The following is a 56,768-nucleotide window of genomic DNA, read 5'->3' as shown; positions in this document are numbered from 1 at the left end:
CAGCTGAAAGCCGGTGGGGTAGCGCGCGTCTTTCGTCACCTGACGGTGATCAACGCCTTCGCTCTCCAGCACCTGGCAAATAAAGCGGCCGAAGCTGTCGTCGCCGACGCGGCTTACCCAGCCGACCTTCAGACCGAGACGCGCCAGGCCGATGGCGACGTTAAGCTCCGCGCCCGCCGCGCGCTTGATAAAGGTTTCAGCGGCGGCGAGATCGCCGGTTTCACGCGCGACGAACATCGCCATCGCTTCGCCGATGGTGACGACGTCCAGCGCGCCGTTATGCAGAGTAGTCATCTTCTCTCCTTACAGAGTGCGCAGCAGCGACACGTAGTGGCGCGTCACTGCCAGCAGATCTTCGCCTTCCAGCGGGAATTCGATGCCGCGCGGGGCGTCGTTCGGCAGCTGGCGCAGCAGGCCGCGCCAGTCCGCGTTCGCCTCATCCAGCGCCACCGCGCGATAGCTGTCGCCGTGCGGCTCCGCCGCCTTGACGTGAATATAACGCACGAAACGCCCGAGCTGCGTCGCCGCCGCCTGCGCATTCTCCTGCGTCCAGAGCCAGTTGCCCATATCGAAGGTCATCGTCACCGGCAGGTTCGCCTGCTCCACCGCCTGGAAAAAGCGCAGCGAAGGTGCCAGCTTGCCGCTGAGGGTCTGATCGTTTTCTACCGTCAGCTCTGGCTGGTAGCGTTCGCCGATGGCGCGCAAATCCGCCGCGTGCAGCTCGCCGCTGAATCCGCCCAGCGCCAGCTTGAGGCGCTGCGCGTTGAGCTGCTGAGCTTCTTTAAGGTAGTTCTCCAGCTGGGGATTTAACGCGCCGTCGTCACAAAACAGCGTGTCGGGTACCGAGTAGCTGGCGTGCAGCTGATGGTGCTGAATGGCCTGGGCCAGCGCGGGCAGGTTGGCAAGCGTCGCGGCGTCAAAGAGTTCGCGACGGATTTCGACGCCGTCGGCGCCGGCCTGCTGGATCAGCGGCAGCAGCGCCTGCTGACCACCCAGCGCGGCGACCTGTTGCTGTCCGTAGGCGGCGGTCACCACAATAATTTCAGCGTTCATCGTCACTCCTGAAAGGCGCGTTAAGCAAAAGTTACAGGGAAAACGTTAATTGGAACCGGTTCCAAAGCAAAGGAGCAGAGGCTGAAACTATGATCGTGCTCACGAAGCGAGCACGAGAGAGGGAGAAAAGAGGAGGGGTCAGGCGAGAGGCTGGCTGGAGCCGCGCACCACCAGTTCGCCGGAAAATACCTGTTCGGCGGCGGGGCCGGCGCTGCCTTCGATGCGGGCGATCAGCCGCTCCAGCGCCGCATAGCCGATCTGCCAGGTGGGCTGGCGCAGCGTGGTAATACCGACGCCCGCCAGCGCCGCCCACTCCAGCTCGTCGAAGCCGAGCAGACCGATATTTTCGCCCCAGCGCAGGCCGACGCGCTGCATCGCGCGCGCAACCTGTAGCGTCATGGCGCCGTTCGCCACCATCACCGCCGCGCGTTTTCCGCGCTGGCGTTGCGCGTAGTCAAGCAGCAGCGCATCCAGCGCCGCGGGCTGATGCAGCGGCACCTCTGCGTTTTCGTGCGCAATGTGCGGCCAGGCGGCGAGGCGCTGACGGAACGCCTGCAGGCGTTCGCGGCGCGTGTTGACGCTGCCCAGCGGCTCGCTTAAAAACAGCAGCGCCTCATAGCCATTATCAAGCAGATGCTGCGTGGCGATCTCCGCGGCCTCGGCGTTGTTCAGGCCGACCACATCGCAGGCGAAATCGGGAATTTTGCGGTCAATAAGCACCATCGGCAGCAGCGACTGCTGCAGGCGGCTCAGCGCCTCTTCGCGCATGCCGACGGCGTTCACTACCACGCCTTCCACCTGATAGCTGCTCAGCAGCTGCAGATAGTGCTGCTCCAGATCGACTTCATTGTTGGTGTTGCACATCAGCAGCGTAAAGCCGCGCTCGCGGCAGGCGGCTTCGATGCCGCACATCACGTCGACGGAGTAGGGATTGGTGATATCCGCGATAATCAGCCCGATCAGCCGCGTGCGGCCGCGCTTCAGCCCGCGCGCCATCTGGCTGGGGCGATAGTCGAGTTCGGCAATCGCCTGTTCGATGCGGGCTTTTAAATCAGCGGAAAGAAGATGCTGCTCGCCGTTGAGATAGCGAGACACGCTGGTTTTACCGGTTCGCGCGCTGCGAGCGACATCGCTAATGGTGGCGCGAGGCGGTCTGTTCTTCATGTCGGTACCTGTAGAAAGAGAAACAGGCAGAGACTAGCACAGCCCCTGGCCGTCGCAAAAAGCACAATCAGCGTGGCGCGCTATCCAGCCAGGGCTGATGCAGCAGCTGAAGTGCCTCCAGCGGCGCGCCGTCCAGCATCTGCATCAGCATATCGGCAAGCTGGTCGCCGGTTTCGCGGTCGGAGGCCTGACGGATGGCGATCGTCGGCGCCTCAACAATCGCTTCGCGCGGTAGACCTTCCCAGGCATAGAGGCGGATCGCTTCGCGGCCGTGCAGCCGGTTCGCCTGCTGTACCGCCAGCGCCGCACCCTCTGCCAGCGCGCTGCTGTCGGTGATAATCGCCTGCAGCGACGCATCCCGCGCCAGCCAGGCTGCGGTTTGCTGGAAGCCAGCGCGGCGCGACGGCGGTACGGCGACGATATCGACCGGCGCAACGGCGCCCATCGCGTCAAGAAAACCCTGACGGCGGTCGCGGACAAACGTCGTGCCCTCGTCGCTGCCCAGCCAGGCGATGCGCGTCAGCCCCTGTTGCAGGCAGGCCTCAACCGCCAGGCGCGAGCCGCGGTGATGATCGACGTCCAGCCAGGCGTAGGGCTGCGGCAGGTCGCTGCGGCCGAGGGTAATAAAGCGAAAGTTTTTTTGCTGCAGGCTCAGCAGACGCTCATCCTGCGGCAGGGTATGGGTGACGATCAGCGCATCCAGCACGCGGCTGCGCAGCAGGCGGGTCAGGGTACGCGGCCCGTCGTGGGGCTTATCCACCAGCAGCACCAGATCGATCTCCTGCTGCGCCAGGCGCTGATCGAGCGTCAGCAGCATTTCGCTGAAGCGGCAGTCGCTGACAGGCGACGTACTGACGGGAAAGACGAGCCCTACCGCGTTGGCGCGGCCGGTTTTCAGACGGCGCGCGGCGGCGTTGGGGCGATAGCCGCGACGCTGCGCTTCTGCTTCGACGCGTTTCCGCGTTTCCTCCGCCACATCCTTATAGCCGTTCAATGCCCGGCTAACCGTGGTAACGGACAACCCTAACTCGCTGGCAATGGCTTTTAGTGACATGCTGGACGACTCGCTGAACACGTTTTTTTCACGCTAACATAAAGTCTGTTTTGGCACTACAGAATGGAGATCCTCCGCGCCTTTTTGTCGAAAAAAGCACGTAAAAAAAGTAAAAAAACGACATTACGATGGAAAACGCCCCGAAACGGGGCGTTTTGCCTCAGCCGAGCGGGCTAAGTGTGATTTCCACGCGGCGGTTTTGCGCCTTGCCTGCTTCAGTGCTGTTGGTGGCGACCGGGTTATCCGGCCCCAGCCCCTGGGTGCGCAGACGATCTGCCGCGACGCCCTGGGTAATCAGCGCGCTGGCAACGCTCTCGGCGCGCTGCTGAGAGAGACGCATATTCAGCGCGCGCGAGCCGGTGCTGTCGGTATAGCCGGTCACGTTTACCGCGGTTTTCGGATACTCTTTCAGCACCATAGCGACGCCGGTCAGGGTATTGGCACCTGCCGCTTTCAGGCTGCTGCTGCTGGAGTCGAAGGTGACGTTATTCGGCATATTCAGCACGATATTGTCGCCCTGACGCGTCACGCTGACGCCGGTGCCGCGCATTTTTTCGCGCAGCTTGGCTTCCTGCACATCCATGTAGTAGCCGATGCCGCCGCCGAGCGCCGCGCCGGACGCCGCGCCAATTAGCGCGCCTTTGCCGCGATCTTTTTTCGACGAGGAGAGAACGCCGACGCCGGCGCCCATTAGCGCGCCCAGACCGGCGCCGATGCCGGATTTACCGGCCTGGGATTCGTTGGTGTATGGATTAACGGTACAGCCTGACAGTACCAGACTGCCGCTCAGTAACAGGCAAAGCGAAAACGATTTTTTATACATGCTCATTCCCTAAATCAAACAAAGACCTTACGTCTTTTAAGCGGCGAGATTATGCCGCTTAAGAAGGAAGAAGGGGTGAGGGAAACTCTTATTTTGTCTGGTTTGAGGATAAAAGGTTGTCAGGATGGCAAAAACAGTTGGTCTGATGATCGCTGATCAGCCCGCAGGCCTGCATAAAGGAGTAGCAAATTGTCGGGCCGACGAATTTAAAACCACGCTGCTTTAACGCTTTTGACAGCGCTATCGCCTGCTCTGAGGTGGTCGGCACCTCTTTGTAGTTTGCGAAGTGATGCACAACCGGCTGGTTATCGACAAAACCCCACACGAAGCGCGCAAAATCTTCCCCTTTCGCCTCCATCGCCAGATAAGCGCGTGCGTTGTTGATAATGGCGGTAAGTTTGCCGCGATGGCGTATCAGACCGCTATCCTGCATCAGGCGCGCCAGATCTTCATCATCCATCTGGCTTACCGCCTGAGGATCGAAGGCGTGAAAGGCGCGCCGGTAATTTTCTCGCTTCTTCAGTACGGTGATCCAGGAGAGCCCCGCCTGCTGCCCTTCCAGGCAGAGCATCTCGAACAGCGCCTGTTTGTTATTTTGCGCAATGCCCCACTCGCGGTCGTGGTAGGCCAGATAAAGCGGGTCCTCAGTGACCCAGCCGCATCGTTGCATCTTCAGTATCCTGATAAAGAGAAAATTTTGTGACGTCGCTTGATCTTACGTTTAGTCGGTTAATAGTTAAACAGCAGGCGTGATAAAACAGATTTTCACATAGCGCCGACCGGTCTCTTCAGCGTCGTCTGGAGTTTTTTCATGTTGCAGAAAAGAGAGTGTGCCAGCCAGCGCCTTGCGGCACTGGCGCTGAGTAGTGCGTTGCTTTTTTGTTCTGCAACGCCCCTGGTTGCCTGGAGCGGCGAGAGCCTGTTAGCGCCGGAGGATAATGCGCGCGATCGTCCCGATTACGACACCATCCTTGCGGAAAAAATCTCCCGAAATCTTCTGATCGTCGGCAACGATGCGCGCATGAATTTTCTGGAGGCGGCGCTGAATTCACCTCAGTCCCCCTTTACGCTGCGCGTCGAGCCTGTGCCAACCGGTACGCGCTACAGCGCGGGCTGGGATATGCCGCTGGGTGCTTCACTGACGACCGGGCCGGTGGCGCAGTACGCGCCAGCGACCGCGCCGCTCAGCTGCCCGCAGTGCGACTTCAGCCGCGACGGCGTTGCCACCTTAGGCTGGCGCGTTGATTCCCAGCTGGCGTGGATCGCGCCTTACGCGCAGCTTAGCTATAGCTATCAGCCCGGCGATGGCGTGGCCGGCGAAGCGCGCGATCGGCTGCCGGATGATCCGGCCGCGCGCGAAGCGGGCTGGGTAGACGTCAGCATCGGTGCGCATATTCCGCTGAATCACCATGTTACGGCGTTCGCCGCCTTTTCGCAAAACGACGCGCTAAATAGCGGCGAGCAGTTTATTTACAGCCTCGGCGTTAGCGCCAGTTTTTAACAGGGTGGCATAAAATGAGAAAGGGTGAATAAGTAACGTCATATAATAAGCGCGCTAATCATGATGGTAATAATAATATGCGCGAACAAATTTCAATCCTCGGCCGTGAATGCGCGGCTTTTTTATTTGCAACACTGTTCCTTGTGCTGATGATGTCGGCCATCTATATCGACGTAAACTGGATGAACGACGCCATGCATGAAACCTCGATCACGGAGACGCTGCAGGAAGTGGTGCTCGCCTCCATCGCGGCGATGTTCTTCTGGTCGGCGCATCGGCGTTCCGCCCAGCGCGGCGCGCTGATCCTTATCGGCGGCTTTTACAGCTGTATGCTGATCCGCGAACTGGACTTTGTATTCGACGTCGTCGAGCACGGCAGCTGGATCTGGTTCGCGCTGGCGACCGCCGCGGCCTGCCTGGCGATGGCGCTGCGTTCGGTGCGCGACACGCTGGACGGGCTGGTCGCTTTCGTGACCAACCGCTGCTGGCTGATGACCGTCAGCGGCATGCTGATCGTGCTGGTGTTCTCCCGCCTGTTCGGCATGCATCAGCTGTGGCAGCACCTGATGCTGGACGGCTACAACCGCGTGGTGAAAAATATCGCTGAAGAGGGCACCGAGCTGCTGGGCTACAGCATGTGCTGGCTCGCCTCGACGCGCTACCTGTGGCAAACCCGTCCGGCCCGCGTCAGGGCAGAAGCCGCCAGGCCGGTTCAGAACGCGCTTTCCACCGAGTCCGCCTCCTGGTCCTCGTAACGCGCGCCTTTTTTGGCGATCCAGGGCGTTAAAAAAGGTACAATAAAGACTTGTGCGCCGGTGCTCTGCCGGCGCAGCGTGCAGGTCAACGTCAGGTTTCATCATGTCAGTCAAAATTCTTACTTCTACGCTTATTGGGCTGGACGCCTTTCGTCAGGATCCGCGTCAGGCGCTGCAGCAGGCGGAAAACGGCACGCTGGCGGTGCTGGATAATTACGCGCCGGCGTTTTATGCCGTGACGCCGGAGCGGCTGGCGCATCTGCTGGCGCTGGAGGCGGCCGCGGCGCATCCCAGCGACGTGACGCTGGACGACAGCCTGTATGACGATCTGCCCGCTACGCTGCCGACGCCGGCGGGCAAGTTCGCTATGTATGCTGGCTGGCAGCCCGACGCCGACTTTCAGCGCCAGGCCGCTATCTGGGGCGTGGCGCTAAGCGAGCCGGTCACCCCTGCCGAGCTGGCCGCTTTCGTCGCCTACTGGCAGGCGGAAGGCCGCCTGTTTCACCATGTGCAGTGGCAGCAGAAGCTGGCGCGCAGCGTGCAGATGAACCGCGCCGCCAGCGGCGGCCAGCCCAAACGCGATATTACGCAAATCAGCAATACTGATTACAACATTCCCGATGGGTTTCGAGGTGAGTAATGAAAACGCCGACCGATCTGTTCAGCCGTCTGAAAAAAATGATGCCCGCCAACGTCCAGCCAAAGTTCACCAGCGGTGAAGAGCTGTTGGCCTGGAACCAGGAGCAGGGGCGCCTGCGTTCGGAGTCTATCGTGCGTGAAAACCGCGCCATGAAAATGCAGCGCGTTATGGGGCGTTCCGGCATTCGCGAGCTGCATATGAACTGCTCGTTCGATAACTATCGCGTCGAGAACGAAGGGCAGCGCAGGGCGCTGACGATGGCGCGCCAGTATGCAGACGATTTCGAAGGCAGCATCGCCAGCTTCGTCTTTTCCGGCCGTCCTGGCACCGGCAAAAACCATCTGGCGGCGGCCATCGGCAACGACCTGATCCTGCGCGGCAAAAGCGTGCTGATCGTTACCGTTGCGGATCTGATGTCGAGCATGAAGGGCACCTTTAGCGGCGGCAGTGATATCACCGAAGAGCGCCTGCTGCAGGATCTCAGCAGCGTCGATCTGCTGGTGATTGATGAGATCGGCATGCAGAGCGAGTCGCGCTACGAAAAGGTGATTATCAACCAGATCGTCGATCGACGCTCATCGTCGAAACGTCCGACCGGTATGCTCTCTAACCTGGATCCCGCCGGTATGAATACTCTGCTGGGCGAGCGCGTGATGGACCGTATGCGTCTCGGCAACAGCATGTGGGTGCGCTTCGACTGGGAAAGCTACCGCAGCCGCGTGCGCGGCGACGAATATTAGTCGTTTTATCCTTTCCAGAAACCGGGCGCGTCCCGGTTTTTTTACGTCGGTATCCTTCCCTTCGCCCTCTGCTGCGACTTGTGTGAAACAGCGCGCAAAAGTGCCGGATAAGGGGCGTCGCGGCGCTGTTACACTTAAAGATACGTTGCCTGTCAGAAGAGCGCTGAAAAAATATGAGTAAAGGCCCTGCACTACTCAGACTTAATAACCAGAAGCGCGTGATGACGCAGCTCCGCCATTTGCGCGTGACGTCGCGTCAGGATTTAGCCCACATCTTGTCGCTCAGTAAAAACACCGTTTCGCTGATCGTGGACGAGCTGCTGGAAAAGTCGCTGCTTCACGAGCTGGGACCGATCAACGTGGCCGCCGCCGGCCGCCCGAAAATTGAGATCGCCCTCCGCCCGGAACAGCTGAAAAGCGCGGGCGTGATGGTGGAGCGCAACGCAATTTACTGCCGCGTCTGCGACTACTTTTCGCAGGTGATGGTGGAGCAGACGCGTCGCGTCGATACCGCTAACCCTAAAAAGCTGCTGGATGAGGTCGCGAACCTGTGCGGCGAACTCACGGAGAAGCATCCGCAGCTGCTGGGCATCGGGCTGGGTTTTCCCGGCATCGTCGATCCCGATCGCGGCTGGATGCACCTTTCGACTCATCTCGGCTGGCAGGATGTCGATCTGTTGACGCCGGTCAGGCAAAAGGTCAAGGTGCCGCTGCGCGTGATGAATAACGTCAAGGCCTCGGCGCTGCTGGCGGTGCAGCAGCTTGGGCTGAGATCGACAGGTAGCCACTTCTACCTGCGCATCGCCGAAGGCATGGGCGGCGCGCTGGTGCAGCAGGGCGAAGTCGTGACCGGCAATAGCTGGACCGCGGGCGAAGCGGGGCATCTCAGCGTGCAGCCGGACGGCCCGCGCTGCCGCTGCGGCCGTCAGGGGTGCGCCGAAGCGCTGATCAGCAAACCGGCGATTGAGCAGCAGCTCGCCCAGCGCCGTCCCGGCTTAAGCTGGCAGACGCGCGACGAGGCGCCGAAGGTGGTGGATGAGGTAATGCAGCAGGCGGGCGGCTTCCTTGCGAAGGCGATTGGCCAGATTATCCTGCTGCTGAATCCGGCGACGATTATTATCGACGCCCCCTGGAATGTGCATCCGCTGTTTTGCGATACGGTGCGCAAGCGGATCGAAGCGGGCACGCCAGCCTTCACTTTCCAGAACACCAGGCTGCACTTTTTGCAGACGCGCCTCGATCCGGCGGTAGGGCTGTCGCTGGCGGTGATTGAGCAGTTTGAACAGCGGCAGGGATAAAGAGAGAAGGTCTGAAGGCCGCGGCTTAGCCTTTATCACGCCGCCGCCCTTTTACATCACGCTTTCACCGTGATGCTGTCGATACTCTTTCGGCGTGCTGGCGTAGCTTTTCTTAAATACCGAATAAAAATATTGCAGCGAAGGGTAGCCGCACATCTGGGAAATTTCATTAATGTTCAGCGAGGAAGAGGCCAGCAGCTCGCGCGCCTTTTCCAGTTTCTCGCGGTGGATCATGGCGTGAATCGTATCGCCGGTTTCATCGCGAAAGCGCTTCTCCAGATTAGAGCGCGACAGGCCGATCGCATCCAGCACCTGTTCGACCTTGATGCCTTTACAGGCGTTAAAGCGAATATAGTGCATGGCCTGGATCACGGCTGGATCGCGCAGCGAGCGGAAGTCGGTTGAGCGGCGGGCGATCACTTTGATCGGCGGCACCAGAATGCGCTGAAGCGGCAGCGGCTGTTTATCCAGCAGGCGATGCAGCAGTTTGGCGGCCTGATAGCCCATCTGCCGCGTGCCCTGCGCCACAGACGACAGCGCAACGCGCGACAGATAGCGCGTCAGTTCTTCATTGTCGATGCCGATAACGCTCAGCTTTTCCGGCACCGGGATTTTAAGATATTCGCAGGCCTGCAGCAGATGACGCGCGCGCGCGTCAGTTACCGCGATAATACCGGTTTGCGGCGGCAGGGTTTGCAGCCAGTCGGCCAGCCGGTTCTGCGCATGCTGCCAGTTTTCCGGCGCGGTATTCATCCCCTGATAAACCACCCCCTGATAGCGCTCGCGCTGCACCAGCTGGCGAAAGGCGTGTTCGCGCTCCTGCGCCCAGCGCTTGCCGCCAGAGGCGGGCAGCCCGTAAAAGGCGAAGCGATTGATGCCCTTCTCTTTGAGATGAAGAAAGGCGCTCTCCACCAGCGCCGCGTTGTCGGTGGCGATATAGTGCACCGGCGGATAATCCTGCTGGCGATGGTAAGAGCCGCCGACGCCGACAATCGGCACCTCAACGTTCGCCAGCAGCTGCTCAATTGAGCTGTCGTCATAGTCGGCGATGACGCCATCGCCCAGCCATTCGCGGATATTCTCAATGCGGCAGCGGAAATCCTCCTCGATAAAAATATCCCAGTCGGTCTGCGACGCCTGTAAATACTCGCCGACACCCTCTACCACCTGACGGTCGTAGACCTTATTGGCATTGAACAGCAACGTAATGCGATAGCGTTTTTCATGCATAGTGGCGTGCTCTCCTGAATCCCAGCGCCATGCATAGCACAGCCGGATGAGCAGCAGAAATTGTTTGCGCCAGGTTGTGATCCCCGACGCGATCAGACCCGGCGACGCGTGGCGGTATCCATCCACACCGCCAGCAGCAGAATCGCCCCTTTAACGATGTACTGCCAGAAAGTGGGGACGTCCATCATGCTCATGCCGTTATCCAGCGAGGCCATGATAAAAGCCCCCATCACCGCCCCCGCGACCGATCCCACGCCACCCGCCAGGCTGGTGCCGCCGATAACGCAGGCGGCGATAGCGTCCAGCTCGGCGATATTGCCCGCCGACGGCGAACCGGCGCCGAGGCGCGAACTCAGGATCAGACCGGCGATCGCCACCATTACGCCGTTGATGGCGAACACCGCAAGTTTAGTGCGCGCCACGTTAATTCCCGACAGCCGCGCGGCGTCCAGATTGCCGCCGATGGCGTAGATGCGGCGGCCAAAGGCGGTGCGCGTCGCCATAAACATGCCGCCCAGCAGCAGCAAAGCCAGCAGCAGAACCGGCGTCGGCACGCCGCGATAGTCATTCAATAGCCAGATCGCACCCAGCACCAGCACCGCGGTAAGCGCCTGACGCGCCACCGTGCCGCCCGCGGCGGACTGCGTCAGCCCGAGCTGCTGACGGCGCAGCCGCAGCCGCCACTGCCACAGCATAAACAGCGCCAGACCGGCGATGCCGAAACCGAAACCGACGCCGTCCGAAAGATAGCTCTGTCCAATCTGCGACATAGCGGGCGTGGTTGGCGCGACCGTGGTGCCGCTGGTGATCCCTACCAGAATGCCGCGGAACGCCAGCATGCCGGCCAGAGTAACGATAAATGACGGCACTTTGCGGTAGGCGACCCACCAGCCGTTCCAGCTGCCCAGCAGCAGCCCCATCAGCAGCGTCACCGCGATTGTCAGCGGCAGCGGCCAGCCGAGCCAGACGTCGAAAATCGCCGCCGCGCCGCCCAGCAGGCCCATCATCGAGCCCACCGACAGATCGATCTCCGCCGAAATAATGACGAACACCATACCGACCGCCAGAATGCCAGTGATCGCGGTCTGCCGCAGCAGGTTAGAGACGTTGCGCGGGCTGAGCCAGGCGCCGTCGGTGGTCCAGGTGAAAAACAGGGCGATGACCAGAATGGCGCCCAGCATCACCAGCACCTGTAGATTGGGCAGCGAGAATTTCCCCGGTGACGGCGCGCCCGGCAGCGTGCCCTGACGACTTTCGGTTTTAAGCATAATGTTCACTCCGCAGGGCCGCTTCCATCACTTGCTCCTGAGTCAGGTTGTTGTTTATCAGATCGGCTTTGATCCGCCCTTCGTGCATCACCAGAACGCGATCGCTCAGGCCCAGCACTTCGGGAAGTTCAGATGAGATAACGATCACGGCGATCCCCTGCTGCACCAGGCTGTTGATCAGCAGATAGATCTCCTGGCGGGCGCCGACGTCGATACCGCGCGTCGGCTCGTCGAGGATCAGGATTTGCGGGTTCAGCAGCAGACATTTGGCGATAATCGCCTTTTGCTGGTTGCCGCCGCTCAGCCGGCCGATCGCCAGCTCCGGCGACGAGGTTTTAACCCGCAGACGCGCAATAGCATCGTTGATGACGTGCTGCTCGCGCGTCTCGTCCAGCGGCGCGAAGCGGCGGCTGAACTGGTCCAGCGCTGCGAGGGTAATGTTTTTACCAACGCCCATCAGCGGCACGATGCCATCTTTTTTGCGATCCTCCGGCACCATGGCGATGCCCTGAGCGATCGCCTGCTGGCAGTCGCGAATTTGCACCTTCTTGTCGTTAATCCAGATATCGCCCTCCCAGCGTCCCGGCCAGACGCCGAACAGGCACTGAACCGTTTCGGTGCGGCCGGCGCCCACCAGCCCGGCGATACCGAGGATCTCGCCGCGCTTCAGGGTGAAGGAGACGTCGTTAACGCGGCGCACGTGCCGGTTAACCGGATGCCAGGCGGTCAGGTGTTCAACCCGCAGCACCGTCTCGCCGATGGCGTGCCGCTGATGGGGATAGAGCGCGGTCAGCTCGCGTCCCACCATCATGGTAATAATGTCATCCTCACTGAGTCCGGCGGCCGGACGAGTGGCGATAGGCTTGCCGTCCCGGATGACGCAGATGGTGTCGGAGATCGCTTTCACTTCGTTCAGCTTGTGGGAGATATAGATACAGGCGATGCCGTGATCGCGCAGGTTATTGATAATGCTCAGCAGTACCTCGGTTTCACGCTCGGTCAGCGACGAGGTTGGCTCATCGAGGATCAGCAGCCGCACCTGCTTATTGAGCGCGCGGGCGATCTCCACCAGCTGCTGCTGACCCAGCCCCAGATCGCCGACCCGGGCATCAGGCGAGACGTCGAAGCTGACGCGCGCCAGCAGCTGCTGACAGCGCAGCGTCATGGTTTCGTCGTCGACGATGCCGAAGCGGCCCAGCTCTGCGCCGAGAAAGATGTTCTCCATAACCGTCAGCTGCCGCACCAGCGCCAGCTCCTGATGGATAATCACAATTCCCCTGCGTTCGGTGTCGCGGATGGTCTGCGCCTGAATCTGGTCGCCGGCGAAATAGATCTCTCCGTCGAACTCGCCGTGCGGGTAGAGCCCGCACAGGATTTTCATCAGCGTGGATTTGCCCGAGCCGTTTTCGCCGCACAGCGACATCACTTCGCCGCTATCCAGCCGCAGGCTGACGTTATCCAGCGCCTTCACCGCGCCGAAACGCTTGGTGATATTGTTCATTTCCAGCAGCATCGATCTCTCCTCTTCGCGGTCGCGCGCGCTCAGAGCTCGCTCTTTTTATGGAAACCGTCTTTCACCACGGTGCTGTCGATATTCTCTTTATTGACCGGAATCGGCGTCAGCAGTCGCGAAGGCACCTCTTTCAGACCGTTATTCAGCTTGCCGTTGCTGGCGGGCATTTTGTCGTTGCCCAGCTCAATGGCGATATTGGCCGCCTCGGTTGCGAGCTGGGTAATGGGTTTATAGACGGTCATGGTTTGCGTGCCGTTGATGATGCGCTTGATGGCGGCGAGATCGGCGTCCTGGCCGGAGATGGCGACTTTGCCCGCCAGTCCCTGCGCGCTGAGCGCCTGAATGGCGCCGCCTGCGGTGGCGTCGTTGGAGGCGACCACGGCGTCGATATGGTTGCTGTTGGCGGTCAGGGCGTTTTCCATGATTTTCAGCGCGTTTTCCGGCAGCCAGGCGTCGACCCACTGGTCACCGACAACCTTAATGCTGCCGTTGTCGATATAGGGTTTCAATACCTTCATCTGACCGGCGCGGAACAGGTGCGCGTTATTATCCACCGGCGATCCGCCCATCAAAAAATAGTTCCCTTTTGGCACCTGCTTAACAATACTTTCCGCCTGCAGCTCGCCGACTTTTTCATTATCGAATGAAATATAAAAGTCGATATCCGCGTTATTTATCATGCGGTCATAGGCCAGCACTTTAATGCCTTCGCGTTTCGCTTCTGCGACGACGTTGCTTAATACCTGGCCGTTGTAGGGAATGATCACCAGCACGTCGACGCCGCGGTTAATCATATTTTCTATTTGCGACATTTGCGTTTCTTCATTGCCGTTGGCCGACTGCACGAACACTTTCGCGCCCTGCGATTCCGCCTGCTTCACAAAGATGTCGCGATCTTTTTGCCAGCGCTCCAGGCGCAGATCGTCAATCGCCATGCCGATCTTCACTTCTTTCGCGGCACCAACGTGACTGAAAAGCGCCAGCGCGGCGCAGGCGGCTAACAGCGTAAGTTTCATTTTCATGATGTTCATCCTGTCTGTAGGTTGAGGCTGTTGTCGTTATCGCATGGGTCCAGGCGCTTGAATTGTTGTCCTGGCTTTCCGGCAACATCAATTACTGATTTTTATCCGGCGATTACGTTTTTTGGTTTATTTCTGTTTTTATGAGCGGGATCGAGATTTAACGCTTTTAAGAGCAGCGGAGGGCGCCTGAGCGCGATGTTGTTATTAATTTGCGAACGGGCGCACAAATATTAATTATCTCAAGCGCGGTGTGAAATATCGTAATTGAGCCAGCGGAAAAGGCGGCAGCAATATATGGACACACGGCCAACTGACCGGATTTTCACGCTAAGGAGCGAAACATGCACGCCTATTTCGACCAGATCGAACGCGTTCGTTTTGAAGGGATAAAGAGCACTAATCCACTGGCTTTTCGCCACTACAATCCTGACGAGGTGATCCTCGGTAAAACCATGGCCGAACACCTGCGTTTCGCCGCCTGCTACTGGCACACCTTCTGCTGGAACGGCGCGGATATGTTCGGCGTTGGCGCCTTTGACCGCCCGTGGCAGAAGAGCGGTGACGCCCTGCAGCTGGCGAAGCTGAAGGCGGACGTGGCGTTTGAGTTCTTTCACAAGCTGAACGTACCTTACTACTGCTTTCATGACGTCGACGTCGCGCCGGAAGGGGACTCGCTGCGCAGCTATCAGGAAAATTTCGCGGTCATGACCGACAAGCTGCTGGAAAAACAGCAGGAGAGCGGCGTGAAGCTGCTGTGGGGCACCGCCAACTGTTTTACCCATCCGCGCTACGGCGCCGGCGCGGCGACCAGTCCCGATCCAGAGATCTTCGCCTGGGCGGCGAGCCAGGTGTGCAGCGCCATGCAGGCGACGCAGACGCTGGGCGGGGAAAACTACGTGCTGTGGGGCGGCCGTGAAGGATATGAAACCCTGCTGAATACCGATCTGCGCCAGGAGCGCGAGCAGATTGGCCGCTTTATGCAGATGGTGGTAGAGCACAAGCATAAAATCGGCTTCCAGGGCATGCTGCTAATCGAGCCGAAGCCGCAGGAGCCGACTAAACATCAGTATGATTATGATGTGGCAACGGTTTACGGCTTTCTGAAGCAGTTCGGGCTGGAGAAAGAGATCAAGGTTAACGTCGAGGCGAACCACGCCACGCTGGCGGGCCACTCGTTTCATCATGAGATCGCCACCGCTATCGCGCTGGGCATTTTCGGTTCGGTGGACGCCAACCGCGGTGACGTGCAGTGTGGCTGGGATACCGACCAGTTCCCGATCAGCGTCGAAGAGAACGCGCTGGTGCTCTACGAAATTATTAAAGCGGGCGGTTTCACCACCGGCGGCCTGAACTTCGATGCCAAAGTACGTCGCCAGAGCACCGACAAATATGACCTCTTCTACGGCCATATCGGCGCGATGGATACCATGGCGCTGGCGCTTAAAGCCGCGGCGCGCATGGTGGAGGCGGGCGAGCTGGACCAGCGCGTGGCGCAGCGTTACAGCGGCTGGAACGGTGAGTTTGGCCAGCAGATCCTCAAGGGCGAGTTTTCCCTCGCCTCGCTGGCGGCCCATGCTCAGCAGCAGCAGTTCAATCCGCAGCATCAAAGCGGGCGCCAGGAGCAGCTGGAGAACCTGGTGAACCACTATCTTTATGATTTCTGAGATAAGCGGGAGTAAGGCATGTATATCGGGATCGATTTAGGCACGTCCGGGGTCAAGGTGGCGCTGCTGGATGCGCAGGGTGAGGTGGCGGCGGTCAGCAGCGCGCCGCTGCAGGTGTCGCGCCCGCACGCGCTCTGGAGCGAGCAGGATCCCGAAAGCTGGTGGCTGGCGACCGACCAGGCGATGCAGGCGCTGGCGCAGCAGCATGCGCTCGGCGAGGTAAAGGCTATCGGCCTGAGCGGCCAGATGCACGGCGCGACGCTGCTGGACAGCGAGCATCGCGTGCTGCGTCCGGCCATTTTATGGAACGACGGGCGCAGCGGCGAACAGTGCCGTGAATTAGAGCAGCGCGTGCCCGCGTCGCGCCAGATCACCGGCAACCTGATGATGCCCGGCTTTACCGCGCCCAAACTGCTGTGGGTGCGGCAGCATGAGCCAGAGATTTTTCAGCGGGTGGCGAAGGTGCTGCTGCCGAAAGACTACCTGCGCTGGCGGCTGAGCGGCGACTTCGCCAGCGACCTCTCCGATGCGGCAGGCACGATGTGGCTGGACGTGGCACGCCGCGACTGGAGCGACCTGATGCTCGACGCCTGCGGACTGACGCGTGACCATATGCCAGCGCTGTTTGAAGGCAACGCCGTTACCGGCGTGCTGAGTGACGCAATCGCGGCGCGCTGGGGGATGTCGGCGGTGCCGCTGGTGGCGGGCGGCGGCGATAACGCCGCGGGCGCGGTGGGGGTCGGCATGACCGAGCCGGGGCAGGGGATGCTGTCGCTCGGCACCTCCGGCGTCTATTTCGTGGTCAGCGACGGCTACCTCAGCAATCCGCAGCGTGCGGTGCACAGCTTCTGCCATGCGCTGCCGCAGCGCTGGCATCTGATGTCGGTTATTCTCAGCGCCGCCGCCTGTCTCGACTGGGCGGCGGCGCTGACCGGCTGCGCCGACGTGCCGCAGCTGCTGGCGGAAGCGGAGCGCGCCGATGACAGCGCGCCACCGCTCTGGTTTCTGCCCTATCTCTCCGGCGAACGCACGCCCCATAATAACCCGAAGGCGACGGGCGTTTTCTTTGGCCTGACGCACCAGCATGGTCGGCCTGAGCTGGCGCGCGCGGTGCTGGAAGGCGTTGGCTACGCGCTGGCGCAGGGCATGGACGCGGTGCATGAGTGCGGCGTCACGCCCTCCAGCATTATGCTGATCGGCGGCGGGGCGCGCAGCGCGCTGTGGCGTCAGATGCTGGCCGATATCAGCGGCCAGACGCTCGACTACTGTCAGGGGGGCGAGGTCGGCCCGGCGCTGGGCGCGGCGCGGCTGGCGCAGCTGGCGATCGAGCCGCAGACTACGCTGCCTGCCCTGACGCGGGTGCAGCGCCATCAGCCCGATGCAGCGCGCTATCAGCGCTATCAGCCGCTGCGTGATACCTTTGCCCGCCTCTACGCGCAGCTTGCCCCGCTGATGCAGTAACGCTGTCCCGTATTGTCGCCATCTTGTCCCGATTTGGCCTTCTTCCTGCGCGTCAGGCCCGTCATGATGGGCCTGAGTTCATTTCCCAGGAGGCCGAAAATGGCACAGGCAGCGCTGTTGGTGATCGATGTTCAGCAATCTTTTTTACACCGTGATTTCTGGCAGGAGGCGGATGTTCCGGCGTTTCAGCGCAATATCAGCGCGCTAATCGAAGGGTGCCAGGCGAAAGGGATGCCGATTGTGGATGTATTTCACGTCGCGCCGCAGGGCCCCTTCTCGCTGGCGTCCGGCTGGGTGAAGCGCATGACTTTTTTGCAGCATGCGGCGACGTTCAGCGTGCATAAACATGTACACAACGCGCTGACGGAGTCCGGGCTGCTGCCCTGGCTTCAGGCGCGTGCAGTCGATACCCTGATTATCAGCGGCATCCGCACCGAACAGTGCTGCGAAACCACCGCGCGCGTGGCGTCCGATCTCGGTTTTAAGGTACTGTTTGTCTCCGAAGCGACGCTGACCTTCCCGATGACCCACAACGGCATCACGCTCAGCAGCGCCGAACTGATTCACCGTACCGAAACCATGCTGGCCAACCGCTTTGCCGAGGTGGTGAGCGTGGAAGCGTGCCTGGCGCGCGTCTGACAACAAGGAGTGGCGCGATGCCGCAAACTGTCCTGTTTCTTACTCTGCCCGGTGTAATGGCGCTCGACCTGACCGGGCCGGCCGAGACGCTGCGGCTGGCGGGAGAGGATCGCTTCGCGCTGCGTTATATCGGGCCGCAAGCATCGGTTTTAAGCTCTACGCAGATGACCCTTGCCGGGATTGAGCCGCTGCCCGAGACTCTGCCGCCCGACAACCTGCTGGTGGTGCCGGGGGTCAGTGACTCTACCCTCTGGTTCTCGACGCCGCAGGCCGAGGCCGCGCGCCGCTGGCTGCAGCGCCAGCAGCCACGGCTGCGCGCGCAGCAGCTTACCTTAATCTGCGTCTGTTCCGGTGCGTTGCTGGCGGCGCAGGCGGGCCTGCTCGACGGCATGCAGTGCACCACCCATCACGACGTGCTGGCGCGCTTAAAAGCCGCCGCGCCGACGGCGCAGGTCAAAGAGAATCGCGTCTTTGTCGACGACGGCAATATCTGGACCAGCGCAGGCATTACCGCCGGAATCGACCTTTCGCTGCACCTGATTAACCGGCTGTGCGGCGCGCAGACGGCGCTGGAGGTGGCGCGCGACATGGTGGTGTGGTTCCGCCGCTCCGGCGACGATCCGCAGCTGTCGCCCTGGCTGCGCTACCGCAATCATCTCCATCCGGCGATACATCGCGCACAGGACGCGATGATCGCCCATCCCGAGCACGGCTGGTCGCTGGAGGATCTCGCCGCACGCGTCCACGTCAGCAGCCGTCATCTGGCGCGCCTGTTTCGTCAGCATCTGGGTATCAGCGTGCGCGACTATCACGAGCAGCTGCGGCTGGGTATCGCGCGCCAGCGCCAGCAGCAGGGCGAAGGCGCGGAAAAAGCGGCGCTGGCGGCGGGATTTTCTTCAGCGCGCCAGCTGCGGCGCGCCCGCGATCGCTGGCGCGATCAGCTTACCCAGTGACGTCTGTCGAGGCGCTGCAGGCCCATCGCCAGCAGCAGGCTGCCCGCCAGCGTCACGCCGAACACCCAGGGCAGATCCAGCAGCGGCCGCGACATATCGTCATAGTGGCGGGTGCGCAGGAAGTGAATAAACAGCGCGTGAAAGCCGTAAATCGGCAGGGAATAGCGTGAAAGCGTGCCGAGCACCGGCAGCGTGCGGGCGTTCAGGGCGTTCTTGAACAGCACCAGCAGGCTGATGGCGGCGATAAACACCAGCGGGCCGCAGTAGAGATACCAGCGGTCGTTGAAGGCGCCATTAGCAATCAGCGCCTGTTTCGTGCCGAAGGTAATGCCGATAACGCAGGCGGCGAACAGCCCGGCCGCCAGCGGTGTCACGCCGCGCTTTGCCGTCTCCATGGTGCCGATAGCGCGTCCCAGCAGGGCATAGAGCAGATAATAGATACTGTCGCCGCTGACGTAGAGGTTTACCGGCAGCCAGTGAAAGGGGCCCACCGCCTGATCCACGGTATTTGGGTTCGCCAGCACCGCCAGCACCACCACCAGCAGCGCCACATAGCGCGCCTGCACCGCTTTTACCTGAATCAGCGGCGACAGCAGATAGATGCCGATCAGCGCAAAGAAAAACCACAGATGATAAAACACCGGCTTCTGCAGCATCTTCAGCAGCGAGCGCCCTTCGCTGATGGGCGTCAGCCAGGTGATATAGGCCAGCGCCACCGCGCTGTAGAACAGCAGGCAAAGCACCAGCCGCAGCATATGGCGCGGCTGCGCGCTGCGCTCGCCGAAGAACAGGTAGCCGGAGATCATAAAAAAGAGCGGCACGCAGACGCGCGACGCGGAATTAAGCAGGTTGGTGATATCCCACCAGAGCCCGGTCACCGCCATCGGGCCGGTGATATACCAGGTGGTGGTATGGATTACGATCACCATCAAACAGGCGACCGCGCGTAAATTGTCGATCCAGCAAATCTTGTGCGACATCGGGTCCTCTTGCGCATCACGATAGTGCGAAGAAGGGTAGACAGTCGCGATGCGCGCGACAACATTTCACGGCAGGATTCGGAGCCGTCTGGCGCGGCCGCGCCCGGCAGGATTTCCGGCTGCACATCGCGCGGTCAAAGGGTATACTGGCGCACTCTTTTTTCATCTACCCGAATCGCGTGCGAAATCATCATGCAAAAGTTTGATACCAAAACCTTTCAGGGCCTGATCCTGACATTGCAGGATTACTGGGCGCGTCAGGGCTGCACCATCGTTCAGCCGCTGGACATGGAAGTGGGCGCTGGCACTTCACACCCTATGACCTGCCTGCGCGCACTCGGACCTGAGCCGATTGCCGCAGCCTACGTGCAGCCTTCGCGCCGTCCAACCGACGGCCGCTACGGCGAAAACCCGAACCGCTTACAGCACTATTACCAGTTCCAGGTGATCATCAAGCCGTCGCCGGACAACATTCAGGAGCTGTATCTCGGATCGCTGAAAGAGTTAGGCATCGATCCCACCGTGCATGATATCCGCTTCGTGGAAGATAACTGGGAAAACCCGACGCTCGGCGCGTGGGGCCTCGGCTGGGAAGTGTGGCTTAACGGCATGGAAGTGACGCAGTTCACCTACTTCCAGCAGGTGGGCGGCCTGGAGTGCAAGCCGGTGACCGGTGAAATCACCTACGGCCTTGAGCGTCTGGCGATGTATATCCAGGGCGTTGACAGCGTTTACGATCTGGTCTGGAGCGACGGCCCGCTGGGTAAAACCACCTATGGCGACGTCTTCCATCAGAACGAAGTCGAGCAGTCTACCTACAACTTCGAATACGCCGACGTCGACTTCCTCTTTACCTGCTTCGAGCAGTATGAGAAAGAGGCGCAGCAGCTGCTGGCGCTGGAAAAACCGCTGCCGCTGCCGGCCTATGAGCGCATTCTGAAAGCCGCGCACAGCTTTAACCTGCTGGACGCGCGCAAGGCGATCTCCGTGACCGAGCGCCAGCGCTATATTCTGCGCATCCGCACCCTGACCAAAGCCGTGGCTGAAGCCTACTACGCCTCCCGCGAGGCGCTGGGCTTCCCGATGTGCAATAACAACGAGTAAGAGGCAGCCATGACTGAAAAAACGTTTCTGGTGGAAACCGGCACCGAAGAGCTGCCGCCGAAAGCATTGCGCAGCCTGGCCGAAGCCTTTGCTGCGCAGGTTACCGCCGAGCTGGACAGCGCCGGCCTGGCGCACGGCGACGTGCGCTGGTACGCCGCACCGCGCCGTCTGGCGCTGAAAGTGGCGAGCCTGAGCGCCGCGCAGCCCGACCGCGAAGTCGAAAAACGCGGCCCGGCGGTCTCTGCCGCCTTTGACGCCAGCGGCAATCCGACCAAAGCGGCGGAAGGCTGGGCGCGCGGCAACGGTATCACCGTCGATCAGGCTGAGCGCCTGAGCACCGACAAAGGCGAATGGCTGGTTTATCGCGCGCAGGTGAAAGGCGAGTCCGCCCAGTCGCTGCTGCCCGGCATGATAGCCAACGCGCTCGGCAAGCTGCCGATCCCGAAACTGATGCGCTGGGGCGCGAGCGACGTGCAGTTTGTCCGTCCGGTACACACCGTGACGCTGCTGCTGGGCGACGAGCTGATCCCGGCGACCATCCTCGGCATTGAGTCAGGGCGCACCATTCGCGGCCATCGTTTTATGGGCGAGCCTGAGTTCACCATCGATCACGCCGACCAGTATCCCGATATCCTGGAAACGCGCGGCAAAGTGATCGCCGACTACGCGGTGCGTAAGGCGCAGATCAAAGCTGATGCCGAAGCCGCTGCGCGCCAGCTGGGCGGCAATGCCGACCTGAGTGACAGCCTGCTGGAAGAGGTCACCTCGCTGGTGGAGTGGCCGGTGGTGCTGACCGCGACCTTCGAAGAGAAGTTCCTCAAGGTGCCGGCGGAAGCGCTGGTCTACACCATGAAGGGCGATCAGAAATATTTCCCGGTCTATGACGACGCGGGCAAGCTGCTGCCGAACTTTATTTTTGTCACCAATATCGAATCGAGCGATCCGCAGCAGATTATCGCCGGTAATGAGAAGGTGGTGCGCCCGCGTCTGGCGGATGCCGAATTCTTCTTTAACACCGACCGCAAAAAGCGTCTGGAAGATCACCTGCCGCGCCTTGAAACCGTGCTGTTCCAGAAAGAGCTTGGCACGCTGCGCGACAAAACCGATCGCATTCAGGCGCTGGCAGGCTGGATCGCCGCGCAGATCGGTGCCGACGTTAATCATGCGACGCGCGCCGGCCTGCTCTCCAAGTGCGACCTGATGACCAATATGGTGTTTGAGTTTACCGACACCCAGGGCGTGATGGGCATGCACTACGCGCGTCACGACGGCGAAGCCGAAGATGTGGCGGTCGCGCTCAACGAGCAGTATCAGCCGCGCTACGCCGGCGACGATCTGCCCTCTAACCCGGTGGCCTGCGCGCTGGCAATCGCCGACAAGATGGATACCCTTGCGGGCATATTCGGCATCGGCCAGCATCCGAAAGGCGATAAAGACCCGTTTGCGCTGCGCCGCGCCGCGCTGGGCGTGCTGCGTATTATCGTTGAGAAGAACCTGCCGCTCGATCTGCAGACCCTGACGGAAGAGGCGGTGCGCCTGTACGGCAGCAAGCTGAGCAACGGCAACGTGGTCGATGACGTTATCGACTTTATGCTGGGTCGCTTCCGCAGCTGGTATCAGGAAGAGGGCCACAGCGTCGATACGCTGCAGGCGGTGCTGGCGCGTCGTCCGACCCGTCCGGCTGACTTCGACGCACGTATGAAGGCGGTATCGCACTTCCGCACCCTCGACGAAGCGGCGGCGCTGGCGGCAGCGAACAAGCGCGTCTCTAATATCCTGGCGAAATCGACCGAAACGCTGAACGACAGCGTGCAGGCGTCGCTGCTGAAGGAGAATGAAGAGATCCAGCTGGCGACCTTCGTGACCGCGCTCGGCGATAAGCTGCAGCCCTACTTCGCAGATGGCCGCTACCAGGATGCGCTGATCGAACTGGCGCAGCTGCGCGAGGCCGTCGATAACTTCTTCGACAAGGTGATGGTTAACGCCGACGACGCCGACGTGCGCATCAACCGTCTGACGCTGCTGGCGAAGCTGCGCGAGCTGTTCCTGCAGGTTGCGGATATTTCGCTGCTGCAGTAATAGTTAAAATTTAAGATGGCAAAAGGGCGACACTATGTCGCCCTTTTTATAGCTATGCTGCGTAAGCGCGATTAAATTAAAATATCAGGCCCTTTACGGTTAATCGCATTTAATAAAAGCAGCGCTGCGCCGTTGGGCTTTTTCTCGTCACGCTCCCACTTTGAAATTGTAACCACAGACATATTGATATAAGCAGCCAGCATGGCCTGGCTGAGATTAAATCTGGCCCGCAGCGTTTTAATCGCTTGCCCGTTCATCTCTTCTACCGCAGGCAGTTTATCGCGTAGCTCGCGCAGTCTGAGACGCGCATCGAGATGTTCAACTGTTTCATCGGAAACAACGCCAATCTGGTTAAAGTCGTGGGCAATTTCCTGCAGGTCTTTCAAATGATCAATCATCGCACTTTAACTCCCGCATAATACCGGCGGCTAACGCCTTATCTACCTCTGTTCTGGACATGGCGAGTAGCTGCTTCGCTAATATTCGGTATGCCGCAAGATCGTCTGCGGCAATCTCTTTTCCACCATGCTTTTTAATATCGCTTTTACTCCAGCCATTCACAAAAAAGAGGTTTCCGCCATATTTGAAAATGATAACGCTGCGCGCGCCACCGCTCTTGCCCGCATCCAGCGCGATTCGTTTTTTGAATACGCCGCCGCCAAGGTCAGCTTCATACTGACCGGCCATTATCTCTCGCGCTGCGCTAAACAACTTCTCTTCAGAGATGCTGTATCGCTTAAGATTTCGGTCAAAGGGTTTTAAAACAAAGATCGACATAACCAACTCCGTCTGGTTGTTCGCCGCTCCTGGCGCTGCTTAATTTTTACTCTGTACTATAGTCCTCAGTATGGCAGATGGCAAGGGGCGCAGCATCCCGACCGTTACGCAGCAGGCGGCGCGGTACGCGCAAAACTCTCGCGCTGAAACAGATGCTCCGCCAGCTTCACCAGCGCCGGGCGATCCACGCACCAGTTGGGCACGACGTGGCGAAAGTTGATATAGCCGATGGTGCAGCCCACCGCGATATCGGCAAGATTGAGCGTGCCGTTATTCAGCAAACGCCCTTCCGCCGCTATGGCTTCCAGCTTATCCAGCCCGCGCAGGATCTTCTCCCGGTTGCGCGTCAGCACCTCGGCGGACTGCTGCTCCGGCGCGCGCAGCTTCTCGCGTACGATAACGCTGGCGCAGTCGCTGACCCCGTCCGCCAGCCGCTCGGTCTGCCGAATATGCAGCGCCAGACAGGCGTCCTCCGGCAGCAGCGCGGGCGCATCGCCGCGCAGCTCCAGATACTGTGCGATAATCGAGGAGTCAAACCAGGCCTGCTGGCTGTCGTCAATCAGCGTCGGCACCTTGCCCAGCGGATTGTGGTGCGAAACCTGGCTGTCGGGGCTGTAAGGCGCATCGTTAACAAATTCGAATACGATGCCTTTCTCCAGCAGCATGACAGATATCTTCCGTACAAAAGGGCTGGTATAGCTGCCGATCAGTTTCATCGCACTCCTCCGCCGTTAAAAGGTGTAGTTAGCTCTCATCCGGAAAAAGAAAAGGGTTCAGGCTGCTGCGTGAAAAGCCTTCCTGCTCCATGCGCGCATCCAGCACCAGCGAGGCGAGGTCGTCCGCTACCGGCTCCAGCGCCGGATCCTTTTCCTGATAAAGCATCTTCAGATAGGTACCGCAGTCGCCGCAGCTCTCCGCTTTTACCGCCGCATGCTCGCTGTCCAGCGACCAGTAGTGCAGGTCGCGCGTCTGTTCGCAGTTGCTGCACTTGCTGCGCGCCACATACCACTCGCTTTCGCACAGGTTGCAGTGCAGATAGCGCAGGCCCTGCTGCGTGCCGAGATGCACCACGCTCGCCACCGGCATGCTGGCGCATACGGGGCAGAACTGGCGATGCTCGCCATATTCGGCGCGCGCTTTGCCCGGGATCAGCGCCGCCATCTGCGCCCAGTAAACCGACAGCGCCGCCCAGATAAAGGGCGCTTTGTCGCTGCTGACCAGTGCGAACTCGCCCGCCAGCAGCGCGCTGGCCAGGGTTTCCAGTTCGCCTGCGGCGGTTTTTTCCAGGTTTTCCAGCACCGCCAGCGCCTGGCCGGTCATCTCCGGCTTTAGCTCGGCGATCAGCGAATGCAGCAGCCGCTGCCAGTGCGCGTCGCGCGGCAGGCTGTGAATGTCGAGCGGCGGCTTGCCCTCGGCGGCGCTCTGCACCAGGCGATCGTGAAGATCCCGGTGCAGCGGATGGTCATACAGCACGATCTCCTGCGCCTGGGCGATCTTGGCGGCGAAACGCAAATAGTCGCCCAGCGGATTTTTAGCCGCCAGATCGCGCAGTCGCGCAGCGCGGCGGCTATAAAGGTTCTTCAGCCGTGGAAAAAGTAACGGCGGAATGGTATCCGCCGTGTTTTTTTCGCTCTTCTCCAGCTGGTCTTGCGGGATGATGCGAATACTCATCAGAGGCGTTTTTCCTGTTGTATTGAGCGGTTACGCTGCTCGCGATACCAGCGAGGATGGTGCTTTTTCGCCCATGCGGGGCTTACCCAGCCTTCGACCATCGCCGTAATGGTCCCTTTAACCCACAGCGCCGCATAGATGTGCACCATAATCACGACGATCAGGCCCACGGCGGAGAGAGAGTGCACCAGCAGCGCCGCGCGGATCAGCGGGATGCTGAAGGCGCCGGCGAACCAGGGACGCCAGATTACCACGCCGCTAAGCAGCAGCAGCACTAAGCTGATGATAGCAGCCCAGAACACACACTTCTGGCCAAAATTATAGCGGCCCGTATCGCCGACCTCTTCATTAAGGGCAATTTTGTGAATGTTGCGCGCCCACAGCAGGTCCTCTCTGTTCACCAGATTATGATGCCAGTAGCGGAAAAACATCCGCATAAAGGCAGCAAACATGGTTACGCCGATAAAAGGATGCAGGATACGCGCCAGCTGCGGCGTGCCCAGCACATTCATCAGCCAGTTGAACGAGGGGAACAGAAAGCCCAGCCCGCTGAACGCCAGCAGCACAAAACAGATGGCAACAATCCAGTGATTGATACGCTCCGCCGCGCGGTAGCGTATGATGCGCTCGCCTTTTTTCACTCTTCCTCCTCCTTATGCTGCTCCTCATCGACCCGATTCGGGCCTACGCCGACATAGTGGAACACCGATGCGGCAAAGGTGGCGGCGAAGCCTATCGCCGCCAGCGGTTTCCAGACGCCTTTCCAGAAGGTCACTGTCGAACTGATGCTGGGGTTTTCCGGCAGCCCGTGGTAGAGCTGCGGCTTATTAGCGTGGTGCAGCACATACATCACATGGGTGCCGCCGACGCCTGCCGGATCGTAAAGACCGGCGTTTTCGAAGCCGCGCGATTTGAGATCGGCGACGCGCTCTGCCGCCAGCTGCTGCATCTCCTCTTTGCTGCCGAAGTGGATCGCGCCGGTCGGGCAGGTTTTGACGCAGGCGGGTTCCTGACCGACACTGACCCGATCGACGCAGAGCGTGCACTTATAGGCGCGGTTGTCCTCCTGGCTGATGCGCGGCACGTTAAACGGGCATCCGGCGATGCAGTAGCCGCAGCCGATGCAGTGCTCAGACTGAAAGTCGACGATGCCATTGGCGTACTGCACGATAGCGCCCGCCGACGGGCAGGCTTTTAAACAGCCGGGATCGGCGCAGTGCATACAGCCATCCTTGCGGATCAGCCATTCCAGCCGGCCATTCTCCTCAACCTCCGAGAAGCGCATCACCGTCCAGGCTTTGGCGTCGAGATCGGTCGGGTTGTCGTACACGCCGATATTGTGTCCAACCTCGGCGCGGATATCGTTCCACTCCGAGCAGGCGACCTGACAGCCTTTACAGCCGATACAGGTGGTGACGTCGATCAGCTTGGCGACCTGCTGTCGATGATCGCGCGCCTGCGGCGCGGGCGTGAGCGAGCTGGTCGCGGAGCGACGAATAATGTCCTGTGTGGGGTAAGCCATGTTCGTTCTCCGTTACGCCTTTTCCACTTTTACTAAAAATCCTTTGTATTCCGGCGTTTGCGAGTTGGCATCCCCCACTGACGGCGTCAGCGTGTTGGCGAGGAAGCCTTTGCGCGTCGCGCCTTCAAAGCCCCAGTGGCAGGGAATGCCGACGGTATCGACCGGCTTGCCGTCAATGTGCAGACGCTGCAGGCGCCGCGTCACCACCGCTTTGGCTTTGATATAGCCGCGGCGGGAAGAGACCCTGACGCTGTCGCCCGCTTTGATGCCTTTCTCCGCCGCCAGCTCTGCGCCAATCTCCACAAACTGCTCCGGCTGCGCGATCGCGTTCAGCAGGGCGTGTTTCGTCCAGTGGCGGAACAGCTCGGTAATGGAGTAGGTGGTGGCGACGCAGGGATAGTCGGCCACTTCGCCCAGCAGCGCGGCGTCGCGCGCAAAGAGGCGCGCCACCGGGCTGTGGCTCTGCTGCGGATGCAGTGGATTGGCGCCCAGCGGGCTCTCCATCGGCTCGTAGTGCTCGGGGAATGGCCCGTCGGCCATTTTGTCGAGGGCGAAGAGATGGCCCAGGCCATCCGGCTGCATGATAAAGGGGCCCGCCTGCTGCTGCGGCGCCAGCGTCAGCGGATAGTCCGGCACGTCGATACCCTGCCAGCGCTGGCCGTCCCACTCGATCAGGCGACGATTCGGATCCCAGGCTTTGCCCTGTTCGTCGGCGGAGGCGCGGTTATAGAGAATGCGGCGGTTCGCCGGCCACGCCCAGGCCCAGCCGGAAACCGCGCCCAGCCCGGAGGGATCGGCGTTGTCGCGACGCGCCATCTGGTTGCCCTGCGGCGTCCAGCTGCCGGCATAGATCCAGCAGGCGCTGGCGGTGCTGCCGTCGTTGCGCAGTTCGGCGAAGGAGTTAAGCTGCTGGCCTTTTTTCAGCAGCAGCTTGCCGCTGGCGTCGTAAATGTCCTGCAGCGCGCGGCCGTTGCTCTCCTGCGCCACCTCTTCCGGCGACGGATCGGCGGGGTTGCTGTAGTCCCAGCGCATCGCCAGCAGCGGCTCTGGCGCGACGCCGCCCTCCTGGCGGTAGAGTTCGCGCAGGCGCAAAAAGAGATTGCCGAGGATTCTGCCGTCGTGCAGCGCCTCGCCCGGCGGCTCGGCGGCGGCCCAGTGCCACTGCAGCCAGCGCGACGAGTTGGCGACCGAGCCGTTCTCTTCGGCGAAGCAGGAAGAGGGCAGGCGGAACACCTCGGTCGCAATCTTCGCGGGATCGACGTCGTTGAATTCGCCGTGAGGCTGCCAGAAGCTGGCGGTTTCGGTGCTGAGCGGATCGATCACCACCATATACTTCAGGCGCGAGAGGGCGCGACAGGCTTTGTTCTTGTCGGGGAAGGCGGCGAGCAGGTTAAAGCCCTGAACAAGGGCACCGTTTATTTCGCCCTGCTCCATCATCTCCGCCTGCGCCATGCAGTCGTAGCTCTTGTCCCATTTGGGCAGCCAGTCGTAGCCCCACTGGTTGTCCGCCGTGGCGCTGTCGCCGTAAAAGCTCTTCATCAGGCTGATAAAGAACTTATCGGTGTTTTGCCAGTAGTTGACCTGGCCCGGCAGCGATGCGGCAGGCGTCGCTTTTTGCAGATAGTCCGCCAGCGTCGCCATCTTCTCCGACGGCAGCGGCAGATAGCCCGGTAAACTTTGCGACAGCAGGCCGAGATCGGTATAGCCCTGTACGTTGGAGTGGCCGCGCAGCGCGTTAATGCCGCCGCCCGGCATGCCGATATTGCCCAGCAGCAGCTGGATCATCGCCGCGGTGCGGATAATCTGCGAGCCGTTGGTATGGTGCGTCCAGCCCAGCGCGTAGAGGATAGTGGCGGTGCGGTTGGGGGCGCTGGTGCTCGCCAGCTGGCGGCAGATAGTGAGAAAGGTCTCACGCGGGGTGCCGCACAGACGTTCCACCATTTCCGGCGTGTAGCGGCTGGCGTGCGCTTTGAGCAGATTAAGCACGCAGCGCGGATGGCTAAAGCTGTCGTCGCGGCGCGCATGACCGTTCTCATCCAGCTCATAGCGCCAGCTGGTGCGGTCGTACTGGCGCGTCTCCGCATCGTAGCCGCTGAACAGCCCCTCTTCAAAGCTATAGCTCTCGCTGACGATCAGCGCGGCGTTGGTGAAGGCGCGCACGTAGGGCTGCTGAATCTGGTTGTTCTGCAGCAGATAGTGAATGACGCCCATCAGGAACACCACGTCGCTGCCCGCGCGCACCGGCGCATAGAGATCGGCTACCGACGCCGAACGGTTAAAGCGCGGATCCACGACGATAACCTGCGCGTTGTTGCGCGTCTTCGCCTCGATCACCCATTTAAAGCCGACCGGGTGCGCTTCCGCCGGATTGCCGCCCATAATCAACACCACGTTGGCGTTCCTGATGTCGTTCCAGCTGTTGGTCATTGCGCCGCGGCCGAAGCTGGGCGCCAGCGCGGCGACCGTGGGGCCGTGGCACAGCCGCGCCTGGTTCTCCAGCGCAACGATGCCGAGCGCGCGGGCAAATTTATGGTCGAGCAGCCCGGTTTCATTGCTGGCGGCGGACGAGCAGAACATGGCGGTGGTCGGCCAGCGGTTGACCGTGACGCCGGCGGCGTTGGTTTGCTGGAAGTGGGCGTCGCGATCCTGCTTCATCAGGCGGGCGATGCGCTCAAACGCCTCCTGCCAGCTGATGCGCTGCCACTTGTCGCTGCCCGGCGCGCGGTACTCCGGATATTTCAGCCGCTGGTCGCTGTGAATATAGTCGAGTACCCCCGCGCCTTTCGGGCAGAGCGAGCCGCGGCTGACCGGATGATCGGGATCGCCTTCGATATGGTAGATAGCGGCGCTGGCGTTTTTGGCGCCGTCGCCAAGGCTGTAGATCAGCATGCCGCAGCCGACGGAACAGTAAGTGCAGTTATTGCGGGTCTCTCTGGCGCGTACGAGCTTATATTCCCTGATACCGGCCAGCGCGGATTCCGGTGCGAAGCCCAGCAGCGCCGCGCTGGTGCCCGCCATTCCGCCAGCGCAGATCTTAAAAAAACTCCGTCTGGTAATTTGCATTTATCTTTCTTCTTTATTGGCTCCATTGCGAAGCTATGCAAAATAACAATCCTGTCTGCGTCTTATTTGATAAAGGTCAATAAGTTAGCTTTTAGTAATGCCTTTTTTAAATTCTGTTTAAATTTGTTTGAAGAGCGGCCAGCGTAGCGCGTGCTGTTTCAGGCGACGGGAAAACGCGCCTTTCTCAAATAAACGCGAGGTTAAGCGCAACGGAAAATCATTCTCATTTATCTCGCTAAAGCGCGCCGTAGCGCCATCGGTTATCTTTTCACCGCATAATTTGTATAGCGGTTTTTTTGCGCTGCCGGTGACAACAGGGCAAACTTAACCGCGCGGCTGGCCGCCCTCGCGGCTGCGCAAAATTTAATCTCTTGTTAACAACAGGTCGTACTCCTTGAACGTTATCCCGCAAATCCCCGGCGAAAATTTAACAACTCAGACCGGCGTCAGCGAAATGCCGGTATGGCAGCGCGCCGACCTGAGCGTGGCGCAGCCCGACTGGCTGGCGGATGAAGTGCCGGTCGCCCTGGTCTATAACGGCATCTCCCACGTGGTGATGATGACCACGCCGAAAGATCTGGAGGCGTTCGCCATCGGCTTTTCCCTGTCGGAAGGCATTATCGACGCGCCGGGCGATATTTTTGGTCTCGACGTGGTGCCGGGCTGTAACGGCATTGAGGTGCAGATCGAACTTTCCAGCCGACGTTTTATGGCGCTAAAAGAGCAGCGGCGCGCGCTGGCGGGACGCACGGGCTGCGGCGTATGCGGCGTCGAGCAGCTGGAGCAGATCGGCAAGCCGGTGCAGCCGCTGCCTTTTACCCAGACCTTTGAGCTGGCGCAGCTGGATCGCGGCCTGAGCCAGCTAAAGGGTTTTCAGCCGGTCGGTCAGCAAACCGGCTGCACCCACGCGGCGGCCTGGCTGCGTCCGGATGGGGATCTGGCGGGCGGCTGCGAAGATGTGGGTCGCCACGTCGCGCTGGATAAGCTGCTTGGCTACCGCAGCCGCGCGGCGTGGGGCGACGGCGCGGTGCTGGTCTCCAGCCGCGCCAGCTATGAGATGGTGCAGAAATCCGCGATGTGCGGCGTCGAGATCCTGTTCGCCGTCTCGGCGGCGACCCGCCTGGCCGTCGAGGTGGCGGAGCGCTGCAACCTTACGCTGGTCGGCTTCAGCAAGCCGGGACGCGCCACCGTCTATACCCATCCGCAGCGGCTGCGCTAAGGCGCGTTTAGCGCCAGCGGTCTGTAAAAACAACAGTTTGTTTATAACGGATTTGTAAATTCCTTATCTTTAATGGGGCATTGATTACCCTTTTCCGGATCATGAATTTAACTATAATGGTTCGACTGCTTACGCGGCACGCCATCAGGCGGCGCCGCCCAAATATGAAATGGAGAGGAAGAACATGAGTTATTCACTGCCATCCCTGCCTTACGCATACGACGCACTGGAACCGCACTTCGACAAGCAGACGATGGAAATCCATCACACCAAACACCACCAGACCTACGTTAACAACGCTAACGCCGCGCTGGAAGGGACCGAATTCGCTGACCTGCCGGTTGACGAGCTGATTACCAAACTGGATCAGGTTCCGGCAGACAAAAAAACCGTGCTGCGCAACAACGCCGGCGGTCACGCTAACCACAGCCTGTTCTGGAAAGGCCTGAAAACCGGTACCACGCTGCAGGGTGACCTGAAAGCGGCTATCGAAAAAGATTTCGGCAGCGTTGAGAAATTCCAGGAAGAGTTTGAGAAAGCCGCCGCTACCCGCTTTGGTTCAGGCTGGGCGTGGCTGGTGAAAAAAGGCGACAAACTGGCCGTGGTCTCTACCGCTAACCAGGACAACCCGCTGATGGGCGAAGCGATCTCCGGCGCGTCAGGCTACCCGATCCTGGGCCTGGACGTCTGGGAGCACGCTTACTACCTGAAGTATCAGAACAAACGCCCTGACTACATCAAGGCGTTCTGGAACGTGGTGAACTGGGACGAAGCCGCAGCGCGTTTCGCTTCTGCTAAATAAGTTGTTCCGTTAATAAAGCTAAAACCGGCGAAGCGATTCGCCGGTTTTTTTATGGCTAAAACAGCGGTAATTAAACCGCAGCTAAACATGCGCGCAGCTGGCTTTTAACCTTTCAGGACATTAACCTTCCGTTGAATTTCACGCAGGTAGGCTAAATAACATTCCACCAGAGAATGTAATATTATGTCTATTATAACTACATCTACACCGGCCGCCGAATCATCTGCTTCGCTGTTTTTTCAGCTCATCAGCGGAAAATATATTCCTGATAAACTGTGGTTGAGTAAACAATTCCGCCTGAAGTTCGCGTTGCGAACGCTGGCGTTTCCCGTCACAACGCTGCGCTATTTACACCAGCTGTCGCGCCTGCCCGATTTACATCAGGTAATGAGCGTGCAGGGGTTATTACCCGCCAAGCTGCACCGTCCCTATTTGCGCGCCGGGTTCAGCGTGGCGGCGCGCGCGCAGGCGATCCTTGATCACTATCAGCTCATCGCCACGTTGCAAAACGGCCGGCTGCGTCAGCTGCTGCAAAGCCCCGGCGATAATTTACTGGCGACCCTGAGCGGAAAAAACGGCGAGACGTTCGAGCTTTTTTGCTGCCCGGGCCGTTTCGATCGCGAAGGGGAAATTACGCTGGTGCTGCGCTATCAGCAGGAGGTTATCGCCTCGCTCTCTTTTTCGCTGATCCTGGAGGCTGGCGTGCCCACTGTGCTGATCGGCGGCCTGCAGGGGCCGCGTAAACATATCTCTAACGAGGTGATCCGCGAGGCGACGAAAGCGGCGCACGGGCTATTTCCCAAACGCCTGGTTATGGAGGTGGTCTGTATGCTGGCGCAGCGCTGTGCGGCGGAGAAGATTATCGCCGTAGGCGATACCACACACGTGTTCCGCAGCCTGCGCTATCGCCACAGCAAAAGCGATTACTTCTTTGCCAGCTATAGCGAGTTCTGGACATCGCTGGGCGGCGAGGCGCGTAAAGACGCGCTCTATCAGCTGCCGCTCAGCCTGCCGCGTAAAGCGCTGGAGGAGATCGCCAGTAAAAAGCGTGCGGAATATCGTCGACGTTATGAACTGCTTGATGCGCTGGCGCAGCAGGTGTCAGCTGCCGTCGGCCAGCGCGGAGAGGATCAGGCGGCCGCCTGATCCCGCACTCAGAACGGCTTCTTCGCGAAGCCGGTCATCACTTTCAGGCCCATTTCGCGGCCCAGCGCGGTCATGGGATGCACCACCACCAGGCCACGCACGCTCTTCTTCAGCGTGCCCATATCGGCCTGCTCTTTTTTGGTGATCTCACGGCTGAACGGCAGCGCCATCAGCTTCTGCGCCTCTTTGCTCAGCTTGTCGTCGCGCTTGTCGCGCAGGCGTTCGATTTCGGTCACCAGCTTCTCTTTTTCTTTCAGCAGCGCGCCCAGCTTCTCGGCGTCGCCCGCTTCCAGCAGCTGCGGCTCTTTACGATTCAGGGCGTCCAGCTGATCGCTCAGACGTTTAATCTCGGCTTTTTCTTGCTCTTTCATGGCGAAAACTCGTTGTGGAAAACAGGCAAAGGATACACGAAAAGCGGCGCAAATTCGCGCGCGGCGAGCGAGGAGGGCGCCTGAAGCTCAGGCGCCGGGACGTTTGAACGCCTGTTTCAGGCTAATGCGCGAGATCAGCTCGGTCAGAGAGAGCACCATGGTCGAGCGCACCATTTGCAGATAGCGCTGCTGCTGCATGGCGCGCAGCTCGGCATCGTCGGGATGAAAATCGGGTTTCGGCGGCCAGGCGGCCACGCAGTGCAGCTCGCCAAAGGGGCCGAGGATCTCATCGTCGGTAAAGCGATAGTCGCCGCGATCGTGGTTCAGCTCTTCGCGCAGCGCCAGCAGTAGCTCGCAATCTTCATACTCATGGCGGCTGATGACGCCCAAACCATAGATAAGCTTAAGGCGCACCGGCAGTTCGCCGAGCGGGCCGTCGCCCAGCAGCAGCGGCTCAACCGCATACTTCACCGCGTAGTCATCCTTGCGAAACACCTGCAGCACCAGCAGATTGACCGCTTCGGCCAACAGCTCGACGGCAGCGATCAGAAAGCTTCTCACCGAACGTCCGGCGTTCAGGCGCTCAAGCACCCGGTTTTCAAAAGCTTGCTTCTCTTCCATTGTCGCCTGCAGAATTCTTATCCCGTCAACGGGCGCAGCGTCGCCGCGCCCGTACCGCTTGTGCGTGACTGACACGCGCCTGTCAGGCCATTGCGTTATACGCGCTGACCGCCGCCGCGACAACATCGCTGTCGGCATCCAGACCGGATACCTGCGCTAGCGCCGCCTGCGGGCCTTTCTCGTTAATCAGCGCTTCCAGCTCCTGCGCCTGCGGGTCCTGCGCGCTGCGGTAGTGCATCGCAGCGGCAATGCCCTGCACCAGATGGGCGTTCGGCAGCTGATACTCCAGCGTGCCCAGCGTCGGTTTGATCAGGCGATCGCCCGCGCTCAGCTTACGCAGCGGCTGGCGGCCCACGCGCTCTACATCATCTTTCAGGTAAGGATTTTCGAAGCGGCCGAGGATTTTCTCGATATAGGCGGCATGCTTGTCGGCGTCGAAGCCGTAACGCTTGATCAGCACCGCGCCGCTCTCCTCCATCGCTCCCTTGACCACCGCGCGGATTTTCTCATCCAGGATGGCGTCGCGAATGGTCTGATGCCCGGCAAGCTGGCCGAGATAGGCGGTGATCGCGTGGCCGGTGTTCAGGGTGAAGAGCTTGCGCTCGACGAACGCCATCAGATTGTCGGTAAGCTCCATGCCTGCAACGGTGGGCAGCTCGCCTTTAAACTGGGTTTTATCGACAATCCACTCGCTAAAGGTTTCCACGGTCACCTCCAGCGGATCGTTGCTGCCCGCTTCGGATGGCGGCACGATGCGGTCTACGGCGGAGTCGACGAAGCCGACGTGCTGCTCGACCCAGGCGTGATGCTGCTCCGGCAGCGCTTTCAGCACGTGCTGCTTCAGCTGGCTGGTGCCGCGCACCATGTTTTCACAGGCAATAATATTGAGCGGACGATCGTTACCTTCGTCATGGCGTTTCGTCAGGCCTTTCGCTACGCTGCCCGCGATGCGCTCCAGGATCTGCGGACCAACGGCGGTGGTCACCAGATCGACCTCCGCTACCAGCGCGATAATGTCGTCGCTGGTGCTGTTGACGGCGCTGACGCCCTTTACAATTTCCACTTTCGCCTGCTCGCCAACCACATGTACTGGATATTCATGACGCGCGTTCAGTGCATCCAGCACCACCTGGTTAACATCGGCAAACACCAGTTCAATGCCTGCATCCGCCAGCAGCTTGCCAATAAAGCCGCGACCGATGTTACCTGCTCCAAAATGTAACGCTTTCATAATATTGACCCATATCAAATGACGATGGGGCGGGCACGCCCGCCCCGGAAATCGGGACGGGCTTACCCGCCCCAGGGAAATTCACGCAGGACGTTTAGGCGGCCGCCGGGCTGCCTGACAGCAGATCCAGCACTTCCTGCACGCTGGTGGTGTGCGCCAGCTTCTCAATCACGCTTTCGTCGTCCAGCGCGTTGGTCAGGCTGGTGATCACCTGGATGTGCTCGTTGTTGCGCGCCGCGATACCGATAACCAGGCGGGCCACGTCATCCGCATCGTCGCCGAACAGCACGCCCTGCGGATACTGACAGAACACCACGCCGGTTTTCAATACGCGATCTTTCGCTTCCACCGTGCCATGCGGCACCGCAATGGACTCGCCCAGATAGGTGGGGGTGAGTTTTTCGCGCGCCAGCATCGCTTCGACATATTCCGGCTGCACGTAGCCGCCCTTCACCAGCTGTTCGCCGGCGAAGCGGATCGCCTGCTCTTTATTGCTGGCGCTCAGGCCGAGGAAGACGTTGTTCGCGCCCAGCTTAAAAAGATGGGGGTTGCTGGTGTCGTAGCTGTCCGCCAGCGCGGTCTGTACCACTTCGCGGTGCGCTTCGCTGCGGTTCGCCGCTACCAGGCGATCGGTCAGGTTGGTGTAGAGCGCGCTGTCGAGGAAGTTATTCAGCGAAATATGCTGCGCCTGCGGTGCCTGACGCATCGCGCGCTCGGTGAGGTCGCGGTGGGTGATCACCAGATCGACGTCGCCCGGCAGCGAGTTAATCGCGCTGTTGGTAACGGAAACGTTAGTGAGTCCCGCATCCTGCACTTTCTTGCGCAGCACGCCCGCGCCCATCGCGCTTGAACCCATACCGGCGTCGCAGGCGACGATGATTTTGCGCACGTGGCTGACGTCAACGCTGCTGGCGTCGGTAACCACCGGCGCGCCCGCCACAGCCTGGCCTTTCGACTGTGCTTTCATATCATGCATGCGTTTGGTCGCCGCTTCGATATCGTCATCTTCTTTGGCTTTGCTGGTTTTCAGCAGGATGGAAGAGACCACGAAGGAGACCGCAAAAGCCGCCACGATCGCCGCGATATTGGCGAAGTAGGCGCCTTTCGGCGTCATCGCCAGCACCGCCAGGATAGAGCCCGGCGAGGCGGGAGAGACCAGACCACCATTAAGCAGCGTCAGGGTGAAGACCCCGGTCATGCCGCCCAGAATCACTGCCAGCAGCAGACGCGGTGCCATCAGCACGTACGGGAAGTAGATTTCGTGGATGCCGCCGAGGAAGTGGATGATCGCCGCGCCGCCCGCAGACTGCCTGGCGCTGCCGCGGCCAAACATCATATAGGCGACCAGTACGCCCATACCCGGACCAGGGTTCGCCTCAATCAGGAAGAAGATCGATTTGCCCGCTTCGCTTGCCTGCTGGATGCCCAGCGGTGAGAAGATGCCGTGGTTGATGGCGTTATTAAGGAACAGTATTTTCGCCGGTTCAACAAAGATGGAGGTCAGCGGCAGCAGGTTGTTCTGCACCATCAGGTTGACGCCTGCGGCGAGAATATGGGACAGCCCCTCTACCAGCGGCCCGATGGCGAGAAACGCCAGCAGCGCCAGCAACATGCCGATAATGCCGGCAGAGAAGTTGTTGACCAGCATTTCGAAGCCGCTTTTGATTTTACCGTCAACGGCGCGGTCGAAGGATTTGATCGCCCAGCCGCCCAGCGGACCGGCAATCATGGCGCCGAGGAACATCGGCATATCGGCGCCGACGATCACGCCCATAGTGGTAATAGCGCCAACTACGCCGCCGCGATCGCCGCCAACCAGACGGCCACCGGTGAAACCGATCAGCAGCGGCAGCAGGTAGGTGATCATCGGACCGACCAGCTTCGCCAGCGTCGCGTTAGGGATCCACCCGGTCGGGATAAACAGCGCGGTAATGATACCCCAGGCGATAAACGCCCCGATGTTAGGCATCACCATATTACTCAGAAAGCGACCAAAGCTTTGAACCTTGACCTTGACTGATGAGGACATAAAGCCACCCCTTATCGAGACGCGCTGCAATAAGAGAGCGCGTTTGTTTTTGTTAAGCCAGCACGGCGTCGAGCCGTCGCTATTACTGTATGCAGGCGGACTCTAACACGCGAATATGACGCTGCGTAGCGGGCGGCCTAAGTGTGATCCAGATCACTTAACTACAGTGGTGGCAGGGGCTTTTTTGGTGATTTAGATCACATAACATCGGCTTAAAAAACCGGCAAAGACGATTTTTTCGCCACAAAACCGGGATATATGTGACTAAAATCACATTTAGATCATCTCGGTTTGTTTCATATATGTGACGAAGTTCACAAACTATTTTTGATTGAAAATGCGCCAGATCACACTACTGGCGGCGCGTTTGTCGGGCGGACAATAAAGTGAAAAGCGGTAATGCGGGGAGGCCGGGACAAGCGGCAAACTTGTCCCGGAGGAGGCTTTACTGCAGGCCGTTCTGCACGGCGGTCTGCGCCTGAGTCAACGCCTGCGCGTTGGCGGAGATGGTGCTCATCAGCGCGTTATACTGCGTGACCTGATCGGGCGTCGGGAACTGAACGGCGCTATTGTTAAAGCTCACGCGCGGCCCCTGCTGCTGCAGAAAGTCGCCCGCCTGCGCCGCGCCCTGGCTCAGCGCCTGCAGCTTCGGCAGCAGCGGCACCAGCTGGTTAGCTGGCTGCGTAACCACTTTATCGTAAGCGGCGTCGTAGACCTTCTTCAGATCCTCTTCCTGCTTAAGCGAGGCCTTGCTGCTGTCCGCCTGCATTTTGGCGCTCTCCAGCTGCTGCGTGACAATCACCAGCGCGCCGTTCGCCTGACGCAGCGCGTCGCGGCGCGTCAGGTAGTCCTGCGGTACGTGGATCGCCGACAGCTCATCAACCACCGGACGCATGCCCTGATCAATCGCCTTATTCACCTGCTGGGAAAAGCCGTAAAGAATGGCGTAGTCGCCCGCGTACTTGCCAAAATTCTGCTTCTGGCTTTCGCTCAGGCTTGGCAGATGTTCGCCGCTGCGCATAACGGTGTTTTGCAGAAAGTCGATAAAGGCCTTGCGCTGATCGCCCTCTTTGTCGCCGCACGCGGTGAGGTTAAGCACCAGCAACGCGGCGCCGAGCAACATGCCGGTACGCATCCAGATGCGAGAAATTCCTGATGCCATAAGGGCAACTCCTGTAAATGAGAATGTGGATAACTGAGGAATGGTCCTAAAGAATAGAGCAAAGTAGCGCTCAGGCACAACGCCGGCAAGCGGGAAAGGCGCTGCGGCTCAGAGGTTTCCGGGCAGAGGCCTGCCCGGAGTAGTCAAGAGGGTTAACCGGTGTTGCGCATACCCGCGGCGACGCCCGCGATGGTCACCATCAGCGCCTGCTCGACGCGCGGATCGACCTCTTCGCCGCGCGCTTCCTGATCGCGCGAACGCTGCAGCAGCTCCGCCTGCAGCACGTTGAGCGGATCGGTGTAGACGTTACGCAGCGCGATCGACTCGGCTATCCAGGGCTGATCCGCCATCAGATGCGCGTCGTTGGCGATGGTCAGCACCGCTTTAATGTCGGCGTCAAGCTGGTCGCGCAGCTGTTTACCCAGCGGCCACAGCGTTTTGTCCACCAGACGCTGATCGTAATATTCCGCCAGCCACAGGTCAGCTTTGGCGAACACCATCTCCAGCATGCCTAACCGCGTGGAGAAGAACGGCCAGTCGCGGCACATCGCTTCGAGCTGATCCTGATGGCCTTCGTCCATCGCCTTTTGCAGCGCCGCGCCCGCGCCGAGCCAGGCGGGCAGCATCAGGCGGTTCTGCGTCCAGGCGAAGATCCAGGGAATGGCGCGCAGCGACTCGACGCCGCCGGTCGGGCGACGCTTCGCCGGACGCGATCCGAGCGGCAGCTTGCCCAGCTCCTGTTCCGGCGTGGCGGAGCGGAAGTAGGGCACGAAGTCCGGGTTTTCGCGCACGTAGCCGCGATACATGGCGCAGGAGTGCTGTGAGAGCTGATCCATAATGGTGTGCCACTCTTTCTTCGGCTCCGGCGGCGGCAGCAGGTTCGCTTCCAGAATCGCGCCGGTGTAGAGCGACAGGCTGGCGATGGTGACTTCCGGCAAACCATACTTAAAGCGGATCATCTCGCCCTGTTCGGTTACGCGCAGGCCGCCTTTCAGGCTGCCCGGCGGCTGTGACAGCAGCGCCGCGTGCGCAGGCGCGCCGCCGCGGCCGATGCTGCCGCCGCGGCCGTGGAACAGCGTCAGCGCGATGCCGGCTTTCTCGCAGGTTTTGATCAGCGCGTCCTGCGCCTGATACTGCGCCCAGCTGGCGGCCATCACCCCGGCATCTTTCGCCGAGTCGGAGTAGCCGATCATTACCATCTGTTTGCCCTGAATAAAGCCGCGATACCAGTCGATATTCAGCAGCTGGCTCATAACGTCATTGGCGTTGTTGAGGTCGTCGAGGGTCTCAAACAGCGGCGCGACCGGCATGGCGAAGGTAATGCCCGCCTCTTTCAGCAGCAGATGCACCGCCAGCACGTCGGACGGCGTCTTCGCCATCGAGATAACGTAGGCGGCAATCGAGCCTTGCGGCGCTTCGGCGGCGACGCGGCAGGTTTCCAGCACTTCGCGCGTCTCGTCGCTCGGCGCCCAGTGGCGCGGCAGCAGCGGACGTTTGGAGTTAAGCTCGCGTACCAGGAAGGCCTGCTTATCCGCTTCCGACCAGCTTTCATAGTCGCCGAGGCCGAGATAGCGGGTCACTTCAGCGATCGCTTCGGTATGGCGCGTGCTCTCCTGACGCAGATCGATGCGCACCAGCGGCACGCCGAAGCACTTCACGCGGCGCAGCGTATCCAGCAGCTGACCGTTGGCGATAATGCCCATGTCGCACTGCTGCAGCGACTGATAGATAGCGTAAAGTGGCGTCCAGAGCTGATCGTTGGAGACCAGCAGATCGGCAGGACGCGGCAGATGCTCGCCCTTCAGGCGGCGCTCAAGCCAGGACTGGGTGGCGAGCAGCTGGCTGCGCATGCGCTTCAGAATCACGCGGTAAGGCTCAATCGCCTCCGGGTCGCCGCACAGCTCGCGCACCTCGTCGCTGCATTCAGACATCGAGAGCTCGGAGATCAGCACGCCGATATCGCGCAGAAAGAGGTCGGCGGCTTTCCAGCGGCTGAGCTGCATGGCGTGACGCGTCACCGTGGCGGTGACGTTGGGGTTGCCGTCACGGTCGCCGCCCATCCAGGAGGTAAATTTCACCGGCACGAAATCTACCGGCAGCTTCACGCCGAACGCCTCTTCGACCTGCTCGTTCAGCTCGCGCAGAAAGGCGGGTACGCCTTCCCACAGGCTATTCTCCACCACGGCGAAGCCCCATTTGGCTTCGTCGATCGGCGTCGGCCGATATTTGCGGATCTCATCGGTGTGCCACGCCTGCGCCACCAGCTGTCGCAGGCGGCGCATAATCTGGTTGCGCTCATAGTCAGAGATGTCGCTGTGATCGAGCTGCTTCAGGCAGCTGTTCACCTCGACCAGCTTGTGGATCAGGGTGCGGCGGGTGATCTCGGTGGGATGCGCCGTCAGCACCAGCTCCAGCGACAGCGATTCAATCGCTGCACGGATCGCGCTTTCGCTGACGTCGGGCTGTTGTTTAAGACGATCAAAGGTGGTTTTCAACAGTTCGGGATGGTTCGCGCCGTCGCCGCTGCGTGAAATGGTCTGATACTGTTCGGCGACGTTGGTCAGGTTAAGAAACTGGCTAAAAGCGCGTGCCACCGGCAGCAGCTCGTCGTTCGACAGATTTTGCAGCGTGTTAAGCAGTTCCTTGCGATGAGTGTCATTTCCCGCACGGGATGACTTTGAGAGTTTGCGGATGGTCTCCACCCGGTCGAGGATGTTCTCTCCTAGTGCATCCTTGATCGTATCCCCGAGCAGTTTGCCGAGCATACTGACATTACTTCGCATTGCGGAATATTGTTCGTTCATGTGACCCTGACACCCTTATCGTCTTTGTAAACTTCTACACCCAGCGTTCGCGGCAAGGCCGAAACTGCATGAGTAATCACCCACCGGGCATAACATCGTCTTTTATCTAGCCACGTAAACCTGGCGACGTCAATGCGCATAAGCGCCCGGTAACATGCGGCTAACTGCTGGAAATTCAAAGATTTTAAATAGAGAGGAGCGGGATAAGTTATTCTTATCAGCAAATCCCGCGTATTGAACAGGAAATTTACTTTCTTAACAGTAGATTGCCCTGTTTATTGCGTATCAGTGGCAAAAGTGCTGCACAACCTGCGCGATCAGGGCGCGAGTCGGCTTAATAAATGCGGTATCGATAAATTCATCTGGCTGATGCGCCTGGTTGATCGATCCCGGCCCCAGTACCAGCGTCGGGCACAGCTCCTGAATAAACGGCGCTTCGGTGCAGTAGTTCACCACTTCGGTCTGCGTGCCGAGCAGTTTTTCCACCACGGCAACCAGTTCGTGACTGGCCGGGCATTCGTAGCCCGGAATCGGCGGATGCAGCTCGCCGACCGTAAGCCGTCCCGGCCAGCGCGCGCTGACCGGCGCCAGCGACTCGTTCAGCAGCCCTTCCAGGTCGTTTAGCGACAGGCCCGGCAGCGGACGAATATCCATGTGCAGCTCGCAGCAGGCGCAGATGCGGTTCGCCGCGTCGCCGCCGTGGATATGGCCGAAGTTCATGGTCGGATAGGGAATGGCGAAGCCGTCGTGGTGATAGCGCTCTTTGAGGGTATTGCGCAGCTGCATCAGATGACCGATGGCGTCGTGCATCAGTTCGATAGCGTTGACGCCGCGCGCCGGATCGCTGGAGTGGCCAGACTGGCCCTGCACGCGAATAACGTGCGAGAGATGGCCTTTATGCGCGCGCACCGGCTTCAGCGAGGTCGGCTCGCCGATAATGGCGCAGTCTGGGCGAATGCTCGCCGTTTCAGAGAAGTACTTCGCGCCCGCCATGGTGGTCTCTTCATCGGCGGTGGCGAGAATATAGAGCGGCTTGCTGAGTTTGCTGACGTCGACGTCGCGCAGCGTGTCGAGGATAAAGGCGAAGAAGCCTTTCATATCGGCGGTGCCCAGGCCGTAGAGCTTGTTGTCGTGCTCCGTCAGGGTAAAGGGATCGCGCGTCCAGCGCCCGTCGTCGAACGGCACGGTATCGGTATGGCCCGCCAGCAGCAGACCGCCTGCGCCGCTGCCGCTGCGCGCCAGCAGGTTAAATTTATGGCGCGTGCCCGGCACCGGCTGTACCTCTACGTTAAAGCCGAGATCGCGGAACCAGCCTGCCAGCAAATTGATTAAAGTTTCATTGCTCTGATCGAGCGCGGCGTCGGTTGCGCTGATGCTCGGTGTGGCAATCAGCTGGCGGTAGAGTTCGATAAAAGGCGGTAATTTTGTCTTCACTGTTGACGGTCCTTGAGTTAGGATGTATCAATATTCATGCATTAATAGTGAATAAAAATACATTAACGCCGGTTGGCTGGGAAGCAGAAATCCTTCGCAAACGGCATCGTGGGCAACGGGGCAAGGCCGCGACCCGGAACGTGTGACTGTAAAAAGGTATACAGCCTGATGTTGAATACGCTGATCGTTGGTGCCAGTGGTTACGCTGGCGTAGAGCTCGCCACCTTCCTCAATCGCCATCCACATATGAACATAACCGCTTTGGCGGTTTCAGCGCAAAGCCCGGATGCCGGGAAGCGTCTGTCCGATCTGCATCCGCAGCTGAAAGGCGTGGTGGATCTGCCGCTGCAGCCGTTAAGCAGCGCGGCCGAGTGGGCGGACAAGGTGGATGTGGTGTTCCTGGCGACCGCGCATGAAGTCAGTCACGATCTGGCACCTGAGTTCCTGAAGGCCGGCTGCGTGGTGTTCGATCTCTCCGGTGCCTTCCGCGTCAACGACGGCGACTTTTATCAGCGCTATTACGGCTTCACCCATCAGCACGCCGACTGGCTCGACAAAGCGGTCTACGGCCTGGCGGAGTGGAACCACGCGCAAGTCAAAGAGGCGCAGCTGGTGGCGGTGCCGGGCTGCTATCCCACCGCGGCGCAGCTGGCGCTGAAGCCGCTGATCGAGGGCGATCTGCTTAACGCCGATCAGTGGCCGGTGATCAACGCCACCAGCGGCGTAAGCGGTGCCGGCCGTAAAGCCAGCGTCACTACCAGCTTCTGCGAAGTGAGCCTGCAGCCGTACGGCCTGTTCAATCATCGCCATCATCCAGAAATTGTTGCCCATCTCGGCGCGCCGGTGATTTTTACGCCGCACCTCGGCAACTTCCCGCGCGGTATTCTGGCGACCATCACCTGCCGTCTGAAGGCGGGCGTCACGCACGACGACGTAGCGGCGGCGTTCCACAGCGCCTATCACGACAAGCCGCTGGTGCGCGTCTATGAGCAGGGCGTGCCGGCGCTGAAAGCGGTTATCGGCCAGCCATTCTGCGACATCGGCTTCGCGGTGCAGGACGAGCATCTGATCGTCGTCGCGGCGGAGGATAACCTGCTGAAAGGCGCTGCGTCGCAGGCGGTGCAGTGTTTGAATATTCGCTTCGGCTTCCCTGAAACGCAGTCGCTGATTTAACGGACAAGGATGCACATGACAACTCCATTAATTATCAAACTGGGCGGCGTGCTGCTCGACAGCGAAGAGGCGCTGGCGCGCCTGTTCGACGCGCTGCTGGCTTATCGCAGCGCTCATCAGCGTCCGCTGCTGATCGTTCACGGCGGCGGCTGCGTGGTCGACGAGCTGATGAAAAAGCTGTCGCTGCCGGTGAAGAAGAAGAACGGCCTTCGCGTTACGCCAGCCGATCAGATCGACATTATTACCGGCGCGCTGGCGGGCACCGCCAATAAAACCCTGCTCGCATGGGCGAAAAAGCACGGCATTAAGGCGGTCGGGCTGAGCCTGGGCGACGCCGACCTGGTGAAGGTGGCGCAGTTCGATGAAGAGCTGGGACACGTCGGCCACGCCGAGCCGGGCGATCCGGCGCTGATTAACACCCTGCTGGCCGCAGGCTATATGCCGATTGTCAGCTCTATCGGCATCACCGACGCGGGCGAGCTGATGAACGTCAACGCCGACCAGGCGGCGACCGCGCTGGCGGCCACGCTGGGCGCCGATCTGGTGCTGCTCTCCGACGTGAGCGGCATTCTCGACGGCAAAGGCCAGCGCATCGAAGAGATGACCGCCGCCAAAGCGGAGCAGCTTATTGCACAAGGCATCATTACCGATGGCATGATTGTAAAAGTGAACGCGGCGCTCGACGCGGCGCGCACGCTGGGCCGCCCGGTGGATATCGCCAGCTGGCGCCACGCAGAGCAACTGCCTGACCTGTTTAACGGCGTGTCGATCGGCACCCGGATCCTCGCTTAACGACTTAGATTTAGGATGACGACATGAGCACGCAAAATATCAAGAAAATCGTACTGGCCTATTCCGGCGGTCTGGATACCTCCGCCATTATTCCGTGGCTGAAAGAGAACTACGGCGGCTGCGAAGTCGTGGCATTTGTGGCGGATATTGGCCAGGAGCGTAGCGATCTGGAAGGCGTGGAGAAGAAAGCGCTGCAGTCCGGCGCCTCTGAGTGCCACGTAGTCGATTTGCGTGAAGAGTTTATCAGCGATTACGTTTATCCGGTGCTGCAGACCGGTGCGCTGTATGAAGGCACCTATCTGCTCGGCACCTCAATGGCGCGTCCGATTATCGCCAAGGCGCAGGTTGAGCTGGCGCTGAAAGTCGGCGCGGATGCGCTGTGCCACGGTGCGACCGGCAAAGGTAACGATCAGGTGCGTTTCGAAACCACCTACACCGCGCTGGCGCCGCAGCTGAAAGTGGTGGCGCCGTGGCGTGAATGGAACCTGCGTTCCCGTGAAGCGCTGCTGGACTACCTGAAAGAGCGCAATATCCCGACTACCGCGTCGCTGGAAAAAATCTATAGCCGTGACGAGAACGCCTGGCATATCTCGACCGAAGGCGGGGTGCTGGAAAGCCCGTCCAATGCGCCGAATAAAGATTGCTGGGTGTGGACCGTGGATCCGCTGGAAGCGCCCGATCAGCCGGAAAACGTCACCGTCACCGTGGAAAAAGGCCGCGTTGTCGCGGTGAACGGCGAAAGGCTGAGCCCGTTCCAGTGTCTGGAAGTGCTGAACGCCATCGGCGCGAAGCATGGCGTAGGCCGTATCGACATCGTGGAAAACCGTCTGGTCGGCATCAAGTCGCGCGGCTGCTACGAAACCCCTGGCGGCACCATTATGGTCAACGCGCTGCGCGCGGTTGAGCAGCTGGTACTGGATCGCGACAGCTTCAAATGGCGCGAGCAGCTGGGCCATGAGATGTCTTACGTAGTTTACGACGGCCGCTGGTTTGCGCCGCTGCGTAAGTCAATCCAGGCCGCTGCCGAGTCGCTGGCCGAAGAGGTAAATGGCGAAGTCGTGCTGCAGCTCTATAAAGGTCAGGCGACGGCGATCCAGAAACGCTCCTCTAACAGCCTCTACTCGGAAGAGTTCGCCACCTTCGGCGAAGACGAGGTTTACGATCACCGTCACGCAGGCGGCTTTATCCGTCTGTTCTCGCTCTCTTCGCGCATTCGCGCCCTGAACGAGCAGAAGAAGTAATAACCGGCGAGGCGTGTGCCTCGCCCAACCAGATTTCGCAGAGGCGGCTTCGGGCCGCCTCTGGTTTAAGGATTGAAGGAGTTTCACATGGCACTTTGGGGCGGACGTTTTACCCAGGCAGCAGACCAACGTTTCAAACAGTTCAACGATTCGCTGCGCTTTGACTATCGTCTGGCGGAGCAGGATATTGTCGGCTCCATCGCCTGGTCCAAAGCGCTGGTGACGGTTAACGTGCTGAGCAATGATGAGCAGCAGCAGCTGGAGCATGCACTGAATGCGCTGCTGGCTGAGGTGCAGGCGGATCCAGAACAGATCCTGCAAAGCGATGCCGAAGATATCCACAGCTGGGTTGAAGGCCAGCTGATTGAGAAAGTCGGCGCGCTGGGCAAGAAGCTGCATACCGGCCGCAGCCGTAACGATCAGGTCGCCACCGATCTGAAGCTCTGGTGCAAAATGCAGGTCGAGGCGCTGCTGGGTGCGACGCGCGAGCTGCAGCAGGCGCTGACGGCGACCGCCGAAGCCAACCAGGATGCGGTAATGCCGGGCTATACCCACCTGCAGCGCGCCCAGCCGGTGACCTTCGCTCACTGGTGTCTCGCCTATGTTGAAATGCTGGCGCGCGACGAAAGCCGTCTGCAGGATACGCTGAAGCGTCTCGACGTCAGCCCGCTCGGCTGCGGCGCGCTGGCGGGCACCGCCTATGAGATTGACCGCGAACAGCTGGCCGGCTGGCTGGGCTTCGCCTCCGCGACCCGCAACAGCCTGGATACCGTCTCCGATCGCGATTACGTGCTGGAGCTGCTGGCCGATGCCTCTATCGGCATGGTACATCTGTCGCGCTTCGCCGAAGATTTAATCTTTTTCAACACCGGCGAAGCGGGTTTTGTCGAGCTGTCTGATAAGGTGACCTCCGGCTCATCGCTGATGCCGCAGAAGAAAAATCCAGACGCGCTGGAGCTGATCCGCGGCAAGTGTGGCCGCGTGCAGGGCGCGCTGACCGGCATGATGATGACGCTGAAAGGCCTGCCGCTCGCCTACAACAAAGATATGCAGGAAGATAAAGAGGGATTGTTCGACGCGCTCGACACCTGGCTGGACTGTCTGCATATGTCGGCGCTGGTGCTGGATGGCATTCAGGTAAAACGTCCGCGCTGCCAGGAAGCGGCGGAGCAGGGCTACGCTAACTCGACTGAGCTGGCCGACTATCTGGTGGCGAAGGGAGTGCCGTTCCGCGAAGCGCACCACATCGTTGGGGAAGCGGTCGTGGAAGCGATCGGGCAGGGCGTGGCGCTGGAAGCGCTGTCGCTGGCGCAGCTAAAGCAGTTCAGCGCGGCGATTGAAGAGGACGTTTACCCTGTTCTGGCGCTGCAGTCCTGCCTGGAAAAACGTAATGCGAAAGGCGGCGTCGCTCCGCAGCAGGTGGCATCCGCCATCGCCGAGGCGAAAAAGCGTCTCGGCTGATCGGCAGGCAAAAAAAAGGCGGGCAATAATTGCCCGCTAACCTCTAGCTTCGGAATTTAATTACTATTTTTATAGGCACATCATCAGAGGGCCAGCGCTCCGGCTGACACAGTGATTCTTTTACGCTGACAGCAGGTACTGCTCCAGATCGTCGCTGCCACCGATATGGCGACCGCCGATAAAGACCTGCGGCACCGTGGCGCGGCCCGATACGGCGCGCAGGCTAACGGTGGTGGCATCCTGACCCAGCACAATCTCTTCAAACGGCATATTGTTGTCGATCAGCATCTGTTTCGCTTTGGTGCAGAACGGGCAGCCAGGTTTGGTAAAGAGCGAGACCGACTCCTGCACTTTGAATTCTGGCGCCAGATAGCGCAGCAGGGTATCGGCGTCGGAAACCTCAAAGGGATCGCCCGGCTTGTCTGGCTCAACAAACATCTTCTCGATTACGCCGTTGTGCACCAGCATCGAATAACGCCACGAGCGCGCGCCGAAACCGAGGTCCCCTTTCTCAACCAGCATCCCCATTCCGCGCGTAAACTCGCCGTTGCCGTCTGGAATAAAGGTAATATTTTCTGCGCGCTGCTCCGCTTTCCAGGCGTTCATTACAAAGGTGTCGTTAACCGACACGCAGAGAATGCTGTCAACGCCATGCTGGGCAAAGACGTTGTAAAGTTCGTTGTAGCGCGGCAGATGGCTCGATGAACAGGTGGGCGTAAAGGCGCCCGGCAGCGAAAAGACGATAACCGTCTTGTCTTTGAACAGCTCATCGGTAGTAACGTCTACCCAACGATCGCCCTGTCGGGTATGAAATACGACCTGCGGAACCGGCTTACCTTCCTGAGTTGCAAACATATTTTCTCCTTGAGAGCAGATCGCCTGAATTTGTTGCGTGCATTATTCTGATCATTGCTTGATAGGGCTAATCGTTCATTGCTATCCTATCTATCGCCACGGGCTATCGTGGTCTGGAGGATAACAATGAACATTCGCGATCTTGAATACCTGGTTTCGCTTGCCGAGCATCGCCACTTCCGCCGGGCGGCGGATGCGTGCCACGTCAGCCAGCCGACGCTCAGCGGACAGATCCGCAAGCTGGAAGATGAGCTGGGCGTGATGCTGCTGGAGCGAACCAGCCGTAAAGTGTTGTTCACCCAGGCGGGCATGCTGCTGGTCGATCAGGCGCGCACCGTGCTGCGGGAAGTTAAAGTATTAAAAGAGATGGCGAGCCAGCAGGGCGAAGCCATGTCCGGACCGCTGCATATCGGGCTTATCCCCACTACCGGCCCCTACCTGCTGCCGCAAATCATTCCTATGCTGCATCGCACTTTTCCCAAGCTGGAGATGTATCTGCACGAGGCGCAGACGCAGCAGCTGCTGGCGCAGCTCGACAGCGGCAAGCTCGACTGTGCCATCCTGGCGCTGGTGAAAGAGAGTGAAGCCTTTATTGAGGTGCCGCTGTTCGACGAGCCGATGAAGCTGGCGGTTTATCAGGATCACCCGTGGCGCGACCGCGATCGCGTGCCGATGTCCGATCTGGCGGGCGAAAAGCTGTTGATGCTGGAAGACGGCCACTGCCTGCGCGATCAGGCGATGGGCTTCTGCTTTGAGGCGGGTGCGGATGAAGATACGCATTTTCGCGCCACCAGTCTGGAGACGCTGCGCAATATGGTCGCGGCTGGAAGCGGCATCACGCTGCTGCCCGCGCTGGCTGTGCCGCAGGAGCGCGTGCGCGACGGCGTATGCTATTTGCCGTGCTATAAGCCTGTGCCGCAGCGCACCATCGCGCTGGTCTATCGACCCGGTTCGCCTCTGCGCAGCCGCTATGAGCAGCTGGCAGAAGCGATTCGCACGCACATGCAGGGCTATCTCGATACCACGTTAAAACAGGCGGTTTAAGCCGTTTAGCGCGGCCACGCGATAGGCCTCGGCCATGGTGGGGTAGTTAAAGGTGGTATTAACAAAGTACTCGATGGTATTACCGCCGTTTTTCTGCTCCATAATCGCCTGGCCGATATGAATGATCTCCGCCGCACGCTCGCCAAAGCAGTGAATGCCCAGGATCTCTTTGGTGTCGCGGTGGAACAGGATCTTTAGACTGCCCACGTTCATGCCGACAATCTGCGCGCGCGCCAGATGCTTAAACTGCGCGCGGCCCACTTCATAAGGCACCTTCATCGCCGTCAGCTGCTGTTCGGTTTTGCCTACCGAGCTGATTTCCGGAATGGTATAGATACCGGTCGGGATATCTTCCACCAGGTGCGCGCTGGCTTCACCTTTGATAATGGCCTGCGCGGCGATGCGGCCCTGGTCGTAGGCGGCTGAGGCCAGGCTCGGATAGCCGATAACGTCGCCTACCGCATAGATGTGCGGCTGCGCGGTCTGATACATGCTGTTTACCTTCAGCAAGCCGCGTCCGTCCGCCTCCAGCCCGACGTTTTCCAGCGCCAGCGAATCGGTGTTGCCGGTTCGGCCGTTTGCATAGAGCAGGCAGTCGGCTTTCACCTTTTTGCCCGACTTCAGGTGCATAATCACGCCATCTTCAACGCCTTCGATTTTCTCAAACTCTTCGTTGTGGCGAATAACGACGCCGCTGTTCCAGAAGTGATAGGAGAGCGAATCGGACATCTCCTGATCGAGGAACGCCAGCAGACGGTCGCGGGTGTTAATCAGATCGACCTTGACGTTCAGCCCGCGAAAAATCGACGCATACTCGCAGCCGATAACGCCTGCGCCATAGATAATGACGTGGCCCGGCTCGTGATGCAGATTAAGAATGGAGTCGGAATCGTAGATGCGCGGGTGGGTAAAATCGACGTCCGCCGGATGGTAAGGGCGAGAGCCGCAGGCGATGACAAATTTTTCCGCCGTCAGGCGCTCGCGCGTGCCGTCGTAATGTTCGACTTCAATAGTGTTGGCATCGATAAAGTGGGCGTTGCCCTGAAACAGCTCGCAGCGGTTGCGCTCGTAAAAGCCCTGACGCATGGCGGTCTGCTGGCTGATGACGTTCTCCGTATGGTTAAGGATATCGGCGAACGAGGAGCGCAGCAGGCGAGTGTGATCGCTGTAAAGCGGGTTTTGGTTGAATTCAATAATGCGACTGACTGCATGGCGAAGCGCTTTGGAGGGAATGGTGCCCCAGTGAGTACAACCGCCGCCGATGTTATGGTAGCGTTCGATCACTGCGATGCGCGCTCCCTGCTTCACCAGGCCCATGGCTGCACCTTCACCTCCAGGACCGGAGCCAATCACGATGGCATCGTAATCGTAAGACTTTTGCATACCAGTACGTCCTATTTTCTATACATTTTTACAACGAGATTCTAACATCTCGCCGCGCACATCTGAATTCTAACAGTGAAATTCCCCACGGATTGACAAAGCGTGAGGTTCACAGGCGGTCACAAACTTTGACCTATGTACGCTGAATATTTTGTTATAGTGCCCTCTTAACTCGTCACAAGGCAGAGAGAATGGGCGTCAGAGCGCAACAAAAAGAACGTACAAGACGTACGCTGATCGAAGCGGCATTCAGCCAGCTCAGCGCCGAGCGCAGCTTCGCCAGTTTAAGTTTGCGTGAGGTTGCCAGGGAAGCGGGTATCGCGCCCACCTCTTTTTATCGTCATTTTAAAGATGTTGATGAGCTTGGTTTGACGATGGTCGATGAGAGCGGCCTGATGCTGCGCCAGCTGATGCGTCAGGCGCGTCAGCGCATCGCGAAGGGCGGCAGCATTATCAAAACGTCGGTCTCCACATTTATGGAGTTTATCGGCAACAATCCCAACGCGTTTCGGCTGCTGTTGCGCGAGCGTTCCGGCACGTCTGCCGCGTTTCGCGCCGCCGTGGCGCGTGAAATCCAGCATTTCATCGCCGAGCTGGCTGACTACCTTGAAGTCGAAAACCGCATGCCGCGCAGCTTTACCGAAGCGCAGGCGGAGGCGATGGTGACGATTGTCTTTAGCGCGGGCGCGGAAGCGCTGGATGTGGATATCGAGCAGCGTCGCAAGCTTGAAGATCGCCTGGTGCTGCAGCTGCGCATGATCGCCAAAGGCGCTTATTACTGGTATCGCCGCGAGCAGGAACGCCTGGCGGTCACCCTGGAAAAACCCGAAGAGTAATCGATAAGGATAATGCCATGACACAACCGACTTCCCGCGATAAAGGCACGCTGCTGCTGGCTTTTATTACCGGTTTAGCGATTAACGGCTCATTTTCCGTGCTGTTTAGCGCCTTTGTACCTTTTTCTATCTTCCCGATTATCGCGCTGGGGCTTGCAGTCTGGAGCCTGCATCAGCGTTATCTGAATCGCAATATGCCGGATGGCATGCCGGGTCTGGCGGCGGCGTTTTTCCTGCTGGGCATTCTGGTATATAGCGCGCTGGTGCGCGCCGAGTATCCCGATATCGGCTCTAACTTTATTCCGACGCTGCTGATGGTGGCGCTGGTGTTCTGGATTGGCGTGAAGATTAAGCGTCGTAAGAACAACGATTAAGGGCGAACCTGGAGTTTGACGTTTCCGTCAGACGGCTGGGTAAGTTAAAACGCGGGTGGCGTGGCACAAAGCGCAAAGCGGCCCGCGCCGTGGACAAAAACGCAGGGAGCGTTTCTGAACGGCGCAGAGCGCTGGCCCCTTTATCGGCGCGCCTCAAGGATGAGGTGCGTAAACAGGCGGGCGGGCAGCGATGCCTTGAGCGACGCTGCGACCGCGATACAGACAAGACCTTTTTATCCCTCTTTTCGCGTCAGCCACACGCCGCACTCCATATGGTGCGTATAGGGGAACTGGTCGAACAGCGCCAGGCGTGAAACCTCATGCGTCTGCGCCAGCGTTTGCAGGTTGTCGCACAGCGTCTCGGGGTTGCAGGAGATATAAAGGATGCGCGGATAGGCCTGCACCATCTTCACTGTCTCTTCATCCAGCCCGCTGCGCGGCGGATCGACAAAAATGGTTTCGCACTCATAGCTTTTCAGATCGATGCCCTGCAGGCGGTTAAAGCTGCGCACGCCGTTCATCGCCTGGGTAAACTCCTCTGCCGCCATACGAATAATCTGCACGTTATCGATCTGGTTGGCTTCGATATTGAACTGCGCCGCTGCCACCGAAGGCTTGGCGATTTCCGTCGCCAGCACGCGGCGGAAATTGCGCGCCAGCGCCAGTGAAAAGTTGCCGTTGCCGCAGTAGAGCTCGAGCAGATCGCCGCGCGATCCGCTGGTGACGTCCAGCGCCCACTCCAGCATCTGGATGTTCATTGCCGCATTGGGCTGGGTAAAGCTGTTCTCCACCTGGCGATAGATCATTTCGCGGCCCGCCACCGGCAGGCGTTCGTCGATAAAATCCTGATCGAGACAGATTTTGGTTTTGGTGGCACGCCCAATCAGCTGCGCCTTATAACCTTTGGCGCGCAGCGCGTCGCGCAGGGCGCTCGCCGCTTCAACCCAGTCCGCCTCGAGCTTGCGGTGGTAGAGCAGGGAGATAACGATCTCATCGCTCATGGTCGAGAGATAGTCGATCTGAAACAGCTTATGGCGCAGCACGCGGTTATCGCGGATCGCCGCGATCATTTCCGGCATCACCGCATTGATCAGCTCGCTGGCGGCGGGAAAACGATCGACGCGAATACGCTCGCGCGTCGCCTGATCGAAGATGATGTGGTAAAGATCGTCGCCATCGTGCCAGAGGCGGAACTCCGCGCGCATCCGGTAGTGGCTGACCGGCGAGCGAAACACCTCCGCTTCAGGCGCGGCGAATGGCGTCATCATCGTTTGTAAACGGCTGACTTTCTCGGCCAGTTGCGCGTCGTACTGTTCAGTCGGGAGATGTTCGGGTGTCATGTGCGATCCTGGTTAATAGCAAACTTGCCGGGCGATTGTAGGCATTCACCTGGCGTTGTCCAGTCCTGTGCGCGCCGGGCAGTATGGCAGTCTGGACTTCCATTACCACTCCTGTAGACTGCCTGCGCCGGCCTCAGCCTGAGTTAATAGGGAATCCAGTGCGAATCTGGAGCTGACGCGCAGCGGTAAGGAATGTCGTGGCGATCGCCTTGCAGACACTGTCCAGCTGGATGGGAAGTCTTCGCCACTTTATGGTTCCCAGCCCGAAGACCTGCCGGCGTGACGTCGCAACTCGTACGGTCATCGCGTGCTATCGATCGTATATCTGCGGCATCCTGTTTCGTCTTTTGGATGCTCATAACAATGAAAAAACACTCCGCTTCGCTGTTCGCATTTAGCGCAACGGCGCTTGCTCTCTGGGCGCAACCTGGTTTCGCTCAGGATAATGATGATACGCAAATTGTCACCGCCAACCGTTTCGCTCAGCCAGCTTCGTCGGTGCTGGCGCCCACCACGGTGGTGACGCGCGCCGAGATCGACCGCTGGCAGGCAAAAAGCCTGACCGATGTTATGCGCCGTCTGCCTGGCGTCGACGTGGCGCAGAATGGCGGCCTGGGGCAAACCAGCTCGCTGTTTATTCGCGGCACCAACTCCAGCCACGTGCTGATCCTGATTGACGGTATTCGCCTCAACCAGGCGGGCATCTCCGGCTCCTCAGACCTTAGCCAGATCCCGCTTTCGCTGGTGCAGCGTATTGAATATATCCGCGGTGCGCGCTCGGCGGTCTATGGATCGGATGCTATCGGCGGCGTGGTGAACATTATTACCGGCCGCGCGCAGCCCGGCACGACGCTCACCGCAGGCGCCGGCTCGAAAGGCTATCAGTCTTACGACGGGTCTACGCAGCAGCAGCTGGGCGACGCCACCAGAGTAACGCTGGCTGGCAACTACACCTATACCCGCGGCTTCGACGTCGGCGCAGGCTATCCTAACGACTATGGTCCGGCGCAGGGCGACAGAGATGGTTTTATGAGTAAAACCCTCTATGGCAACCTTGAGCACCAGTTCAGCGATGAGCTGAGCGGATTCGTGCGCGGCTACGGTTTTGACAACCGCACCGCCTATGACGGTTCTTATAGCTATGATGACAGCTACACCAGTATTGTCGGCCTGGCGGATACGCGTCAGCTCTATAGTCAGACCTGGGATACTGGCCTGCGCTTCAACCGGGATAGCTATTCAACGCAGCTGATCGCCAGCTACAGCCGCACCAAAGACATTAACTACGATCCGCGCAACGGCCGCTTTGGCGCCGCCTCGACCTTTGATGACGTTACCCAGTACAATTTTCAGTGGGGTAACACCGTGCAGGTTGGCCAGGGCGCGATTAGCGGCGGCGTCGACTGGCAGAAAGAGACCACTGAACCGGGTACCAACTACCTGGCGGACGGGTATGAGCAGCGCAACACCGGCCTCTATCTTACCGGACAGCAGCAGTACGGCAGCGTGACGCTGGAGGGCGCGCTGCGCGGCGATGACAATAACCAGTTCGGCTGGCACAACACCTGGCAAACCGCTGCATCCTGGGAGTTTATTTCAGGTTATCGCGCCTTCGCCTCCTACGGCACCGCCTTTAAGGCGCCAAACCTCTCCCAGATCTATAGTCCAGGCTACGGCAATCCCGACCTGGATCCAGAAAAGAGTAAGCAGTGGGAAGGGGGCTTCGAAGGGCTGACCGGTCCGGTTAGCTGGCGGGTATCCGGTTATCGCAACGACATTGATAACCTGATAGACAGCGATCCGACCACCTATCGCTACTACAACATCAGCAAGGCGCACATTAAAGGCGTCGAGGCGACCGCCTCGTTCGATACCGGCCCGCTGGGCCACCAGATCTCCTATGACTACGTTGATGCACGCGATGGCGAAACGGATCAACAGCTGGTGCGCCGTGCAAAACAGCAGGTTAAGTATCAGCTCGACTGGTCTCTCTATGATTTCGACTGGTCGGTGACTTATCACTATCTGGGCGATCGCTTTGATAACGACTACAACAGCTATCCTACCCGTCGCGTTAAACTGGGCGGTGTTAGCCTGTGGGATCTCGCGGTGTCGTATCCGGTCACATCTCAGCTGATGGTTCGTGGTAGAATTGCCAACCTGTTTGATAAAGATTACGAGACAGCGTATGGCTATCGAACTCCAGGAACGGAGTATTACCTCAGCGCCAGCTACAGCTTCTGATCTGCGCCCCACCGTGCTGGTGTTTGACTCCGGCGTGGGTGGGCTCTCTGTCTATGACGAGGTCCGGCAGCTACTGCCGGATCTGCACTATCTCTACGCTTTCGACAACGCCGGTTTTCCCTACGGAGAAAAGAGCGAAGAGTATATTGTCGAGCGCGTCGTCGATATCGTCGGCGCGATTGCCAGCCGTCATCCGCTTTCGCTTTGCATCATCGCCTGTAATACCGCCAGTACGGTCTCTTTGCCAGCGCTGCGCGCGCGCTTCGGCTTTCCCGTCGTTGGCGTCGTACCAGCAATTAAGCCTGCGGCGCGTCTGACGCGTAATGGTGTCGTCGGGCTGCTGGCGACGCGCGCGACCGTACGTCGTCCCTATACGCACGATCTTGTGGCGCAGTTCGCCTCCTCATGCCGGATTGCCATGCTGGGTTCGGCGGAGCTGGTGGAGCTGGCTGAACAGAAGCTTCATGGTCAGACTATCGCGATAGAGGATGTGCGGCGTATCGTTCAGCCCTGGCTGCGTATGGCCGAACCGCCAGATACGGTGGTGCTGGGCTGCACGCACTTTCCTTTACTGCGTGAAGAGCTACAGCAGGTGTTGCCCGAAGGCACGCGTTTAATTGATTCGGGCGCAGCGATAGCGCGCCGCACCGCCTGGCTGCTGGAGCATGAATCGCCTGGGGTACAGACTTCGCAGGCGAACTGTGCGTTTTGTACCGAGCTCAACGGTGAAGCGCTGCAATTATCACCGGTTTTACAGCGTTATGGCTTTCCGGCGCTGGAAAAAGTGGCGGTTTAGGGTAGTTTTGCTGAAAAAATAGTCACTCAGAAATTAATTTGAAATTAGCGCTTGTCAGCCCGAAAGAACTCCCTATAATGCGCCTCCACTGACACGGCACAACGGCTTACGGAATGCGGTGTTAAGTAAGATTCGACAAGGTTCGAATCGTCAGGAGAGCAAAAATAAATGCTTGACTGATAAAGCGGAAAGCGTAATATACGCAGCCCGCGCCGCTGAATAATCGCGGCATGCTCTTTAACAATTTATCAGACAATCTGTGTGGGCACTCGAGAGCAGATATCAAAAGCCTTCGGGCTTTAAAAAATATCAAGCCTCACGAGTGGACACATAATGACATTCATTATGACGTTTTACAGATGAGCACCGCTTAACTGGTTTAAGCAAATCAAACTTAAATTGAAGAGTTTGATCATGGCTCAGATTGAACGCTGGC

At 59.6% G+C, this 56,768-nt stretch carries 51 protein-coding genes and 1 riboswitch (1 of these 52 running past the window's edge); of the genes, 23 read left to right on the top strand and 28 right to left on the bottom strand.

Features of this window, described 5'->3' with window-relative positions; genetic code table 11:
* The 6 genes from MHZ97_RS14585 to MHZ97_RS14560 form a co-directional block, all read right to left on the bottom strand.
* Positions 1 to 294, bottom strand: partial view of a sugar kinase gene (locus tag MHZ97_RS14585; protein WP_239315202.1) — the 5' end (the start) only. It extends 660 nt beyond the left edge of the window; the window shows 294 of its 954 coding nt (coding positions 1-294); the start codon lies at positions 292 to 294; the stop codon falls past the left edge of the window.
* Positions 295 to 303: 9 nt separating this feature from the next.
* Positions 304 to 1,053 (bottom strand): sugar phosphate isomerase/epimerase, encoded by a 750-nt coding sequence (locus MHZ97_RS14580; RefSeq protein ID WP_239315201.1) that lies wholly within the window; start codon positions 1,051 to 1,053, stop codon positions 304 to 306.
* 138 nt (positions 1,054 to 1,191) lie between these two features.
* Positions 1,192 to 2,217, bottom strand: coding sequence for a LacI family DNA-binding transcriptional regulator (locus MHZ97_RS14575; protein WP_103797121.1), 1,026 nt, complete (start codon positions 2,215 to 2,217; stop codon positions 1,192 to 1,194).
* A gap of 67 nt (positions 2,218 to 2,284) precedes the next feature.
* Positions 2,285 to 3,271 carry a LacI family DNA-binding transcriptional regulator gene (locus tag MHZ97_RS14570; protein ID WP_239315200.1) on the bottom strand — a complete coding sequence of 329 codons (987 nt, stop codon included), beginning with the start codon at positions 3,269 to 3,271 and terminating at the stop codon, positions 2,285 to 2,287.
* Positions 3,272 to 3,431: 160 nt separating this feature from the next.
* A complete protein-coding gene (locus tag MHZ97_RS14565; RefSeq protein WP_103797123.1) occupies positions 3,432 to 4,094 on the bottom strand; it encodes an OmpA family lipoprotein in 663 nt (220 codons plus the stop codon).
* Between the two features lie 88 nt (positions 4,095 to 4,182).
* A complete protein-coding gene (locus MHZ97_RS14560) occupies positions 4,183 to 4,764 on the bottom strand; it encodes a DNA-3-methyladenine glycosylase I (RefSeq protein WP_239315199.1) in 582 nt (193 codons plus the stop codon).
* 141 nt (positions 4,765 to 4,905) lie between these two features.
* Here MHZ97_RS14560 and MHZ97_RS14555 point away from each other — a divergent pair, with 141 nt between their 5' ends.
* The 5 genes from MHZ97_RS14555 (at position 4,906) to MHZ97_RS14535 (ending at position 9,028) form a co-directional block, all read left to right on the top strand.
* Positions 4,906 to 5,595: an autotransporter gene (locus tag MHZ97_RS14555; RefSeq protein ID WP_239315198.1), complete on the top strand. Its 690-nt coding sequence runs from the start codon at positions 4,906 to 4,908 to the stop codon at positions 5,593 to 5,595.
* Positions 5,596 to 5,672: 77 nt separating this feature from the next.
* The gene (locus MHZ97_RS14550; RefSeq protein WP_103797126.1) at positions 5,673 to 6,350 is read left to right on the top strand and encodes a hypothetical protein; all 678 of its coding nucleotides are present in this window, start codon (positions 5,673 to 5,675) and stop codon (positions 6,348 to 6,350) included.
* A 103-nt stretch (positions 6,351 to 6,453) separates the two neighbouring features.
* On the top strand, positions 6,454 to 6,990 hold the full coding sequence (dnaT, locus tag MHZ97_RS14545; RefSeq protein ID WP_224481585.1) for a primosomal protein DnaT: 537 nt from the start codon (positions 6,454 to 6,456) through the stop codon (positions 6,988 to 6,990).
* A complete protein-coding gene (gene dnaC, locus MHZ97_RS14540; protein ID WP_033793024.1) occupies positions 6,990 to 7,730 on the top strand; it encodes a DNA replication protein DnaC in 741 nt (246 codons plus the stop codon). Before dnaT ends, dnaC begins: the two co-directional genes overlap by 1 nt.
* A 221-nt stretch (positions 7,731 to 7,951) precedes the next feature.
* The gene (locus tag MHZ97_RS14535; RefSeq protein ID WP_233215878.1) at positions 7,952 to 9,028 is read left to right on the top strand and encodes an ROK family protein; all 1,077 of its coding nucleotides are present in this window, start codon (positions 7,952 to 7,954) and stop codon (positions 9,026 to 9,028) included.
* Positions 9,029 to 9,079: 51 nt separating this feature from the next.
* Here the strand turns inward: MHZ97_RS14535 and xylR are convergent, their stop codons facing one another.
* The 4 genes from xylR to xylF form a co-directional block, all read right to left on the bottom strand.
* Positions 9,080 to 10,258: a D-xylose utilization transcriptional activator XylR gene (xylR, locus tag MHZ97_RS14530; RefSeq protein WP_239315521.1), complete on the bottom strand. Its 1,179-nt coding sequence runs from the start codon at positions 10,256 to 10,258 to the stop codon at positions 9,080 to 9,082.
* A 92-nt stretch (positions 10,259 to 10,350) separates the two neighbouring features.
* On the bottom strand, positions 10,351 to 11,526 hold the full coding sequence (gene xylH, locus MHZ97_RS14525; RefSeq protein WP_103797130.1) for a xylose ABC transporter permease XylH: 1,176 nt from the start codon (positions 11,524 to 11,526) through the stop codon (positions 10,351 to 10,353).
* Positions 11,519 to 13,039 carry a xylose ABC transporter ATP-binding protein gene (locus MHZ97_RS14520; RefSeq protein WP_239315520.1) on the bottom strand — a complete coding sequence of 507 codons (1,521 nt, stop codon included), beginning with the start codon at positions 13,037 to 13,039 and terminating at the stop codon, positions 11,519 to 11,521. Before MHZ97_RS14520 ends, xylH begins: the two co-directional genes overlap by 8 nt.
* A 29-nt stretch (positions 13,040 to 13,068) precedes the next feature.
* Entirely contained in the window at positions 13,069 to 14,061 is a 993-nt protein-coding gene (gene xylF, locus MHZ97_RS14515; protein ID WP_103797132.1) for a D-xylose ABC transporter substrate-binding protein, read from the bottom strand.
* A gap of 341 nt (positions 14,062 to 14,402) precedes the next feature.
* Between xylF and xylA the strand changes: the two genes are divergently transcribed.
* From xylA to MHZ97_RS14495, 4 genes are all read left to right on the top strand, one after another.
* Complete coding sequence (gene xylA / locus MHZ97_RS14510) at positions 14,403 to 15,725, top strand: xylose isomerase (RefSeq protein ID WP_103797133.1); 1,323 nt, start codon at positions 14,403 to 14,405, stop codon at positions 15,723 to 15,725.
* A gap of 18 nt (positions 15,726 to 15,743) precedes the next feature.
* Entirely contained in the window at positions 15,744 to 17,186 is a 1,443-nt protein-coding gene (xylB, locus tag MHZ97_RS14505; RefSeq protein ID WP_239315519.1) for a xylulokinase, read from the top strand.
* A 99-nt stretch (positions 17,187 to 17,285) separates the two neighbouring features.
* Complete coding sequence (locus MHZ97_RS14500; RefSeq protein WP_239315518.1) at positions 17,286 to 17,825, top strand: cysteine hydrolase family protein; 540 nt, start codon at positions 17,286 to 17,288, stop codon at positions 17,823 to 17,825.
* 17 nt (positions 17,826 to 17,842) lie between these two features.
* Complete coding sequence (locus MHZ97_RS14495) at positions 17,843 to 18,778, top strand: GlxA family transcriptional regulator (RefSeq protein ID WP_239315517.1); 936 nt, start codon at positions 17,843 to 17,845, stop codon at positions 18,776 to 18,778.
* Here the strand turns inward: MHZ97_RS14495 and MHZ97_RS14490 are convergent.
* Positions 18,763 to 19,758 carry an acyltransferase gene (locus MHZ97_RS14490; protein WP_103797137.1) on the bottom strand — a complete coding sequence of 332 codons (996 nt, stop codon included), beginning with the start codon at positions 19,756 to 19,758 and terminating at the stop codon, positions 18,763 to 18,765. The two genes, MHZ97_RS14495 and MHZ97_RS14490, sit on opposite strands and share 16 nt — an antisense overlap.
* A 192-nt stretch (positions 19,759 to 19,950) precedes the next feature.
* Between MHZ97_RS14490 and glyQ the strand changes: the two genes are divergently transcribed.
* Both glyQ and glyS read left to right on the top strand, forming a co-directional pair.
* Positions 19,951 to 20,862 carry a glycine--tRNA ligase subunit alpha gene (glyQ, locus tag MHZ97_RS14485; RefSeq protein ID WP_239315516.1) on the top strand — a complete coding sequence of 304 codons (912 nt, stop codon included), beginning with the start codon at positions 19,951 to 19,953 and terminating at the stop codon, positions 20,860 to 20,862.
* A gap of 9 nt (positions 20,863 to 20,871) precedes the next feature.
* Positions 20,872 to 22,941, top strand: coding sequence for a glycine--tRNA ligase subunit beta (glyS, locus tag MHZ97_RS14480; RefSeq protein ID WP_239315515.1), 2,070 nt, complete (start codon positions 20,872 to 20,874; stop codon positions 22,939 to 22,941).
* A 71-nt stretch (positions 22,942 to 23,012) separates the two neighbouring features.
* Here glyS and MHZ97_RS14475 read toward each other — a convergent pair whose 3' ends face one another.
* From MHZ97_RS14475 to fdnG, 7 genes are all read right to left on the bottom strand, one after another.
* Positions 23,013 to 23,339, bottom strand: coding sequence for a DNA-binding transcriptional regulator (locus MHZ97_RS14475; RefSeq protein WP_239315514.1), 327 nt, complete (start codon positions 23,337 to 23,339; stop codon positions 23,013 to 23,015).
* Positions 23,332 to 23,718: a type II toxin-antitoxin system RelE/ParE family toxin gene (locus tag MHZ97_RS14470; protein ID WP_239315513.1), complete on the bottom strand. Its 387-nt coding sequence runs from the start codon at positions 23,716 to 23,718 to the stop codon at positions 23,332 to 23,334. Before MHZ97_RS14470 ends, MHZ97_RS14475 begins: the two co-directional genes overlap by 8 nt.
* A 104-nt stretch (positions 23,719 to 23,822) precedes the next feature.
* The gene (locus MHZ97_RS14465) at positions 23,823 to 24,434 is read right to left on the bottom strand and encodes a glutathione S-transferase (protein ID WP_239315512.1); all 612 of its coding nucleotides are present in this window, start codon (positions 24,432 to 24,434) and stop codon (positions 23,823 to 23,825) included.
* A 28-nt stretch (positions 24,435 to 24,462) separates the two neighbouring features.
* Positions 24,463 to 25,389: a formate dehydrogenase accessory protein FdhE gene (fdhE, locus tag MHZ97_RS14460; RefSeq protein ID WP_103797142.1), complete on the bottom strand. Its 927-nt coding sequence runs from the start codon at positions 25,387 to 25,389 to the stop codon at positions 24,463 to 24,465.
* Complete coding sequence (gene fdoI, locus MHZ97_RS14455; protein WP_239315511.1) at positions 25,389 to 26,030, bottom strand: formate dehydrogenase cytochrome b556 subunit; 642 nt, start codon at positions 26,028 to 26,030, stop codon at positions 25,389 to 25,391. Before fdoI ends, fdhE begins: the two co-directional genes overlap by 1 nt.
* Complete coding sequence (gene fdxH, locus MHZ97_RS14450; protein WP_239315510.1) at positions 26,027 to 26,911, bottom strand: formate dehydrogenase subunit beta; 885 nt, start codon at positions 26,909 to 26,911, stop codon at positions 26,027 to 26,029. The genes fdoI and fdxH overlap by 4 nt, the downstream gene beginning before the upstream one ends.
* 12 nt (positions 26,912 to 26,923) lie before the next feature.
* Entirely contained in the window at positions 26,924 to 29,974 is a 3,051-nt protein-coding gene (gene fdnG, locus MHZ97_RS14445) for a formate dehydrogenase-N subunit alpha (protein ID WP_239315509.1), read from the bottom strand.
* Between the two features lie 454 nt (positions 29,975 to 30,428).
* Between fdnG and fdhD the strand changes: the two genes are divergently transcribed.
* The 3 genes from fdhD (at position 30,429) to MHZ97_RS14430 (ending at position 33,141) form a co-directional block, all read left to right on the top strand.
* Positions 30,429 to 31,193 (top strand): formate dehydrogenase accessory sulfurtransferase FdhD, encoded by a 765-nt coding sequence (gene fdhD / locus MHZ97_RS14440; RefSeq protein WP_239315522.1) that lies wholly within the window; start codon positions 30,429 to 30,431, stop codon positions 31,191 to 31,193.
* A 184-nt stretch (positions 31,194 to 31,377) separates the two neighbouring features.
* Positions 31,378 to 31,995: a superoxide dismutase [Mn] gene (gene sodA / locus MHZ97_RS14435; protein ID WP_033755547.1), complete on the top strand. Its 618-nt coding sequence runs from the start codon at positions 31,378 to 31,380 to the stop codon at positions 31,993 to 31,995.
* A 183-nt stretch (positions 31,996 to 32,178) separates the two neighbouring features.
* Positions 32,179 to 33,141 (top strand): VirK/YbjX family protein, encoded by a 963-nt coding sequence (locus MHZ97_RS14430; protein ID WP_239315508.1) that lies wholly within the window; start codon positions 32,179 to 32,181, stop codon positions 33,139 to 33,141.
* A gap of 8 nt (positions 33,142 to 33,149) precedes the next feature.
* On the opposite strand, the gene MHZ97_RS14425 is transcribed toward MHZ97_RS14430, so the two are convergent.
* The 7 genes from MHZ97_RS14425 to argE all read right to left on the bottom strand — a co-directional run bounded on the left by MHZ97_RS14425 (position 33,150) and on the right by argE (position 42,793).
* A complete protein-coding gene (locus MHZ97_RS14425) occupies positions 33,150 to 33,512 on the bottom strand; it encodes a YibL family ribosome-associated protein (protein ID WP_103797148.1) in 363 nt (120 codons plus the stop codon).
* 87 nt (positions 33,513 to 33,599) lie between these two features.
* Positions 33,600 to 34,133, bottom strand: a complete 534-nt coding sequence (locus MHZ97_RS14420; protein WP_103797149.1) for an MltR family transcriptional regulator — start codon at positions 34,131 to 34,133, stop codon at positions 33,600 to 33,602.
* An 82-nt stretch (positions 34,134 to 34,215) separates the two neighbouring features.
* Positions 34,216 to 35,364: a mannitol-1-phosphate 5-dehydrogenase gene (gene mtlD / locus MHZ97_RS14415; protein ID WP_239315507.1), complete on the bottom strand. Its 1,149-nt coding sequence runs from the start codon at positions 35,362 to 35,364 to the stop codon at positions 34,216 to 34,218.
* A gap of 94 nt (positions 35,365 to 35,458) precedes the next feature.
* The gene (locus MHZ97_RS14410; protein WP_239315506.1) at positions 35,459 to 37,393 is read right to left on the bottom strand and encodes a PTS mannitol transporter subunit IICBA; all 1,935 of its coding nucleotides are present in this window, start codon (positions 37,391 to 37,393) and stop codon (positions 35,459 to 35,461) included.
* A 445-nt stretch (positions 37,394 to 37,838) separates the two neighbouring features.
* Positions 37,839 to 38,555, bottom strand: coding sequence for a DUF3053 domain-containing protein (locus MHZ97_RS14405; RefSeq protein WP_103797152.1), 717 nt, complete (start codon positions 38,553 to 38,555; stop codon positions 37,839 to 37,841).
* 152 nt (positions 38,556 to 38,707) lie between these two features.
* The gene (gene ppc, locus MHZ97_RS14400; RefSeq protein ID WP_103797153.1) at positions 38,708 to 41,359 is read right to left on the bottom strand and encodes a phosphoenolpyruvate carboxylase; all 2,652 of its coding nucleotides are present in this window, start codon (positions 41,357 to 41,359) and stop codon (positions 38,708 to 38,710) included.
* A 285-nt stretch (positions 41,360 to 41,644) separates the two neighbouring features.
* Complete coding sequence (gene argE, locus MHZ97_RS14395; RefSeq protein ID WP_103797154.1) at positions 41,645 to 42,793, bottom strand: acetylornithine deacetylase; 1,149 nt, start codon at positions 42,791 to 42,793, stop codon at positions 41,645 to 41,647.
* Positions 42,794 to 42,961: 168 nt separating this feature from the next.
* On the opposite strand from argE, the gene argC reads away from it, so the two are divergent.
* The 4 genes from argC to argH all read left to right on the top strand — a co-directional run bounded on the left by argC (position 42,962) and on the right by argH (position 47,460).
* Complete coding sequence (gene argC / locus MHZ97_RS14390; RefSeq protein ID WP_103797155.1) at positions 42,962 to 43,966, top strand: N-acetyl-gamma-glutamyl-phosphate reductase; 1,005 nt, start codon at positions 42,962 to 42,964, stop codon at positions 43,964 to 43,966.
* A gap of 15 nt (positions 43,967 to 43,981) precedes the next feature.
* Complete coding sequence (gene argB, locus MHZ97_RS14385) at positions 43,982 to 44,758, top strand: acetylglutamate kinase (protein WP_239315505.1); 777 nt, start codon at positions 43,982 to 43,984, stop codon at positions 44,756 to 44,758.
* A gap of 23 nt (positions 44,759 to 44,781) precedes the next feature.
* The gene (locus MHZ97_RS14380; protein WP_103797157.1) at positions 44,782 to 45,999 is read left to right on the top strand and encodes an argininosuccinate synthase; all 1,218 of its coding nucleotides are present in this window, start codon (positions 44,782 to 44,784) and stop codon (positions 45,997 to 45,999) included.
* A gap of 87 nt (positions 46,000 to 46,086) precedes the next feature.
* Positions 46,087 to 47,460, top strand: a complete 1,374-nt coding sequence (gene argH, locus MHZ97_RS14375) for an argininosuccinate lyase (RefSeq protein ID WP_239315504.1) — start codon at positions 46,087 to 46,089, stop codon at positions 47,458 to 47,460.
* A 120-nt stretch (positions 47,461 to 47,580) separates the two neighbouring features.
* On the opposite strand, the gene MHZ97_RS14370 is transcribed toward argH, so the two are convergent.
* Positions 47,581 to 48,315, bottom strand: a complete 735-nt coding sequence (locus MHZ97_RS14370; RefSeq protein ID WP_239315503.1) for a glutathione peroxidase — start codon at positions 48,313 to 48,315, stop codon at positions 47,581 to 47,583.
* A 126-nt stretch (positions 48,316 to 48,441) separates the two neighbouring features.
* Here MHZ97_RS14370 and oxyR point away from each other — a divergent pair, with 126 nt between their 5' ends.
* Positions 48,442 to 49,359: a DNA-binding transcriptional regulator OxyR gene (oxyR, locus tag MHZ97_RS14365; RefSeq protein WP_033792985.1), complete on the top strand. Its 918-nt coding sequence runs from the start codon at positions 48,442 to 48,444 to the stop codon at positions 49,357 to 49,359.
* On the opposite strand, the gene sthA is transcribed toward oxyR, so the two are convergent.
* The gene (gene sthA, locus MHZ97_RS14360) at positions 49,342 to 50,742 is read right to left on the bottom strand and encodes a Si-specific NAD(P)(+) transhydrogenase (RefSeq protein ID WP_103797160.1); all 1,401 of its coding nucleotides are present in this window, start codon (positions 50,740 to 50,742) and stop codon (positions 49,342 to 49,344) included. The genes oxyR and sthA overlap by 18 nt on opposite strands.
* Positions 50,743 to 50,933: 191 nt before the next feature.
* On the opposite strand from sthA, the gene fabR reads away from it, so the two are divergent.
* Together fabR and MHZ97_RS14350 are read left to right on the top strand one after the other, a co-directional pair.
* A complete protein-coding gene (gene fabR / locus MHZ97_RS14355; RefSeq protein WP_033755575.1) occupies positions 50,934 to 51,578 on the top strand; it encodes an HTH-type transcriptional repressor FabR in 645 nt (214 codons plus the stop codon).
* 17 nt (positions 51,579 to 51,595) lie between these two features.
* Positions 51,596 to 51,952, top strand: coding sequence for a YijD family membrane protein (locus MHZ97_RS14350; RefSeq protein WP_103797161.1), 357 nt, complete (start codon positions 51,596 to 51,598; stop codon positions 51,950 to 51,952).
* 233 nt (positions 51,953 to 52,185) lie between these two features.
* Here MHZ97_RS14350 and trmA read toward each other — a convergent pair whose 3' ends face one another.
* Positions 52,186 to 53,292, bottom strand: a complete 1,107-nt coding sequence (gene trmA, locus MHZ97_RS14345) for a tRNA (uridine(54)-C5)-methyltransferase TrmA (protein WP_239315502.1) — start codon at positions 53,290 to 53,292, stop codon at positions 52,186 to 52,188.
* A gap of 111 nt (positions 53,293 to 53,403) precedes the next feature.
* A riboswitch (cobalamin riboswitch) is annotated at positions 53,404 to 53,586 on the top strand.
* A gap of 69 nt (positions 53,587 to 53,655) precedes the next feature.
* Between trmA and btuB the strand changes: the two genes are divergently transcribed.
* Both btuB and murI read left to right on the top strand, forming a co-directional pair.
* Positions 53,656 to 55,536 (top strand): TonB-dependent vitamin B12 receptor BtuB, encoded by a 1,881-nt coding sequence (btuB, locus tag MHZ97_RS14340; RefSeq protein WP_239315501.1) that lies wholly within the window; start codon positions 53,656 to 53,658, stop codon positions 55,534 to 55,536.
* Positions 55,481 to 56,332 carry a glutamate racemase gene (gene murI / locus MHZ97_RS14335; RefSeq protein ID WP_239315500.1) on the top strand — a complete coding sequence of 284 codons (852 nt, stop codon included), beginning with the start codon at positions 55,481 to 55,483 and terminating at the stop codon, positions 56,330 to 56,332. Before btuB ends, murI begins: the two co-directional genes overlap by 56 nt.
* Positions 56,333 to 56,768: the final 436 nt, after the last annotated feature.

It is taken from the genome of Pantoea sp. ACRSC, assembly GCF_022346785.1.
In the GTDB taxonomy this organism is placed as follows: domain Bacteria; phylum Pseudomonadota; class Gammaproteobacteria; order Enterobacterales; family Enterobacteriaceae; genus Pantoea; species Pantoea alvi.
This window is presented reverse-complemented; position numbering and strand designations above follow the sequence as displayed.

Coding starts and splice junctions, on each gene's coding strand:
- MHZ97_RS14420 (WP_103797149.1), bottom strand. CDS start 34,133: ATGGAAGAGAAGCAAGCTTTTGAAAACCGGGTGCTTGAGCGCCTGAAC.
- glyQ (WP_239315516.1), top strand. CDS start 19,951: ATGCAAAAGTTTGATACCAAAACCTTTCAGGGCCTGATCCTGACATTG.
- MHZ97_RS14575 (WP_103797121.1), bottom strand. CDS start 2,217: ATGAAGAACAGACCGCCTCGCGCCACCATTAGCGATGTCGCTCGCAGC.
- sodA (WP_033755547.1), top strand. CDS start 31,378: ATGAGTTATTCACTGCCATCCCTGCCTTACGCATACGACGCACTGGAA.
- MHZ97_RS14425 (WP_103797148.1), bottom strand. CDS start 33,512: ATGAAAGAGCAAGAAAAAGCCGAGATTAAACGTCTGAGCGATCAGCTG.
- argH (WP_239315504.1), top strand. CDS start 46,087: ATGGCACTTTGGGGCGGACGTTTTACCCAGGCAGCAGACCAACGTTTC.
- glyS (WP_239315515.1), top strand. CDS start 20,872: ATGACTGAAAAAACGTTTCTGGTGGAAACCGGCACCGAAGAGCTGCCG.
- trmA (WP_239315502.1), bottom strand. CDS start 53,292: ATGACACCCGAACATCTCCCGACTGAACAGTACGACGCGCAACTGGCC.
- argB (WP_239315505.1), top strand. CDS start 43,982: ATGACAACTCCATTAATTATCAAACTGGGCGGCGTGCTGCTCGACAGC.
- MHZ97_RS14475 (WP_239315514.1), bottom strand. CDS start 23,339: ATGATTGATCATTTGAAAGACCTGCAGGAAATTGCCCACGACTTTAAC.
- MHZ97_RS14555 (WP_239315198.1), top strand. CDS start 4,906: ATGTTGCAGAAAAGAGAGTGTGCCAGCCAGCGCCTTGCGGCACTGGCG.
- MHZ97_RS14520 (WP_239315520.1), bottom strand. CDS start 13,039: ATGCTGCTGGAAATGAACAATATCACCAAGCGTTTCGGCGCGGTGAAG.
- btuB (WP_239315501.1), top strand. CDS start 53,656: ATGAAAAAACACTCCGCTTCGCTGTTCGCATTTAGCGCAACGGCGCTT.
- ppc (WP_103797153.1), bottom strand. CDS start 41,359: ATGAACGAACAATATTCCGCAATGCGAAGTAATGTCAGTATGCTCGGC.
- MHZ97_RS14500 (WP_239315518.1), top strand. CDS start 17,286: ATGGCACAGGCAGCGCTGTTGGTGATCGATGTTCAGCAATCTTTTTTA.
- xylF (WP_103797132.1), bottom strand. CDS start 14,061: ATGAAAATGAAACTTACGCTGTTAGCCGCCTGCGCCGCGCTGGCGCTT.
- xylA (WP_103797133.1), top strand. CDS start 14,403: ATGCACGCCTATTTCGACCAGATCGAACGCGTTCGTTTTGAAGGGATA.
- murI (WP_239315500.1), top strand. CDS start 55,481: ATGGCTATCGAACTCCAGGAACGGAGTATTACCTCAGCGCCAGCTACA.
- mtlD (WP_239315507.1), bottom strand. CDS start 35,364: ATGAAAGCGTTACATTTTGGAGCAGGTAACATCGGTCGCGGCTTTATT.
- MHZ97_RS14565 (WP_103797123.1), bottom strand. CDS start 4,094: ATGTATAAAAAATCGTTTTCGCTTTGCCTGTTACTGAGCGGCAGTCTG.
- dnaC (WP_033793024.1), top strand. CDS start 6,990: ATGAAAACGCCGACCGATCTGTTCAGCCGTCTGAAAAAAATGATGCCC.
- xylB (WP_239315519.1), top strand. CDS start 15,744: ATGTATATCGGGATCGATTTAGGCACGTCCGGGGTCAAGGTGGCGCTG.
- xylH (WP_103797130.1), bottom strand. CDS start 11,526: ATGCTTAAAACCGAAAGTCGTCAGGGCACGCTGCCGGGCGCGCCGTCA.
- fdhD (WP_239315522.1), top strand. CDS start 30,429: ATGCCGGTATGGCAGCGCGCCGACCTGAGCGTGGCGCAGCCCGACTGG.
- fdxH (WP_239315510.1), bottom strand. CDS start 26,911: ATGGCTTACCCCACACAGGACATTATTCGTCGCTCCGCGACCAGCTCG.
- xylR (WP_239315521.1), bottom strand. CDS start 10,258: ATGCATGAAAAACGCTATCGCATTACGTTGCTGTTCAATGCCAATAAG.
- fdnG (WP_239315509.1), bottom strand. CDS start 29,974: ATGCAAATTACCAGACGGAGTTTTTTTAAGATCTGCGCTGGCGGAATG.
- MHZ97_RS14380 (WP_103797157.1), top strand. CDS start 44,782: ATGAGCACGCAAAATATCAAGAAAATCGTACTGGCCTATTCCGGCGGT.
- MHZ97_RS14560 (WP_239315199.1), bottom strand. CDS start 4,764: ATGCAACGATGCGGCTGGGTCACTGAGGACCCGCTTTATCTGGCCTAC.
- MHZ97_RS14535 (WP_233215878.1), top strand. CDS start 7,952: ATGACGCAGCTCCGCCATTTGCGCGTGACGTCGCGTCAGGATTTAGCC.
- MHZ97_RS14350 (WP_103797161.1), top strand. CDS start 51,596: ATGACACAACCGACTTCCCGCGATAAAGGCACGCTGCTGCTGGCTTTT.
- fdhE (WP_103797142.1), bottom strand. CDS start 25,389: ATGAGTATTCGCATCATCCCGCAAGACCAGCTGGAGAAGAGCGAAAAA.
- MHZ97_RS14580 (WP_239315201.1), bottom strand. CDS start 1,053: ATGAACGCTGAAATTATTGTGGTGACCGCCGCCTACGGACAGCAACAG.
- argC (WP_103797155.1), top strand. CDS start 42,962: ATGTTGAATACGCTGATCGTTGGTGCCAGTGGTTACGCTGGCGTAGAG.
- oxyR (WP_033792985.1), top strand. CDS start 48,442: ATGAACATTCGCGATCTTGAATACCTGGTTTCGCTTGCCGAGCATCGC.
- MHZ97_RS14410 (WP_239315506.1), bottom strand. CDS start 37,393: ATGTCCTCATCAGTCAAGGTCAAGGTTCAAAGCTTTGGTCGCTTTCTG.
- MHZ97_RS14470 (WP_239315513.1), bottom strand. CDS start 23,718: ATGTCGATCTTTGTTTTAAAACCCTTTGACCGAAATCTTAAGCGATAC.
- sthA (WP_103797160.1), bottom strand. CDS start 50,742: ATGCAAAAGTCTTACGATTACGATGCCATCGTGATTGGCTCCGGTCCT.
- MHZ97_RS14465 (WP_239315512.1), bottom strand. CDS start 24,434: ATGAAACTGATCGGCAGCTATACCAGCCCTTTTGTACGGAAGATATCT.
- dnaT (WP_224481585.1), top strand. CDS start 6,454: ATGTCAGTCAAAATTCTTACTTCTACGCTTATTGGGCTGGACGCCTTT.
- MHZ97_RS14495 (WP_239315517.1), top strand. CDS start 17,843: ATGCCGCAAACTGTCCTGTTTCTTACTCTGCCCGGTGTAATGGCGCTC.
- MHZ97_RS14490 (WP_103797137.1), bottom strand. CDS start 19,758: ATGTCGCACAAGATTTGCTGGATCGACAATTTACGCGCGGTCGCCTGT.
- MHZ97_RS14405 (WP_103797152.1), bottom strand. CDS start 38,555: ATGGCATCAGGAATTTCTCGCATCTGGATGCGTACCGGCATGTTGCTC.
- fabR (WP_033755575.1), top strand. CDS start 50,934: ATGGGCGTCAGAGCGCAACAAAAAGAACGTACAAGACGTACGCTGATC.
- MHZ97_RS14550 (WP_103797126.1), top strand. CDS start 5,673: ATGCGCGAACAAATTTCAATCCTCGGCCGTGAATGCGCGGCTTTTTTA.
- MHZ97_RS14370 (WP_239315503.1), bottom strand. CDS start 48,315: ATGTTTGCAACTCAGGAAGGTAAGCCGGTTCCGCAGGTCGTATTTCAT.
- MHZ97_RS14570 (WP_239315200.1), bottom strand. CDS start 3,271: ATGTCACTAAAAGCCATTGCCAGCGAGTTAGGGTTGTCCGTTACCACG.
- MHZ97_RS14430 (WP_239315508.1), top strand. CDS start 32,179: ATGTCTATTATAACTACATCTACACCGGCCGCCGAATCATCTGCTTCG.